43 protein-coding genes (1 of these 43 running past the window's edge) are annotated in these 57671 nt (G+C 35.2%); 19 read left to right on the forward strand and 24 right to left on the reverse strand.

What is annotated here, in order from left to right:
* Positions 1-123 precede the first annotated feature (123 nt).
* From BUC31_RS17460 to BUC31_RS17505, 10 genes are all read right to left on the reverse strand, one after another.
* Complete coding sequence (locus BUC31_RS17460) at positions 124-2094, reverse strand: heavy metal translocating P-type ATPase (protein ID WP_073246892.1); 1971 nt, start codon at positions 2092-2094, stop codon at positions 124-126.
* 44 nt (positions 2095-2138) lie between these two features.
* The gene (locus tag BUC31_RS17465) at positions 2139-2555 is read right to left on the reverse strand and encodes a Fur family transcriptional regulator (protein ID WP_027066666.1); all 417 of its coding nucleotides are present in this window, start codon (positions 2553-2555) and stop codon (positions 2139-2141) included.
* 395 nt (positions 2556-2950) lie between these two features.
* A complete protein-coding gene (locus BUC31_RS17470) occupies positions 2951-3922 on the reverse strand; it encodes a succinylglutamate desuccinylase/aspartoacylase family protein (RefSeq protein ID WP_073246661.1) in 972 nt (323 codons plus the stop codon).
* Positions 3923-4096: 174 nt separating this feature from the next.
* Positions 4097-5116, reverse strand: a complete 1020-nt coding sequence (locus BUC31_RS17475; protein WP_073246663.1) for a glycoside hydrolase family 43 protein — start codon at positions 5114-5116, stop codon at positions 4097-4099.
* Positions 5117-5118: 2 nt separating this feature from the next.
* Positions 5119-6570, reverse strand: coding sequence for an MFS transporter (locus BUC31_RS17480; RefSeq protein WP_073246665.1), 1452 nt, complete (start codon positions 6568-6570; stop codon positions 5119-5121).
* 23 nt (positions 6571-6593) lie between these two features.
* A complete protein-coding gene (locus BUC31_RS17485) occupies positions 6594-7748 on the reverse strand; it encodes an endo-1,4-beta-xylanase (protein ID WP_073246666.1) in 1155 nt (384 codons plus the stop codon).
* Between the two features lie 207 nt (positions 7749-7955).
* The gene (locus tag BUC31_RS17490; protein ID WP_073246668.1) at positions 7956-12122 is read right to left on the reverse strand and encodes a hybrid sensor histidine kinase/response regulator transcription factor; all 4167 of its coding nucleotides are present in this window, start codon (positions 12120-12122) and stop codon (positions 7956-7958) included.
* A gap of 236 nt (positions 12123-12358) precedes the next feature.
* A complete protein-coding gene (locus BUC31_RS17495) occupies positions 12359-15667 on the reverse strand; it encodes a VCBS repeat-containing protein (protein WP_073246670.1) in 3309 nt (1102 codons plus the stop codon).
* Between the two features lie 99 nt (positions 15668-15766).
* Positions 15767-17251, reverse strand: coding sequence for a RagB/SusD family nutrient uptake outer membrane protein (locus BUC31_RS17500; protein WP_073246671.1), 1485 nt, complete (start codon positions 17249-17251; stop codon positions 15767-15769).
* 20 nt (positions 17252-17271) lie between these two features.
* Positions 17272-20268 carry a SusC/RagA family TonB-linked outer membrane protein gene (locus BUC31_RS17505; RefSeq protein ID WP_073246673.1) on the reverse strand — a complete coding sequence of 999 codons (2997 nt, stop codon included), beginning with the start codon at positions 20266-20268 and terminating at the stop codon, positions 17272-17274.
* A gap of 341 nt (positions 20269-20609) precedes the next feature.
* On the opposite strand from BUC31_RS17505, the gene BUC31_RS17510 reads away from it, so the two are divergent.
* The 3 genes from BUC31_RS17510 (at position 20610) to BUC31_RS17520 (ending at position 24822) form a co-directional block, all read left to right on the forward strand.
* On the forward strand, positions 20610-22736 hold the full coding sequence (locus BUC31_RS17510; protein WP_073246676.1) for a thioredoxin domain-containing protein: 2127 nt from the start codon (positions 20610-20612) through the stop codon (positions 22734-22736).
* Positions 22737-22833: 97 nt separating this feature from the next.
* Complete coding sequence (locus BUC31_RS17515) at positions 22834-23589, forward strand: sulfite exporter TauE/SafE family protein (RefSeq protein ID WP_073246678.1); 756 nt, start codon at positions 22834-22836, stop codon at positions 23587-23589.
* A 39-nt stretch (positions 23590-23628) separates the two neighbouring features.
* Positions 23629-24822, forward strand: a complete 1194-nt coding sequence (locus BUC31_RS17520; RefSeq protein WP_073246679.1) for a DegT/DnrJ/EryC1/StrS family aminotransferase — start codon at positions 23629-23631, stop codon at positions 24820-24822.
* 4 nt (positions 24823-24826) lie between these two features.
* On the opposite strand, the gene ribB is transcribed toward BUC31_RS17520, so the two are convergent.
* From ribB to BUC31_RS17575, 11 genes are all read right to left on the reverse strand, one after another.
* The gene (ribB, locus tag BUC31_RS17525; RefSeq protein ID WP_073246681.1) at positions 24827-25963 is read right to left on the reverse strand and encodes a 3,4-dihydroxy-2-butanone-4-phosphate synthase; all 1137 of its coding nucleotides are present in this window, start codon (positions 25961-25963) and stop codon (positions 24827-24829) included.
* A 2-nt stretch (positions 25964-25965) separates the two neighbouring features.
* Positions 25966-27405 carry an LptF/LptG family permease gene (locus BUC31_RS17530; protein ID WP_244534073.1) on the reverse strand — a complete coding sequence of 480 codons (1440 nt, stop codon included), beginning with the start codon at positions 27403-27405 and terminating at the stop codon, positions 25966-25968.
* Between the two features lie 74 nt (positions 27406-27479).
* Entirely contained in the window at positions 27480-28124 is a 645-nt protein-coding gene (locus BUC31_RS17535) for an outer membrane lipoprotein periplasmic chaperone LolA1 (RefSeq protein ID WP_073246683.1), read from the reverse strand.
* A 12-nt stretch (positions 28125-28136) separates the two neighbouring features.
* Positions 28137-30524, reverse strand: a complete 2388-nt coding sequence (locus BUC31_RS17540; protein WP_073246685.1) for a DNA translocase FtsK — start codon at positions 30522-30524, stop codon at positions 28137-28139.
* 64 nt (positions 30525-30588) lie between these two features.
* Positions 30589-30954, reverse strand: coding sequence for a diacylglycerol kinase (locus BUC31_RS17545; protein ID WP_073246687.1), 366 nt, complete (start codon positions 30952-30954; stop codon positions 30589-30591).
* 15 nt (positions 30955-30969) lie between these two features.
* A complete protein-coding gene (gene tpx / locus BUC31_RS17550) occupies positions 30970-31473 on the reverse strand; it encodes a thiol peroxidase (protein WP_073246689.1) in 504 nt (167 codons plus the stop codon).
* A gap of 121 nt (positions 31474-31594) precedes the next feature.
* Positions 31595-31852, reverse strand: coding sequence for a DUF6952 family protein (locus BUC31_RS17555; protein ID WP_027066683.1), 258 nt, complete (start codon positions 31850-31852; stop codon positions 31595-31597).
* Complete coding sequence (locus BUC31_RS17560) at positions 31833-32147, reverse strand: thioredoxin family protein (protein WP_073246691.1); 315 nt, start codon at positions 32145-32147, stop codon at positions 31833-31835. Before BUC31_RS17560 ends, BUC31_RS17555 begins: the two co-directional genes overlap by 20 nt.
* A gap of 70 nt (positions 32148-32217) precedes the next feature.
* Entirely contained in the window at positions 32218-32862 is a 645-nt protein-coding gene (locus BUC31_RS17565) for a peroxiredoxin (protein WP_073246693.1), read from the reverse strand.
* A 224-nt stretch (positions 32863-33086) separates the two neighbouring features.
* Positions 33087-34565 carry a Na+/H+ antiporter NhaC gene (gene nhaC, locus BUC31_RS17570; protein WP_073246695.1) on the reverse strand — a complete coding sequence of 493 codons (1479 nt, stop codon included), beginning with the start codon at positions 34563-34565 and terminating at the stop codon, positions 33087-33089.
* A gap of 75 nt (positions 34566-34640) precedes the next feature.
* The gene (locus BUC31_RS17575; RefSeq protein ID WP_073246697.1) at positions 34641-35861 is read right to left on the reverse strand and encodes an aminotransferase class I/II-fold pyridoxal phosphate-dependent enzyme; all 1221 of its coding nucleotides are present in this window, start codon (positions 35859-35861) and stop codon (positions 34641-34643) included.
* A gap of 150 nt (positions 35862-36011) precedes the next feature.
* On the opposite strand from BUC31_RS17575, the gene BUC31_RS17580 reads away from it, so the two are divergent.
* Complete coding sequence (locus tag BUC31_RS17580) at positions 36012-36470, forward strand: Lrp/AsnC family transcriptional regulator (protein WP_073246698.1); 459 nt, start codon at positions 36012-36014, stop codon at positions 36468-36470.
* 48 nt (positions 36471-36518) lie between these two features.
* Positions 36519-37925, forward strand: coding sequence for a dihydrolipoyl dehydrogenase (gene lpdA / locus BUC31_RS17585; RefSeq protein ID WP_073246699.1), 1407 nt, complete (start codon positions 36519-36521; stop codon positions 37923-37925).
* Between the two features lie 73 nt (positions 37926-37998).
* Here lpdA and BUC31_RS17590 read toward each other — a convergent pair whose 3' ends face one another.
* On the reverse strand, positions 37999-39183 hold the full coding sequence (locus tag BUC31_RS17590; RefSeq protein WP_073246700.1) for a heparan-alpha-glucosaminide N-acetyltransferase domain-containing protein: 1185 nt from the start codon (positions 39181-39183) through the stop codon (positions 37999-38001).
* 128 nt (positions 39184-39311) lie between these two features.
* Between BUC31_RS17590 and BUC31_RS17595 the strand changes: the two genes are divergently transcribed.
* The 5 genes from BUC31_RS17595 to BUC31_RS17615 all read left to right on the forward strand — a co-directional run bounded on the left by BUC31_RS17595 (position 39312) and on the right by BUC31_RS17615 (position 47235).
* The gene (locus BUC31_RS17595) at positions 39312-39848 is read left to right on the forward strand and encodes an NADPH-dependent FMN reductase (RefSeq protein WP_073246701.1); all 537 of its coding nucleotides are present in this window, start codon (positions 39312-39314) and stop codon (positions 39846-39848) included.
* A 75-nt stretch (positions 39849-39923) separates the two neighbouring features.
* Positions 39924-41234: a tRNA lysidine(34) synthetase TilS gene (gene tilS, locus BUC31_RS17600; protein WP_073246703.1), complete on the forward strand. Its 1311-nt coding sequence runs from the start codon at positions 39924-39926 to the stop codon at positions 41232-41234.
* The gene (locus tag BUC31_RS17605; protein WP_073246705.1) at positions 41231-43195 is read left to right on the forward strand and encodes a protein-disulfide reductase DsbD family protein; all 1965 of its coding nucleotides are present in this window, start codon (positions 41231-41233) and stop codon (positions 43193-43195) included. Before tilS ends, BUC31_RS17605 begins: the two co-directional genes overlap by 4 nt.
* A 108-nt stretch (positions 43196-43303) precedes the next feature.
* Positions 43304-45697: a penicillin acylase family protein gene (locus BUC31_RS17610; protein WP_073246706.1), complete on the forward strand. Its 2394-nt coding sequence runs from the start codon at positions 43304-43306 to the stop codon at positions 45695-45697.
* 2 nt (positions 45698-45699) lie between these two features.
* Entirely contained in the window at positions 45700-47235 is a 1536-nt protein-coding gene (locus BUC31_RS17615; protein WP_073246708.1) for a YifB family Mg chelatase-like AAA ATPase, read from the forward strand.
* Positions 47236-47259: 24 nt separating this feature from the next.
* Here BUC31_RS17615 and BUC31_RS17620 read toward each other — a convergent pair whose 3' ends face one another.
* Together BUC31_RS17620 and BUC31_RS17625 are read right to left on the reverse strand one after the other, a co-directional pair.
* A complete protein-coding gene (locus tag BUC31_RS17620; protein ID WP_073246710.1) occupies positions 47260-47823 on the reverse strand; it encodes a hypothetical protein in 564 nt (187 codons plus the stop codon).
* Positions 47824-47833: 10 nt separating this feature from the next.
* The gene (locus BUC31_RS17625; RefSeq protein ID WP_073246712.1) at positions 47834-48280 is read right to left on the reverse strand and encodes a hypothetical protein; all 447 of its coding nucleotides are present in this window, start codon (positions 48278-48280) and stop codon (positions 47834-47836) included.
* 214 nt (positions 48281-48494) lie between these two features.
* Here BUC31_RS17625 and BUC31_RS17630 point away from each other — a divergent pair, with 214 nt between their 5' ends.
* The 9 genes from BUC31_RS17630 to ilvC form a co-directional block, all read left to right on the forward strand.
* Positions 48495-49688: an Nramp family divalent metal transporter gene (locus BUC31_RS17630; protein WP_073246714.1), complete on the forward strand. Its 1194-nt coding sequence runs from the start codon at positions 48495-48497 to the stop codon at positions 49686-49688.
* Complete coding sequence (gene pxpA, locus BUC31_RS17635; protein ID WP_073246715.1) at positions 49689-50429, forward strand: 5-oxoprolinase subunit PxpA; 741 nt, start codon at positions 49689-49691, stop codon at positions 50427-50429.
* Positions 50429-51166, forward strand: a complete 738-nt coding sequence (gene pxpB / locus BUC31_RS17640; RefSeq protein ID WP_073246717.1) for a 5-oxoprolinase subunit PxpB — start codon at positions 50429-50431, stop codon at positions 51164-51166. The genes pxpA and pxpB overlap by 1 nt, the downstream gene beginning before the upstream one ends.
* Positions 51159-51998 (forward strand): 5-oxoprolinase subunit C family protein, encoded by an 840-nt coding sequence (locus tag BUC31_RS17645; protein WP_073246719.1) that lies wholly within the window; start codon positions 51159-51161, stop codon positions 51996-51998. Before pxpB ends, BUC31_RS17645 begins: the two co-directional genes overlap by 8 nt.
* A 390-nt stretch (positions 51999-52388) precedes the next feature.
* Positions 52389-54065, forward strand: a complete 1677-nt coding sequence (gene ilvD, locus BUC31_RS17650; RefSeq protein WP_073246721.1) for a dihydroxy-acid dehydratase — start codon at positions 52389-52391, stop codon at positions 54063-54065.
* Between the two features lie 93 nt (positions 54066-54158).
* On the forward strand, positions 54159-55892 hold the full coding sequence (gene ilvB, locus BUC31_RS17655; protein WP_073246723.1) for a biosynthetic-type acetolactate synthase large subunit: 1734 nt from the start codon (positions 54159-54161) through the stop codon (positions 55890-55892).
* A gap of 20 nt (positions 55893-55912) precedes the next feature.
* Entirely contained in the window at positions 55913-56491 is a 579-nt protein-coding gene (locus BUC31_RS17660) for an O-methyltransferase (protein WP_073246725.1), read from the forward strand.
* 61 nt (positions 56492-56552) lie between these two features.
* Entirely contained in the window at positions 56553-57071 is a 519-nt protein-coding gene (gene ilvN / locus BUC31_RS17665) for an acetolactate synthase small subunit (protein ID WP_073246727.1), read from the forward strand.
* Positions 57072-57110: 39 nt separating this feature from the next.
* A protein-coding gene (gene ilvC / locus BUC31_RS17670; protein ID WP_073246729.1) for a ketol-acid reductoisomerase crosses the window boundary here: on the forward strand, positions 57111-57671 show its start. It continues 915 nt past the right edge of the window; the window shows 561 of its 1476 coding nt (coding positions 1-561); it begins with the start codon at positions 57111-57113; its stop codon lies off the right edge, out of view.

A 57671-nucleotide genomic window follows, 5' to 3' on the forward strand; every position in this document is an offset into this window, starting at 1 on the left:
GTGTCAGCATGTGAGTTCTCGGCTACAAACAAACAGATTACTTCACTACGTTCGTAATGACGTTTTGTATCGAAATCGTCATTGCGAGGAGTTTTTTCAAGACGAAGTGACATTTTCACTAGTTTAATCCCAATTTATTTTTTGCAATCTAACTGCATTCAAAATTGCCAATAGCGCTACGCCCACATCTGCAAAAACAGCTTCCCACATAGTAGCTAAGCCTCCTGCTCCTAAGGCCAGAACAATTACTTTCACCCCAAAAGCCAAAGCAATATTTTGCCACACAATACTACGGGTAGAATTACCTATTTTAATAGCTGTGGCGATTTTAGAAGGTTGGTCGTTCTGTATAATAACATCGGCTGTTTCAATAGCTACATCGCTTCCTAGTCCGCCCATAGCAATACCTACATCACTTGCGGCAAGTACGGGTGCATCGTTTATTCCATCACCTACAAATGCTATCTTCGTATTAGGTAGTTTCTTTAGTTTCTCAACTTCATCTAATTTTTCTTCAGGTAACAATCCTCCTTTTGCCCAATCAATGCCCAATTGTTTTGCAACCTCTTGTGTGATGGAATCTTTATCCCCAGATAGCATAATAATTTTTGTGACTCCGGCAGCACGTATATTTTGAATTGCTTTTTGCGCATCTTCTTTCAATTCATCCGCAATGGTGACATAACCTGCAAATTTTCCATCTATCGCTACCAAAACAATAGATTCAACAATGGTGTCAGTTATCTTAGGTACCTCAATTTGATTCGCCGTCATTAAGGCTTTGTTACCTACTAAGACAACTTTGCTATTTACGATTCCTTTCAATCCTTTACCTGCAATTTCAGATACATCTGTTGCTTTATATGCTTCGCCTTCTGGTTTATATTCCAAAATAGCTTTGGCAATTGGGTGTGTAGATTGCGTTTCAATGGCGATCAAGTACTTCATGAATTCATCTTCGGTAAAGATCTGATCTTTAACAAGATCCTTTATCTTAAAAACACCTTTAGTTACGGTACCTGTTTTGTCCATGACCACTGTATTTACCTTGGTCATCGTATCTAAAAAGGATGCTCCTTTAAATAAAATACCATTTCTAGAAGCAGCTCCTAATCCGCCAAAATAGCCCAAGGGAATAGAAATTACCAGGGCACATGGACAAGAAATCACCAAGAATATTAAGGCACGATACAACCAGTCTTGAAATACATAATTTTCAACAAAAAAGTATGGAAGAAAAGTGAGTGCAATTGCTAGGTAAGTGACAATAGGAGTATATACCTTGGCAAATTTTCTTATGAACAGCTCCGTTTTAGATTTTCGTGCAGTGGCATTTTGTACCATATCAAGAATACGTGCAATAGAACTGTCCTTAAAAGCTTTGGTGGTTTCAATTTCTATAACTCCGTCTAGATTTATACTGCCAGCATATACGGAATCTCCTTTTTTAAGGGAATCAGGTTTGCTTTCACCTGTTAATGCAGCGGTATTGAAAGAACCTTTTTCTGTGCGTAATACGCCATCTAGCGGGACTTTTTCACCTACTCTAACTTGTATTTTTTCGCCAATTTCTACTTCTTCTGGAGATATGGCAACAAAGCTATGATCACGGTAAACCAAAGCTTGATCCGGTCGTAGATCAAGTAAAGCTTTAATATTGCCCTTAGCACGCTTAACAGCAGCACTTTGGAACAATTCACCAACACCGTAAAAGAGCATTACGGCAACTCCTTCAGGATATTCTCCAATACCGAAAGCGCCTATAGTTGCAATACCCATTAAAAAGAATTCCGTAAAAAAGTCTCCTTTTCTTATGCTTTCCCAACCTTCTTTTAAAACAGGTAGTCCTACAGGGATGTATGCTATAATATACCAGGCTAAACGTATGTAACCATCAAAGAATGGAAACGACTTAAAATAGTCTAGAGCTATACCAATCATCAGCATTATAAAACTGATGATTGCAGGTAAGTATGTATTGATGGTGAAATTTTCGCCAGCTTCGTTGTGATTGTGCCCATCGTCATCATGGCAGTGTTCACAAGTGCTTTTGGAAGCGGTAAGGGATTTTAAATCTAATTTATTCTTTTTCATAATACCTGCAAGGTCTGAAAATGAATAGTGCAACAGAAGTGCATTTAATGCTCACTGCACAAATCGCAAATACCTTTAATAACCAAATTGGCATCTTCAGCGATATATCCTGATGGTAAATTAATATGCGGAATTTTATGTTCGGTCAAGCAAATCGTTTTGTCACATTGACTACAGTGAAAATGTAGGTGTAAATCTTGATCAATTTCGCAATTGCAACCAGGTTGACACAGTGCGAATTTTGAAATATTTGTACCATCATCAATTTGATGTACAATACCTTTTTCTTCAAATGTTTTTAATGTGCGATATAAGGTTGTGCGTTCCGCTTTTTCAAAAGCATTTTCAATATCGGTTAACGCGACGGCAGTTTTTTTACCTGCCATAAATTTATAGATAAGTATGCGCATTGCAGTAGGGCGTACACTTTTATTATCTAATGTTTTTTCTATTTCAGTCATGCAAAAAAGCAGTTTAAAAATACCTTTAACACTAATGTAATCAATGTTTTAGAAGATTTCAACTTGAGAGGATCTTTAACTTTAAATTAAGCAATTTAGTCTACTGAATAGAGTTCGATTTTTTGTTATAAAGTGCTGAAAATTCGAATAATATGGTGATGAGGACTCAATTTTTAAGAATAAAGAGTTTCGGTTAGAAAATCGGTGAATTATATATTTTTTTTAACTAAAAAATGAAGGTTTTTTATCTGTAGTTGCTTCAATTTTCGAGTTGGTAGTTTGTGTTTTTGATGAAAGGTTAATGATCCTTCAGTCAGTAAGATAGCGGATTTTAATTGCAGGTGATCTTTAACGTTTTGACCTTTAATTTTTGAAAAATAAAATGGTTTTGAAGTCTATTCCACATCGTGTGCAATATGGAAAATAGCGTCGCCTTGATTCACAATTGGTGATTCGTTGATGCAAATTACATATCCGGTTTCTTTGGCTTTTATTTTCTTTTCAAAATACCCGAACGGACCAGAAATGCTTCCGATTACTTCTCCTTTTTTTACTGCTTGACCGATTTTGATTGTGGGGTGAAACATGCCCGAATGTTTTGCTCGAACCCATTTAGAGGCATGAACCAATTTCGGAACCGTTTCTTTTAATGCATAATGAGAAAGTTCTTCTTCGAAATTTCGCATGCCTAAATGGTGCATCATTCTCAGCGCACCAACTATACCGGTATCGGTAATTTCGCTATCTATATGAAGTGATTTTCCGCCCTCGTATAACAGTACCTTTTTGTCAAGTTGATGTAGCGTTTCACGAAACGATTTTTCTCTTCCGGCAGATTTTACAATGAATTCTGCACCAAATATTTTTGCTAACGCTAATCCGTCAACATCATCACTATCAATTCTAATCTGTGGAGCGTTAAAACGGCTGTCACCACCTGTATGGTAATCTATACAGTAATCTATAACAGGAGCGATATCTTTTACCAAATGATATGCAAAGCGGCTTGCTAAGGATCCTCTTAAGGTACCAGGGAAAACTCTGTTTAAATCTCGACCATCTGGAAATTGACGCGTCTGGTTCAAGAACCCGAATATGTTTACAACAGGAATACAAATAATCATACCACATTCTGGACGGTTGAATTTTTTGGATACGATTTGCCTAACAATTTCTACACCGTTAATTTCATTACCGTGAATACCACCTGTAATCAAAAGGGTAGGACCATCCTTTTTACCACGCTGTACAATTACCGGAACTTCAATTTTGGTTCTGGTGTGTAACTTTGCAATGTCTAAATTTAATTGGGCGCCTTTGCCTTTTTGTATGGTCTCCCCTAAAACGGTATATTTTTTATTGAACATTTCTGTTGGCGTAAGTTTATTTTTTTCTGTATAACTTAAATAGTTCCAATTTGTTATATCTCAAAGGGCGAAATTAGTATATAAATCTCTAGCCTTGCTGAAAAAAGAAACACGAATAACGGAATCATTAGGACTCCGTTATTCGTGTATACAAGAAAATTGATGTTTTATTAATTATGAACTATAAGGGGTAATAGTTTTAATATGTCCGTCTGCTTGGTGCTCTAATTCCACCATTTTTACAGATCGTAAATGTGTTACGCCTTTAGAAAGACTACTATCATGGTAGAATAAATAGAATTTATCTTCTACTTGGCAAATAGAGTGATGTGATGTCCAACCTACTACTGGTTCTAAAATTCTACCACCGTAAGTAAAAGGTCCGTATGGGTTGTCGCCAATAGCATAGCAAATAAAATGCGTATCGCCTGTGGAATATGAAAAATAATATTTGCCATTATACTTGTGCATCCATGATGCTTCAAAGAATCTACGGTCATTATCGCCCTCTAATAAAAGTTCGCCATTCTCATCAAGAATCTTGATTTCTTTGGGTTCTTCTGAAAATTCCAATAAATCATCGGTCATCTTTGCGACGATAGGTAATAGTGCAGGCTCATTAGGCTTTGGGAGTTCGTTATTGGAATTATATACATTGTTACGGTATTTCTGTAACTGTCCGCCCCAAATGCCTCCAAAGTACATGTAATAGCTTCCGTCTTCATCTTCAAAAACTGCTGGGTCAATGGTATAACTTCCTTTTATAGCTTCTGGTTCTGGGGTAAATGGTCCTTTAGGACTATTGGAAACAGCGACACCTATTTGGAAAATTCCATCTGCTTTTTTAGCAGGAAAGTATAAGTAGTATTTTCCGTTTTTATGCGCGGCATCTGGAGCCCACATCTGTTTTTCTGCCCATGCAACATCTTTTACATGAAGTGCAACACCATGGTCTGTGGCTTCACCACTTTCCCTATCTACGGAAATAACATGATAATCTTCCATAGCGAAATGACTTCCTAAATCATCAAAAGGAATATTAGATTCTATATCATGAGAAGGATATATATAAATTTTTCCGTCAAAATAATGTGCAGAAGGATCTGCGGTATAGATATGGTTAACTAAAGGTTGTGAAATTGCCTTTTCGTTCAGTTTATCAAAATCAATGTGGTCAATGCTATCTTCTGGCATACTTAAGCTTTTCTTCTAGTTATTAAATCTTGTTCTATTTGAGTTTCCATTTTTTTATTTATTTCATAAAGAAATAACAATGCTATTGCTATGAAAAATGAAATTGCAGGGTATATGCTTACCAGCATTTTTGTTCCTTGTATGGCGCTTTCTGGTTGTATGATCGCATCTGTAGCTGCAAATTTCTTAGGTATATAGTCATAGATTCCTAATATCCAAGTAACTAAAGAGCTACCAATGGTTAAGCCCAATTTAAGACCTATCATCATTGCAGAAAATATAATTGCCGTTGCCCGTCTGTTATTTTTCCATTCAGAGTAATCTGCTACATCTGCAATCATTGCCCATAGTAATGGGATGGTGATACCGTAAAAGAATCCGTGTAAAATTTGAGATAAGAACATTAGCTCTACAGAGGTTGGCGCAAAAAAGTAAAAAATTGCAATGAAAATAGTAGAGACAAATAGCGCTGCACCAAAAACATCTCGTTTACCATATTTATCCGCCAAGCCTTTGGATAAGGATATACCAACGATCATAAATATTATACCACCGGCATTGAACAGTCCGAAACCTGCAGAAATTGGGTTGTCACCAAAGAAATCTACTCCTATACTGTCAAGTCCATTTAAAATAGGATCTATAAATTCTGCCAAACTTGTAGCATCTACATAGTTTTCAAAATAGTAAACATAAGAACCACCTTTCATCGCTAAAGTGATGAATACCAAAGTGGTTAATACCAACATTATGATCCAAGGCTTGTTCTTTACCAAATCACCTAAATCTTCTTTGAAGCTTGATTTTTGTTCTATGGTGGGTATGACTCTCTCTTTGGTTGTAAAAAAGGTGATTAACAGCATTATCGTTCCTATAATTGCCAAATAGGTCATTACAATTTCAATACCTACCGCTTTGTTTCCGCCTCCTGCATATTGAATGATAGGCAACATGAATACTTGTACAAAGAATTGAGCGAACATTACCGCCACAAAACGGTATGATGAAATACTATTACGCTCTTTCATACTACCTGTAATTACACCACTTAAAGCAGCATACGGTAAATTGTTAGCAGCATATAATAATAAGAGTAGGGTATAGGTTACCGCAGCATAGACTACTTTGCCAGAATAGTCAAAATTGGGAGTGCTGAAAGCTAATAGAGCAACAACACCTAAGGGAATGGATGTAAACAAGATCCAAGGTCTAAATTTACCCCACTTACTTCTGGTTCTGTCTGCCAAGGCACCTACAATAGGGTTAAAGGCAAATGCAGCGACCATACCGACAACAAATATTATTAACGAGGCGTCGTTGGTTTCTAGACCGTAAATATCGGTATAGAAATAAGCTAGATAGGTAACTAAGGTCTGGAAGACCAAATTGGCGGATAAGTCTCCTAAAGAATACCCTATTTTCTCCTTAAGAGATATTTTATGATCGTTGTTCATTTTGTGGTATTTGGTTCGTTTTATTAAAGTGTACTATCTTTTGCTATTTCGAGTACGCTGTAATAAGCTGGTTTTCTATTGTATTCTCGGTCAAATAATAATGGGTAGTTAGTTCTATCTTCTATTGGCCAACTGTTTAACCATGATACACCGTCATTTATACCCCAAAAAGTAACCCTGCTAATTTTATCGCTGTGTTTTTTAAATAAGCTGAAGATGTCTTTATAACGTTGTGCTAATTGCGTATTAACAGAGTCTGGTAATTCTTTAGTATAGGGATTCATGTGTTCACTACCTTCAAAGTTCTGACTTACTTCTGCACCTTCTAAGTCCCAAGGATTTGGTAGTACCGTGATATCAAATTCCGTAATCATTACTTGAATGCCTAAATCTGAATACTCCAATATACTTGTTTCAATTTCCTCTAATGTGGGATCTTCTAAACCCCAATGTGCTTGCATTCCAATACCATCAATTCTAGCGCCGCTTGCTTGTATGTCCTTAACCAACTTAATTGCACCTGCTCTTTTTTCTTGGCGGGTCATGTTATAATCATTGTAATAGAGCTCCGCCTTAGGGTCGGCTTCTTGTGCCCATTTGAAAGAATTGATCAAATAGTCTGGTCCTAGTTGTTTTAGAAATAATGAATTTCTTAAGGTGCCATCTTCGTTTAGCGCTTCGTTTACAACATCCCAACCATGTATTTTGCCTGAGTATCTAGCAGCAACAGTTTGAACATGGTTTTTTAAACTAGCGGATAGTTCTTCTTTTGACTCTATTTTTTCCACCCAGCCTGCAAGTTGACTATGCCAAACGAGGTTATGCCCTATAAAGGCGATATCATTTTTAGTGCTAAAATCTATATACTTATCTGCGGTCTCAAATTCAAACTTTCCCTGCTCTGGTTCCATATACGTCCACTTCATTGAATTTTCTGGTGTAATGGTGTTGTATTCTGTTAGTACAATTTGTTCGCCAAGACTATCTTTTTTTGATACAAGATTGTCGTTAACCGCGCTACCAATTAAAAAATTACTTTTAAACGCCTCCTTAAGTGTGGGTTCTTTTTCAACCTCAGGAGTTGTCTTTTTTTCTCCACAGCCAATCATTAAAATTGAGGCAAGTATTAAAGTGAATTTAATGCTTGTTTTATGTTTAGACTTTAAATTTCTTTTCATAATTTTTGTTGTTGTTTTTGGATTTCAGTAGGGGCTTAAAAATACAATCTTGAACTAGTTTGCATTGTAATATTTGATGCATTAGATAGGAATCTTGTTGCATCATGGGATAGTGCGGTGGTCTAATTTGAATTTTAAGTAGATTCGGCTTTAAAAAATTAAGGAATTGATAATTAATAACCTAAGCGAAAATCATATTCTCACTTACTATGAATTCCCTTTTAATTCTGTTGGTAGGATGCCAAACTCATTCTTAAAACATTTGCTAAAGTAAGATGCAGATGAGAAACCAACTTTAAAACCAACCTCGCTAATAGATTCACTTCCGCTCTCTATCATTTGTTTGGCTTTTTTAAGTCTAATTTTTCTGATGAGTTCAGTGGCGGTCATCCCAGTAATGGCCTTTATTTTTCTATACAATTGACTTCTGCTTAAAGACATGTCATCAGCTAAATGTTCAACGTTCAAATCTGGTTCCCCTAGATTTTCGTTTACATAATCTAGCACTTTTTGCATAAAAGTTTTATCTAAACTGGTTGTGTTTTCAAGAAGGGTTATTTTATTCTCCTCATTAATGTTCTTCTCTATAAATTGTTGTCGCGTTTCTATTAATCGCTTTATATATGACCTTAATAATTTCATTTCAAAAGGCTTATTAAGATATGCGTCTGCACCAGAATCTATGCCTTTTATTTTATCGCTGCTCATTGCTTTAGCGGTAAGCATTAAAACAGGGATATGACTCGTTTTTAAATTTTCTTTAATATGGGTGCAGAATTCAAAACCATCCATTTCTGGCATAATAACATCAGAAATTATTAAATCTGGAATTCCCTTAAGTGCCATTTGTAAACCGGTTTTCCCATTTTCAGCTTCTACAACAGTATAATCTGTTCTAAGTTTATTTTTTAAATAATTTCTAAGTTCAATATTGTCTTCCACTACCAAAATGGTCTTTTTGTTTTCAATATCCAGATTACTTATTGCATTGATTTTTTGGTCTTCTTCTAGATGTTCCTCTTTAATATCTAGGTTTAAAACTTTACCTGAAGGAATGGATATTTCTGAAGAGTGAAAATGTTCTTTCCCCAATGGAAATAACAATGTAAATTTTGTACCTTGATTAACTTCGCTACTTACTTCTACGATGCCTTTATGCATCTGTACAAAACTTTGTACCAACTCAAGGCCAATACCTGTGCCTGATCCGCCAAAATAATGTTGACTTTTATTTGTTGCTTGATAGAATCTTTTGAAAATATGTTCAATATCATCTTTGTTAATACCTGATCCTGTGTCTTCAATACTAATTTCTAATGCTTTATGCATTTTAGAATCATCTAGCAAGGGGAAAACTACTTTGTTTTTATGGGAATAAATTCCTAACGTGATTACACCACTTTCTGGTGTTGCCTTAAAAGAATTGGATAACAAGTTGAAAATGACTTTTTCCAATAATCCTGGATCCCCCCAAAAATCCATTTCGTTATTGTCATCTGTTTCAGTGGTAAGCAGTATGTTCTTTTCAAAAGCCTCTTCTTCAAAGTGCTTTGCAATTTCCTTAACAAATTTATAAGCATCTATTTTTGAAGTGTTTAATGTCATTTTGTGAATATGGAGTTTTCTAAAATCCATTAATTCATCAATAAGGGTTTTAAGTCTTTGGGCATTTCTGTAGATGATTCTATGTTTTTCTTTTAAGCCTTTATTTAGTTTGTAATTATTAGTCTCCATGATATCCATAATAGGATTCATGATAAGGGTGAGGGGAGTTCTGAATTCGTGGGAAATATTGGTAAAAAATTGAATTTTCTTTTCGTTTAAAATCTCTTCTTGTTGTCGTTGTGATCTTTCTAACTGAATGATTTGTCTTTCTTCTCTTCGCTTATTCAGTATCCAATTAACTAATAAAATAAGGCTAATGAATGCTATCATATAACCAATTGTAGCCCATGTTGTTGCCCACCATGGCGCAAGTATGGTAATAGGTAGTTCTAATGAGCTTTCTGTCCAAACACCATCATTATTGGATGCTTTTACATGAAAAATATAATCGCCAGGGTTTAGGTTAGTATACGTGGCGGTTCTTGTATTACCTACATAGTTCCAGTTATTTTCTAGCCCTTCCAAGTAATAGGCATATTCATTATTGTTTGCTCTGGTGAAATTGACTGCAGCATACTCAAGTGTGAATACAAACTGATCTGGTTTTAAGGTTAGCTGTTCTGTTTCTGAAATAGTTTTTTGAATAGGAGATCCTTTTTCTAATGGATTTACTGATTTGTTAAACAGCTTTAAATCAGTAAAATATACTAATGGCTTGTTTGTATTTTCTAATATGTTATTAGGGTTGAAATAGTCAATACCTTCATAATTGCCAAAATAAAGAATTCCGTGTTTATCTTTAGTTACGGCATTATAGTTGAAGTTGTTAGCGAGTAAACCATCTTCTTTATTGTAATTTAAAAATTGCTTTGTTTTTGTGTCTAACATGGCAAGTCCCGTTTCGCCACTTACCCAAATATTCTGGTTATCATCTTCTATAATCGATGAAATATTTTCTAATAACAGACCGTCATCTACATTAAACCAATCAACTTTGTTTTCTTCTAGATTAATTTTACATAACCCATTGCCATATGTTCCAAGCCAAATATTGTTAGCACTGTCTTCATATAAGGATCTTGCATTTATGGTACCTTGAATATTAGAATTTTTGGTAATTAAATTATTTAAAATTTTAGTTTCTAGTTTTTGTTCATCAGGCCAATAGGCTTTAACCAAGCCGTTTGGTCCGCCAATCCAGATATGGTCTTGGTGGTCTACTAATACGGTCCTAACATGGCCTTCTTTACCTAAAGGGGTGGTGAAAGCATCGCTAGAGTGGTGGTGAAACTCTTTTGTATCAGGATTGTATGAATGTAAACCGCCAAAATAGGTGCCTATCCAAATTGTACCTTTAGAATCTTCGGAGAAACTGATAACACTATTAGAGGTTAATGCCCGGTTGGTTGATTCAATAGAAAAGTTTTTAAACGATCTACCACCTTTAGGTAAGTAGAATATACCAGAACTCCACGTGCCCGCCCATAGGTTCTCTTGTTTGTCTAAGAAAATAGTTTGAACGTCTAAATTTTTTAGTTTTTCAGAATTACTAATAAAGTTGTCAGATATATGTGTGAATTCTTTAGTTTCTAAATTGTATTTATCAATACCGCCACCGTCCATTCCTATCCAAAGTTGATGATCACTACCTTGTACAATACCAGTTACAGAAGGCGATTGTAAGGAGTTATCGCTGTATGGTAGACTTTCTAATTCTGAAAATTTGTCATAATATTTGTCGTAAACACTAATGCCCTTATTATAATAACCTAACCATATGCGTTCTTGATTGTCCACAAAAATTGACCATATAGAATTTGAACGAATGCGTTTTGGGTCAGATTTGTCATATGTGTAATTATGAATTGGGTTCCCATTACGGTCTAAAACAAAAAGGCCATCATTTTCCGTAGCACATATGACGGTGTTATTTGGTAATACTTCTATTGCAAAAATACGCTTGTCTGTAAAATCGAAAATAGAAGCTGTATAGCGGTCGTCTATTTTGTTTCTTACTTTAAATAATCCCTTGGTAAAGGTGCCTAGCCAAATGTTTTCATTATTATCTATGGTTATTGATTGTATGGCGTAGTCATTTAAAAGAGTCCCATTTTCGGTACTTATTGTTTTTGGTTTTAGAACATTATCACTTTTGTGATATTTGAATAGCCCATCAGTGGAGCCAATTAGCATGTCACCATTCTTTAAAGGAACAATAGCATTTATTACTGATTGTGTGCCTAATGAGCCAGTCTCGTCTTTTATTTCTTCAATTGAATTATCTATTACGTTTAACTTAAAAAGACCGTGTGCTGGAGTGCCAATGAATATAGACCCATTGATATCTTCACTAATAGAAAAGACAGGTAGATCTTTGTTGGTTAGTTCATTTTTTGAAATTCTAATACTAGAAAATAGGTCTAATTCTTTGTCGTATTTATTTAAGCCTTCGTTTGATCCTACCCAAATATTATCTTTAGAGTCAATAAAGATGGTATTGACTATTGAGTTATTTATTGAGCTGCTGTCATTGTCATCATGCTTATACTTTTTTAAATCTGTACCATTATATTTTAACAAACCTTCTCCGTAGGTGGCAATCCAAATAAGACCTTCTTTATCTTGAATTATTTTGGTGATAGCGCTCTTTGGTATGCCATCATCAATAGTAACAAAATTATAGATATCATTATTTGTTTGCGCACTAACCTGTAAGGCTAGCGTCATGCAAATAGCAAACACCCATACAAATAATTTTTTGTCACTCATTTTACTATATAGTTGATTACAAGGTTTTTTTTATGACTTTTTTTCAAGTGCTTTACCTTTAAAAATAGGTCTATTCTGAAATTAAGTGCCTACTTCAATTTTTATTTCAATCTGTTTTAGATGTCTTTGGCGTCATAGTATTTTTTTTAATTTTGCCTCTTTCTGAGTTTTAACTCCTTTTTAGGGCTATCAGAAGTGTTTATTTTTGAGGCACTTAATTTACTATAACCTTTTCGTTAATTCCATCTTACAAACTGCAGGTAGTCGTTGTTTTTAGCAGCAATTAGGTAAGGTGCCTTGTTTTTGTTATGAATTATTTCAATGGCTTTTACATCGCCAGGTATAAATAATCCACTTTCGTCTGCAGTAATGCTTTTGAAGTTTCCTTTACCATCACCTTTTAATAGTAGGCCATAACCAGCATCATTTCTTGGAGTTTCTACTTCAGAAACTAATAGGTTGCCAGCAATTAGAATATCAAGCAAACCATCTTTATCAAAGTCATCTACAAGAATTTCATTTATGCTAGATATTTGAGCTGCTATTGGTAATTGGTGAACAATGAATTTACCATCTTTATTCTCTAAATATACACTGGCAAATGACTTAACCTGATAGTGTAGCGAAGACTCTAGTGACTTTTCTGTATACACATCTTCAAGCGTAGCTTCGGCAAAACTCTCGTAATTCTGGAATTTGCGTTTTATGGCTGGTATTTGCTGAGAAGAACATTCACGACCCCGTAAAGGGTATTGTTTACCGTCATTATAATAGCTTAAAACAATATCTTCTTTATTATCCTTATCAAAATCGTTTACGAAAATATCGAAGGTTTCATCATTTGTGGCCTTGTATTTATAGTTGAGACCATTATTACCCACAACATAGTCCATATCACCATCTTGATCAAAATCGCCTTGTTCAATACTCCACCACCAACCAATGGTATCAGTTGTTAGGCCCATATCTTCAGAAACTTCGCTAAAGCCTGTTTCACTATTCTTAAATACTCTAATCGGCATCCACTCACCAACAACGATAATATCTTGCCAGCCATCATTGTTATAGTCTGTAATAACTGCGCTTGTGGCCATACCTAAGTTTTTAAAAGCTGAGGGTTGTAATTTTTCACTTGCCTGAAATGCAACTTGGTTTTTGGTGCTAATATTCTCTAAAATATAACTATCTGTAGGGCTAGGGTAGCTGCCAGGTACTTGTCTGCCTAGTACCAAGAGGTCAACATCACCGTCCTTATCAAAATCTGCATTATAAACTTTAGCGCCACTAATGGTTAAATTTGGCATGTTTTCATTAGACACTTTACTAAATAGACCAGTGCCATCATTGTCGTAAAGTCTATCTTTTAATTTTATATTGTTTTCGGTAAATTCGTATCCGCCGCTTACTACATACAAATCATTGTCGCCGTCACCATCAGCATCAAAAAATAAAGCTCCAGTATCTTCGCTTAAAATGTCATCATCTAAGAAAGTAGCATCTGTTTTAATAAATCCGGTTGAATTTTGAATAAATAAACTACCGGTATTACCTACTGAGCCACCAACGAAATAATCTTCTAGATCATCACCATTTACATCACCAATAGCTAAAGCCGGACCAAAAGCAGACATTTGGTGGGGTAGTAGTACTTGAGTAGCAAAGTCATCATAATAATTTTCTACATGTCTATGTTTAGGAAACAATCCTGTAGTGTCAGTTTCAAATACTCTAGCTGCTTCTGTTACTTTTATTATAGTTTCATGAGCATTTGCGGGTGACAGTGTTAATTGTTGATTGCTATCTATATTATTCAATTTTTGAATTGTGCCATCTGTCCATACTACTTTTATTTCATCAATTTTCGTGTGTTTGCCTACACCAAAATGTAATTCTGGAGCAACAGATGATTGAAAGCCTCTAGAAAGGGTTAATTCTTGTACTTGAGTTATACCTTCTGTTGTAACATAAATTCTATTGCCCAAGCCAGACGTATTACCTTTTTTACCTGTGAATTTTATTGAAACATAATTATTAGTTTCTGAACTTTTATTTTCAAACAATGAAGCCTTGTCATCAATGTTATTAGTTATAATTTCTAAATCTCCGTCGTTATCTAAATCGGCATAAACAACACCGTTAGAAAATCCTTTATAGTCAATTCCCCAAATGTCGTTTGCCATTTCAAAATCTAAATTGCCATTATTTTTAAAAATGAAATTTTCGATTTTTTCAGAGGGTATGCTTTTGCTTAATTCTAAAAGTGTGTCTTTTTTAATTTTAATATCATCAAGCTTCTTAAAATAATCATTATTGTTGATTTCTTTTCTGGTACCGTTAGATACAAATAAGTCTTTGTTTCCATCATTGTCAAAGTCAGCGAATAAAGGTCCCCAGCTCCAGTCTGTAGAGGAGGTGCCCGTTATTCTAGATACGTTAGAAAAGTGCGGAATACCATCAGTATAAATACCTGAATTCAATTGCATGCAATTATGCATATACTGATAATGAAAACCTGCATTCACCACCCCCCAAAATAAACCAGGGTTCATACTTGCCATGTTTGCCTTTTTTCTTCGATTACTTCTGGCATCCATATCAACTTGAAAAATATCTAAGTTTCCGTCATTATTGATATCTGCAATATCGGTGCCCATACCATAGAATGCCGTATGTGCAGTTGCTTCTTTAACAACTTCTTTGAATGTGCCGTTTTGGTTGTTGATATACATAAAATCTGGAGAATTGAAATCATTGGAAACATATAGGTCTGGCCAGCCGTCATTATTAATATCACCAACCGTTGCACTTAAGGTGAGTCCAAAATTTGTGAGTCCTGCTTCTTGGGTTACATCAATAAATTTATCTCCATCATTTCTATATAAGTGATCAGACTCTGAAGCTTTTGGATTCTTCATTTTAAAGGAATAGTAGAACGTTGGCGATTTAAAGTTGGTGGGTGGGTAGTTGGCAACATACATATCTATATCGCCATCTTTATCATAATCTAAAAAGGTAGCCTGCACGCTATTTCCTGTATTGGCTACACCATATTCTGCTGCTTTCTCGGTAAAAGTACCGTCGGTGTTATTTATATATAATTGATTTTCTTTGGGTGAGAATTTGCCGCCAACAGAGCAATAGATATCTAAATACCCATCACCATTGACGTCTGCCATAGTTACACCTGTATACCAGCGTTCGTCACCAACTACCCCGGCTTTCACAGAAATATCTTGGAACTGAAGGTTTCCTTTGTTTAAGTATAATTTATTTGGTACTTGATTACCTGTGAAGAAAAGGTCTAAAAGTCCGTCATTGTTGATGTCACCAGTTGCAACACCACCACCCATGTATAAATATGAATAAGTGAAGTAATTTAAAGAGTCATTTTCAGTAAGTATGTTACTGAAATCGATACCGGTTTTACTAGCAGCTAAACTTGAGAATATTTTGCTGTCAACCGGTTCTATTTTTTTAGAACAATTGATGAATGCCAACAAACCTATAGAACAGATTAATGGTCTAAGCACAATTGATAGTTTCATTTTTTTAAGTTTTATATATTTAAAAGTAATACTAAAAAAGCAGCATGACTGCACATGCTGCTTAATGGAATTCAACTAAACTAACTTAATAATATTATTTTAATAACCAGGATTCTGGTCAGCGGCAGTTACATTTTCATTAGAGGTTATTTCTCTATCCGGTATTGGCCAAAGTTCATTTTTACCTACTTGAAAGTTGGTGCCGGCTAATTCTGTAGAAACTAAGTTCCATCTTAGAATATCGTTATAACGAACTTGTTCACCTGCTAATTCAACTTTTCTTTCATGAACGATAGCTTCAAAAACAGCTGCTTTTGAAAGTCCGTATGGTAAACCGTCAAGACTTGCTCTTTCACGAACTTCATTGATTAAATCAATAGCATCATCCTGTGTGCCTACTTCATTTTCACACTCAGCTTTCATCAATAGAACATCTGCGTAACGTAGGTAGTTGAAGTTGATGCCTGATTCTTGATCTTCATTAGCATCTTTGTAATAGTTCTGATACTTTTTCCAGCCAGCACGTCTCTGGTCGCCCGCAGTTAGCATTTCTGCTGTAACTACACCACCTCCGAAAGTGTCACCTACGGAATAGAATGTATCTGCATATCTAGTATCACCTGCTTCATATTCATCTAAAAGATCATCTGAAGGGAAAACGTTGAACCAATCATTAAAGCCATATTCTTGACCTCTAAAAGTTGCTTCGTTTGGTCCAGCACCAGTCACGGATGAATTCCACTGAGCACTAGTTCCTAAAGCATCATCGTACTCTATCTCAAAAATTGACTCTACACCATGCTCTGTTTCTTCTGTGAAGTTGTCAAAGAAATTTGGTTCTAATGAGTAACCAGAAAGCTTATTAAATTCAGCCAAGGCTAAAGCATGCTCTCCTCTAAATAAATATACTTTTCCTAAAAGTGCAATAGCAGCTCCTTTGGTAGCTCTACCATTAGCTTCTTCACTTTTATCTAGTAAAGTAGCAGATGCAGACTGTAAGTCTGAAATGATTAAAGCGTAAACGTCATCAGCAGAAGATTTAGCGATACCCTCGGTACTTGTAGGTATTTCTGTAATTAAAGGCATGTCACCAAATCTAGTAACCAATAAGAAATTAAAAAGTGCACGTAAGAATCTTGCTTCACCAATAAACTTTTGCTTAATGGTATTGCTTACCAATGACTCCTCTATTGCATTAATAGCTTCTTCGTTGCCAATTACAAAATTTGCTTTATTGATACCTCTAAAGCAGCTTTCCCAATAATCTGCTATTGGTCCGTGACTTGAGTCAAAAGAAAAATCTAAATACTGTCTTTTATCAGCCTCTAGTTGCGGATTCCCGTCATTCTCATGCGACATGTTGTCTTGTGAGAAGAACATGTGCCTAGAGTACAGACCTCTTGTTTGCAAGTTGGCATATACCGCATTTACGGAAGATTGCACTTGAGCTTCGGTCTTGAAAAATGTCTCTGGAGACAATCCGTTAGGATTAACTAACTCCAAATCATTTTCACTACACCCATTTATAATCACCATTGCGGTGAAGAGCGTAAACATTGAAAAAATTATTTTTGTTGTTTTCATATTTCTTTTCTTTTTAGCAATTAAAATGATACTTGTAATCCCATTAAATAGGTCTTAGGCTGAGGGTAGGCACCTCTGTCGATACCATATTCAAATAAATCACCACTACCTACTTCAGGATCTAAACCGGAGTAATCTGTAATGGTTATCAAGTTCTGACCACTAACATATATTCTAAACTTAGAGAACAATTCTTGACCAAACGCGTCATTTGGTAACGTATACCCAATAGTTAAGTTTTTAAGTCTAGAGAAAGAACCGTCTTCTACAAAACGATCAGATAATTGAATGTTTTGTGGCGCTCCAGCAGCTCTTGGAACTGTAGTAGAAGGGTTAGTTGGTGTCCATCTATCTAAAACAGCAACACCTGCGTTGAATAATCTAGGCATACCTTCTAAATCGTAAATATTGGTGTTATAAAGATCTCTACCATAGATACCTGTCCAGAACATGTTGAAATCCCAGTTTTTATAATCTGCACTTAAGTTTAAACCATATGTTAAGTCTGGTAGTGGATTTCCAATGATATCTCTATCTTCAGAAGTGATGTCACCATCATTGTTTAAATCTTTAAATCTAATATCACCAGGTTGTACTGTAGTTTGACCAGGATTCGCTGTAAACACAGCATCTACTTCAGCTTGGTTTTGATAGATACCATCTGTAACTAATCCGAAAAAGTGAAATAATGATTCGCCTTCAGTAACTCTTGTGATATTTTGGTTTTCAAAATTACCGCCATTTAATTCATCAACACCACCTAATGATATAGCTTCGTTTGAGCTTGTAGATAAGTTTAAATTAGCAGACCATTTGAAATCTCCTTCAAAATCATTGTACCCTAAACTTAATTCAAAACCAGTAGTTTCTACCGCTCCTACATTTCTCACTTGACTTCCTTCATTAATACCTAAAGAAGTAGAAGTAGGAACTCTAATTAATAAATCATCACTTTGGTTCTCGTAGTATTCAAGAGCAGCTGTAAATTTATCATTTGCAAACCCAAAATCAAGACCAACATTCAATTGTCTTGTTTCCTCCCATTTTAAATCTGGGTTGGCCAAGCCAAATGCAGTAGTACCTACAGCATTAGATCCCGCAATAGGATAAAGGAAATCATTTACCAATGTTGCACTATATAAATAGTTGGCTATTCTGTCATTTCCAGAATACCCTAAACTACCTCTTAACTTCAAGGTGCTTACATTAGAATCAACCAAGAAATTTTCTTTTGCAATGTTCCAACCTAAGGCATAAGATGAGAACCAACCCCAACGATTGTTTGCGCCGAATTTAGAAGAAGCATCTCGTCTTAACGATACAGCAGCGATGTATTTATCATCATAGTTGTAGTTTAACCTTCCTAAGAAACCTAATCTGTTATATTCGAAAGATGTACTTTGTAAACTAGAATCTTCATTAGATAGCTCGTTTATATTATCTGATACTGTGTTTCTACTGTTTGCGTTTAAACTAGTGCCTTGACTTTCAAATTTTTCAGCTAATAATAAAGCTTCGAAATTATGAACATCCGCTATAGTTTTGTCATAAGTTAAACTATTGGTGAAAATTATTGTTTGACCTGCAGAAGTGTTCTTAGTAATTGAAGCAAAAGCTTGTTGATGTGTGCCACCTAAGCTATCGTCGTTATAAGATGGTACAAAATTATTACTAGTACCTTTATAATAATCTAAACCTACTTGCGATTTAAATTTTAAACCATCTGCAATAGCGTACTCGGCAAAAATGTTACCTACTAATGCGAAAGTATTATTAACGGCATCACCATGCTTTAATATTCTAACAGGGTTTTCGGCATCTTGACCGTCACCAGCACTGTTAGGTCCTTGAAATCCACCTAGATTGTTAGAATTATATACGGATAAATATGGTGCTGCTTTAATAGCGTGCTCTAAAAGAGAACGCTGACCAAATTCTATTCTATCAGAATTTTGTTTGTTAAAGTTAACGGATAAATTTTGTCCCAACTTTAATTTGCCAAAAGTGAAATCACTATTTGCTCTAAAAGAATATCTCTGAAACCCAGTTTCAATAATGATACCTTCTCTTTCAAAATATCCACCAGATATTCTAAAGTTGCTAGTGTCACTACCGCCAGAAGCAGCCATATCGTAACTTCTAATAAGTCCAGATGTATAAATTTCATCTTGCCAGTTTGTATTTACACCAGAAGTAGACGATGGGGTATTTGGAACGATACCAAAGGCCTCATTAGCATATTGCAGATATTGCTCGGTATTCAACACATCATACCGCTGTGTATTTTGTTGAAAGCCAGTATGTGCATTGAATGATAATTGAGTCTTACCGCTTTTACCTTTTTTAGTTGTTACGATAATTACACCATTAGAACCTTGTGCACCATATACTGCAGTAGTAGAGGCGTCTTTAAGTACATTAATGGTTTCTATATCATTTTGGTTAATACCAGAAAGGTTGCCCACAATTACTCCGTCTACTACAAATAGTGGAGAGTTGTTGCCAAATGTACCTAGACCTCTAATGGTAATAGATGGTTCTGTACCTGGTGCACCTGTGTTCACTACAGAAATTCCTGCGGCACGTCCTTGTAAAGCTTCAGTTGCATTAGCTACGGGAACTGCATTTAAATCTTCAGATTTTACGCTAGAAATTGCACCTGTTACCGCAGCTCTACTTTGTGCTCCATATCCAACAACTACAACTTCGTCTAGCGCTTGCGCATCTATTGCCATAGATATGTTGATTGATGATTGACCGTTAACTTGCGCCTTTTGTGTCTGGTAGCCTATATAGCTAATAGTTAAAGAACCATCTGATGGAACATTAGAGAGTGAAAAGTTTCCATCAAAATCGGTTTGTGAACCATTTGTTGTACCTGATACCACCACTGAGGCTCCTGGAAGAGGAGCTCCGGTTTCATCAGAAACAACACCGCTTACAGTAGATGTTTGTGAGTAGGCAAATTGCCCCAACATTGCAATTAATGCAATGAATGTAATTTTGAGTTTAGTCATAATTAATGAAGTTTTAAGTTGTTATTTGTCGTAAACCTTTTTAACAGATTTTAACACAACAAATATAGAAGTAGGTAGGTGTGAGCAATAAAACAAATGAAGCGAACACTAGTAAATATGGTGCAAATACATTTTATATGTTAGTAATACGGTAGTTTATGGGTGTAATATTTATGATAACAGTATTTTTTACCCGTTAGATTTAAGGATTTCTTGATTTTGTTTTTAATTGTTGTCTATTTCGCAATTACAGATGAAATTGTTTTTATAATTCTGATAGGATTTCTAGAAGTTTGTGATAGATAAATTAAATATATCTTTGAATCTATTATTAGAGACTTATGAAGATTAATAGCTTGTTTTTTGTACTTATTGGTGTGCTGATTTTTAGTTCTTGTAAAAATCAGAACAAGAATGAAGTTGATGGTATTGCGCAAGAAGATCATGAATTCACCAATGATCTTATACATGAAACTAGTCCATATTTATTACAACATGCACATAACCCAGTAGATTGGAAAGCTTGGTCAGGCAAGGTTTTTAAAAAAGCATCCGAAGAAAATAAGCTAGTGGTTTTAAGTGTGGGGTATTCTACCTGTCACTGGTGCCATGTTATGGAAGAGGAATCTTTTGAGGATACCGAAGTAGCTAAACTTATGAACGATAAGTTTGTAAGTATTAAGGTAGATCGCGAAGAACGACCAGATCTTGATATGGTCTATCAAACCGCACTGCAATTGGTAAACGGAACAGGAGGGTGGCCTATGAACGCCATTATTATGCCTAATGGGAGTCCGGTGTTTTTAGGTACGTATTATGAGAAAGAAGAGTGGAAGAATATTTTAGTCAAATTCAGCTCTGAATATGAAAAAAATCCAGAAAAAATGAAGGAGTATGCCACCATGTTAGCGGATGGGGTGCAAGAGGTTTATGAACAACCAGCAAAACAATTGGCGAATGCCATTACACCAGATAAGTTTGTAAACGGAATTAAGGAGTGGGCAACTGTTTGGGACAAACAATGGGGCGGTAATCTTGGTCAACAGAAATTTATACTACCTGCTAATTTGACTATGTTATTAGATTATGCCGTCCTTCAACAAAATAGTGAAGCTGAAAATCATGTTATTAATACGTTGAATAAAGTGATACATGGGGGAATCTATGATCACGTAGATGGCGGTTTTTTTAGATATAGCACTGATAATACATGGAAAGTACCTCATTTTGAAAAGATGTTGTACGATAATGCACAACTGGTGTATTTACTTTCAAAAGCTTATAAATTGACTGAAAATAAGGAGTACAAAAGTAAGGTGGAAGAAACTTTTAAATTTTTGAAATCTGAAATGAGAAATGAAGATGGAGGTTATTTTAGTGCTATGGATGCAGATACGAAAGGGGAGGAAGGAGTCTATTATGTTTGGAATAAGGAAGAGTTAGCATCATTACTTTCAGAAGATTTTATATTGTTTTCTAAGTACTTTAATATAGAGGATAGTCAGGTTTGGGAAGATGGGAACTTTGTTTTGAACAACACCATTTCTAAAGGTGAATTTTTAAAGGAGTTCGGGATAAGTGAAGAAGTGTTTGATGAGAAAAAGGAGAATTGGAAATCGACTTTATATAAAGCGCGACAAAAAAGAGAGAAGCCTACCAAAGATTTTAAGATTTTAACATCTTGGAACGCTCTTTTAATAGACGGACTTTTAGAAGCGTACAAGGCTTTTGGTGATGAAAAATATTTAACGGAGGCGGTGTCTGTATTTAATTATTTAAAGGAGAATAATTATAAAGATGCACAATTGGTGCATTCTTATACAAAAGATAGTAAGCAGACAGAGGTTTTCTTAGAAGATTACGCTTTTCTAGCCAAAAGTGCTTTTGCTTTGTATGAAGTTACTTTAGATGTATCGTATCTGCAGACTTCAAAAGAGTTAATGGATATGGGCTCAGAAAAATATAAGAGTAATTCTGAGTTGTTCTATTATAATGTTTCTAGTGATTTGGTGCCGAGTATAATTAATACTTCTGATGGGGTAGTACCTTCTGCGAACGCTATTATGGCGCAGAATTTTTTGCGACTAGGTCATTTGGAATATAATACCGATTATTTGAAAAAGGCAGAGGTAATGGGGGCTTTAATTACAGGCGATTTTGAAAGTCATGCTGTAAGCTACGGTGCTTGGGGGTCTTTGCTTTTGCAACAAGCATATCCTTTTTATGAAATTGTTGTTGTTGGTGAAAATGCCAAAAAGCTAATGAGTGAAATACATAAGACCTATGTAGTGAATTCTATTATAGTAGGTTCTACTGTTGAAAGTGACCTTTCCCTTTTTAAAGATCGCTATGATGAAGATGACACCTTCATATATGTTTGTCAAAATAACACCTGTAAGTTACCTGTGAAAACCGTAAGTGATGGTTTTAAGCAAATGAAGTCTTTTGGTTACCAGGGGTTTAAATAGAATTATTGATAGTTGATCTTTAGTATCTATTTTGATTCTGTTTATAGTTCTTGGTATGTGTAAAGTTCAGTGCTGAAATTCGGTTTACCTTTGTGGTATGGAAGAGTGGTATGCCTATCCTTTATTGATATTAGTTGGTTTCGTTGTTGGTTTTATCAATACGGTTGCTGGCGGTGGCTCTCTTCTTTCGTTGCCTATCTTAATCTTTTTGGGTTTACCTTCTACATTGGCAAATGGTACAAATAGAGTAGCAGTAATTTTTCAAACAGCTGTAGCTACTGCAGGATTTAAAAGTAAAGGGGTCTCTACATTTCCTTTTAATATATACTTAGGTTGTTCTGCATTTTTCGGTTCTATTCTCGGAGCTCGTTTAGCGGTTGATATTAGTGGTGCACTTTTTAATAGAATTCTCGCCATTGTAATGATTTGCGTAGTACTGATAGTAGCATTTGGACCAAAAATGGGAATGAAAGAAATTCAAGAACGACTTACGGGTAAATATTTGTGGCTGGGTATTATTGCGTTTTTCTTTTTCGGAATTTACGGGGGATTCATTAATGCGGGACTTGGATTTATAATAATTCTATTTCTACATTATGTAAATAGAATGACCTTGGTGCGTTCTAATGCAACCAAAGTTGCTGTTGTTTTTATGTATATGGTTTCAGCATTGATTGTATTTGCTTGGAACAATCAGGTAAATTGGAAAATTGGTTTAATATTGGCCATAGGTAATGGTAGTGGAGCTTGGGTGGCGAGCAGAGTATCTGTAAATATGGGTGATGGCTTCGTGAAAAAGTTCTTGATTTTTATGGTGTCGATACTAGCTGTAAAACTTTGGTTTTACCAATAATTTAACCAAAATTTGTAATACAATATAAAATACGATAGCATGCCAGGTTTTGAGTTGTTTGGAGAGAGTGAGAAAAGTCAAGTTCAAGATGTTTTAGATTCAGGTGTTTTAATGCGTTACGGCTTTGACGGAATGCGAAACAACCATTGGAAGGCATTAGAGCTTGAAGCTGCTTTATCTAAACGCATGGAATCTAAATATGCGCAATTAGTGAGTAGTGGTACTGCTGCATTAACAGTTGCGCTTGCAAGTGCAGGTGTTGGAGCAGGGGATGAAGTAATTATGCCAACTTTTACATTTGTAGCAAGTTTTGAATCTATTTTGGCTATTGGTGCCATACCCATTCTTGTTGATGTTGATGATACTTTAACCTTAAGTCCTGAAGCAGTTGAAAATGCTATCACCGATAAAACTAAAGTAGTCATGCCGGTTCATATGTGCGGTTCTATGGCTGACCTTGGTGCATTGAAGGCTATTTGTGATAAACATAATTTATTGTTGTTAGAAGATGCCTGTCAAGCTATAGGGGGTAGTTATGATGGCAAACCTTTGGGTAGTTATGGTGATTTAGGCTGTTTCTCATTTGATTATGTAAAAACAATTACTTGTGGCGAGGGCGGAGCAATCATTACCAACAACGAACAATATAAAATAAATGCTGATCATTATTCCGATCATGGTCATGATCATGTGGGTAACAATCGAGGAACGGAAACACATCCGTTTTTAGGGTATAATTTTAGAATTTCAGAATTGCATGCAGCTGTAGGTTGTGCGCAAATTGAGCGCTTAGATGATTTCTTATCTATTCAAAAGAAAAATTACACCGTTTTAAGAGATGCCTTATCGCCGCTTGCTAATATTACATTTAGAAAAGTGCCAGAAGGGGGAGTAGAGAATTATTCATTTATTTCTTTCTTCTTGCCAACTACAGAGTTAGCTAAAAAAGCACATACAGCTTTGGGTGAGGCTGGTGTAGATGCGTGTTTTTATTGGTTTGATAATAACTGGCATTACTACAAAAAATGGGAGCATTTAACCCATAAAAGATCTTTAGGTAAGTTGCCGCAAGAGGTTGTTAATCAGTTGCCTGACTATTCAAAATCAGACTTTTCAAAATCTGATGCTTGGATTGGCAGAACCATCTCATGTCTTGTAAAACTAAGCTGGACAGATGAACAGGTTACTGAACGTGCAGCTAAAATGAAAGATGTATTAGAAAAGTTTATTTAAAACTTTAATACTTCACATATTCTAAAATTTCTAATCCGTATCCTACAATACCTACACGTTTTGCTTGGGTACTGTTGGTCATTAGTTTCATTTTATGAATACCTAAATCATGTAAGATCTGAGCTCCGATTCCGAAGTCACGATTATCCATTTCAATTTTAGGCGCTTTGTGAACGCCTTGTTTTTGCAATTCTTTCAACTCTTTTAATCTAGAAAGCAAATTAAGCGATTCAGAATCTTGATTGATGAATACGATTGCTCCTTTACCTTCTTCATTAATCTTGTTGAACATATCCTCTAACTTTTCATCAGGGTTATGTGTTAATGTTCCTAAAATATCATTGTTGATTAGGGTAGAGTTGATTCTGGTTAAGATTTTTTCATCCGAAGACCAAGAACCTTTAGTTAAAGCAATATGAATATGATTATTAGTAGTTTGCTTATATGCTCTTAATCTAAATTCACCAAAACGAGTGGTAATATCAAAATCAACTTCTTTGTCGATTAAGCTATCATGCTCCATTCTATAGGCAACAAGAGATTCAATAGACACAATTTTTAGATCGAATTTTTTAGCAACATCTACCAATTGGGGTAGTCGCGCCATGGTGCCGTCTTCATTCATGATTTCTACGATAATTCCCGCAGGTTGTAATCCTGCTAATCGCGCAAAATCAATAGCAGCTTCTGTGTGTCCTGTTCTTCTTAAAACCCCGCCTTCTTTAGCTACTAATGGAAATATATGTCCTGGTCTAGCTAAATCATGAGGTTTGGTATCACTTTCTGTTAATGCAATAACAGTTTTTGATCTGTCACCTGCAGAAATACCTGTGGTAACTCCTTTACCTCTTAAATCTACAGATACGGTAAATGCCGTTTCTAAAGGATCGGTATTGGTACTTACCATCATATGTAATCCTAAGTCTTTACAACGACCTTCGGTTAATGGCGCGCAAATAAGACCTCTACCGTGAGTTGCCATAAAATTGACAGTCTCAGGTGTAGCAAGTTCAGCGGCTGCTAAAAAATCTCCTTCATTTTCACGATTTTCATCATCAACAACGATAATTACTTTACCTGCGCGAATATCTTCAATCGCTTCTTCTATACTATTCAATTGTATTGTACTAAGATCTGTCATGGTTAAGAATCAGCTTTATCTTTTTTCTTAAATATTTTTTTGAAGAAATCGGCTATAAATCCGAAATCCATCATTCCTTTATCTTCTGTTGCTCTTTTGGTTAAAATAACACCTAAAGGTAGCATAATCAACGTTGCTAGCCATGCACCTAACATTGGGTGTATATTACCTTCTTTAGCATAGTTTCCTGCAAAAACTCCTATGAAATAGTAAATTAGAAATAGTACTATGGCAATTACCATAGGCAAACCTAGACCTCCTTTTCTAATGATAGCACCTAATGGAGCACCTACAAAGAAAAGAATGATACACGAGAACGCTAAAGCATACTTATTATGGAGCGATAGAATATGCATATTATAGATTTTATATCTCTTCTGCATTTCTTCTTTTTTACCGCTAACGGTACCTAAAATACTAGTTGTAGCATTTTTAGCACTACTTAATATCTGAATCTGTTGCCAGTCTGGAAAAAGAACAAGAAAATTATCGTTGATAGAATCTTGTAGCGCTATATTTTTCATAGCAATACTGGCTTTCGCATTTAAAACTGAATCTTTTTTACGGATCATATCCGTTTTGGTTGAATCATTGTTTTTGGCAACCAAAGGAGAAAACATACCTGTTCTACCTTCTATGTTTTTAGAAAATGCACGAACAATACGATAATTGTCTCCACGTAAAGAATCAATATCTTTTGAAAGTCGCGATATATTCTTCATTTTGTCAGTACTGATATCTCGCTCTTCTTCTAAATCATCATTATTAATTTCAGGAATTTCAATGTTCATTGTATAGGTATCAAAATCTGCCTGAGCAAAAGGGAATTTCATTTTGCTATCATTACTTTTTGACGTGATGTCTTCATAGTAGTGACCATCTGTTAATACCAATTGTATAACGTCAGAATCTTCGCTACTTATTAATTCTCCTGATTTAGATTTGATGACGGTAGTGTTCAGGTTGTTTGCAGATTTTCTATGTATAATTACGTTTTTAAGAAAACGATCATTATCACCATATTTTTCATCTACCTTAATATTCATTCCTTCAAAATCACTAAATACGCCTTCAGAGACTACCGCTGCAGGTTTTACCTTGGCAATATTTCTACGGAGATTGTATATTTTTCGTTGTGAAAGGGGAATAACGTTATTAGCAAAGAAAAAAGTGACTCCGCCTAAAATGGTCACGAATATGATTAAACTCAACATAGAACGTTGCAGTGAAATACCTGATGCCTTCATTGCAGCGAACTCGTAATTTTCTGCAATAGAGCCAAAGGTTAAAATGGAAGATAAAAGTACGGTAAGAGGGAGCACTTTTTCAGTAAGATCTGGCATTAAATAAAACAGGAACTTACCAATAATGACAATGTCTAAACCTTTACCCGCTAGGTCATCAATAAAAAGCCAAATCGTTTGGAATATGAAGATGAACATCAATATTACAAACGAACTGATAAAATTAAAGACGAACCTTGATAGGATGTATCGGTCTAGTATTCTCAATAGTTCTAATTTCTTAGAATGAAATAACCTTCATCCTTATATTTAGCTTCATCAAAAGTAAATAAGGTTTTGGACAAATCTTGATCTGTTTTAAAAGAATTAACAGTGATAGTTGTCTTAGTGCCGTTCTTACCAGTTTCAATAAGTTTATAGATGTGTTTAGTACCCATATCAATACCTAGTAATCTAGATTTTATTTCAGTATCAGAATCTATAGGTGTCAATTTTACATACTGCACTTTTCTACCTTGTACATTTTGTAAAATATCCCAATCATAATTGTGTCCTTCTTTGTAGAAAGTCAACATTTTAGAAGGTGTCATTGCATTTTCATCATCAGACTTATCTTCAATAGTTACTTCTTCATTTTCAGGTACAATAGTGTATACTTTATTACCATCGAAAATTTGTTGAGAGCCTAAATAGTTGAACATATATTTATTACCTGCAAGGGTAACGTCTCCTCTTGTTTCTTGGTTAATACCGGCTTCTGCATTCTTTAAATCGAATTTAAAATCTACGAAGATGTTATCATAACTCTGTACTTTGTTATAAACTTCATCTAACAATGCTTTTGCTTTATCTGAACCTTGTGCATTTGCAAAGGTTGCAGTAAACATAATCGTCAATACAATAATAATTTTCTTCATCTTTTTTTAATATTATTCATTATCCAATATTTGCTGAAGGGCAACCATGTCAGATACATAAACCTGTCTTGCTTTACTACCTTCAAACGGACCTACAATGCCTGCGGCTTCTAATTGATCAATAATTCTACCGGCTCTATTGTACCCTAGTTTCAATTTTCGTTGAATTAAAGAAGCAGAACCTTGTTGGGCAATTACGATAACTTCAGCAGCTTCGCGAAACTTTGCATCCCTGTCAGACACGTTATTATCAAGACTCGTGCCAGAATCTTCACCAACATACTCAGGTAATTCGTGCGCATCTGGGTAAGCACGCTGACTACCAATGAATTCCACAATTTTTGCTACCTCTGGGGTGTCAACAAATGCACATTGAATACGGGTGACATCATTACCTTGTGTAAATAACATATCTCCTCTACCAATTAATTGATCTGCACCTGCGGTATCTAAAATAGTTCTTGAATCTATTTTAGAAGTTACTCTAAACGCTAACCTCGCAGGGAAGTTGGCTTTGATGATACCTGTAATAACGTTTACAGAAGGTCTTTGCGTTGCAATGATTAAATGTATACCAATTGCTCTTGCTAATTGAGCAAGTCTTGCTACGGGCGTTTCTACCTCTTTTCCGGCAGTCATGATCAAATCGGCAAACTCATCAATTACTAGTACAATGTATGGTAAGAATTTGTGTCCGTCGTTCGGATTCAGTTTTCTAGCCTTAAACTTAGTGTTGTATTCTTTTAAGTTACGAACCATCGCTAATTTTAATAGCTCGTATCTATTATCCATTTCAATACAAAGTGAATTCAAGGTGTGAATTACTTTTGTGTTATCTGTGATAATAGCTTCTTCAGAATCAGGAAGCTTAGCTAAGAAATGACGTTCAATTTTATTGTACAGCGTAAGTTCAACTTTCTTTGGATCTACCAAAATAAATTTCACCTCTGCCGGATGCTTTTTATATAATAATGATGTAAGTACTGCATTTAAACCAACCGATTTACCTTGACCAGTTGCACCTGCCATTAAAAGGTGAGGCATTTTTGCTAAATCTACTACAAAAGTTTCGTTGCTAATGGTCTTACCGAAAGCAATTGGTAATTCCATTTCTGCCTTTTGAAATTTGCTAGAGGCAATTACAGAACGCATAGATACAATCGATGAATTCTTGTTAGGTACTTCTATACCAATAGTTCCTTTACCAGGAATAGGGGCAATGATACGTATGCCTAATGCTGCTAATGATAAGGCGATATCATCTTCAAGGTTTTTAATCTTCGATATTCTTACACCTGCTTCTGGTACAATTTCGTATAATGTAACTGTCGGACCAATGGTTGCCTTAATTTGGGCAATTCCGATTTTATAATTTTTTAGAGTTTCAACAATTTTATTCTTGTTTTCCTCTAATTCTTCCTGGTTGATGGTAATGCCACCGGTAGCCCCATGAGCATCTAAAAGATCAAGTGTAGGGAATTTGTAGTTACCTAATTCTAGGGTAGGGTCGAACTCTCCAAAATCATCTACAAGTTTATTGGCAAGAATATCAATTTCTTCGGGTTCTTCAACAACCGACTCAACCTCCATTGCTAATGTTTCTTCTGGCTCAGGTTCTGGTATTGTAACTTCAAAATCGTTAGTTTTTTTCTCTTTTTCTAAATGAGGAATTTCTGCCTTATGGGTATAGGTGTCTAAAATAACTGGAACTTCTTCTTCTAATGAAGTGGTAAGAATATCTTCTTGCTCTTTTTGTTCTTTCTTTTTAGTTGCTTTCCGTTCTTGGTTGGCTTTAAATTCTGTAGAAATAGCTTCTTTTCTAGAATTAAAGAAAGATGAAATACCTTCAGGTGTAACTTCAAATAATCGAACTAGAATAAATATGAGTCCGAATACCAATATAAGTAATACGCCAATTTTACCGGCGTAATCTTGTAAGAAATCATTCATTTCAAAACCAACCAATCCGCCTAACAGTGGGCTAGTGGTTGCAAAGAAACCTAATGCAATAGAAATCCAAATAATGAATAATAGACCCCAAATCCATTTTTTGAACAATGCTTTTAAAGGTAGGCCTAAAAAGAGGTAAATACCTGTAATACAGATTAAAAACGGAATAATTAGAGAAGCTATACCAAAGCCCCTATACATAAAAAAGTGGCTAATGCTTGCTCCGAATTTGTTCAGTAAATTTTTTGCAAGTTCATTACGATCTTTAAATTCAGACAATAGACTTTGGTCATCTTGCCAGTTAAAGTAAAATGAAATAAACGAAAAGAACAATGCAATACTAAAGAGCATCAATAAACTACCCAAAATGATTTTATTCTGTTTGGATAATTTAAACGGTGTTCGCTTTTTAGTAGGTTTTGGCTTTGATTTAGTTGCCTTTTTTGCCATTAAAACTTAATTCTGATGCTAAATTACAAATTTACGATGAGCTACGTTGAAACTAAGAACTAACCTATAGAATCTTGGGTAGGTAGATTATGAGTCCAACAATGGCAGAAGCTATTGAAACTAGCATTACGGCACCTGCAGAAATATCTTTTATAAATCCGATTTTGATATCAAATTCTGGTTGAATATAATCTGCAATTTTTTCAACAGCGGTATTCATGCCTTCAATTCCTAAAACAATTGCAATTGCAAATATTTGAAGTATCCATTCTGTACTTGAAATATCATAGTAGAAGCCTGCGGCAGTCATTACTATGGCAATGAATACCTGTATTTTTATACTAGCTTCGGTTCGTATTAAAAGGAAGGCGCCTTTAAGGGCGAAGCCTACACTTTTAATACGATTTACCAAAAAGGATTCTTTGGGCATGAGTCTCCTATATTATTAGTTCATTAATGCCTCTAAAGCTGCTTTGTAATTTGGCTCTTCTGTAGTTTCTGCTACCTGCTCTGTATACAATACATTACCTTTTTCATCAACAACTACAACTGCTCTTGAAAGTAATGGAGCTAATGGTCCGTCTGAAAATGCTACGTTGTATCCTTTTCCAAAATTACCATCTTTAAAATCAGAAAGCATTTCAACATTTTCTATACCTTCTGCACCACAAAATCTTGCTTGTGCAAATGGTAAATCTTTAGAAATACAAAGTACAATAGTGTTATCTAATTCAGCAGCCTCTTGGTTAAACTGACGTACAGACTGTGCGCAAGTACCTGTATCAACACTTGGGAATATATTTAATACTACTCTAGAACCTTCATAATCTGAAAGTTTTACGGTAGATAAGTCATTCTTAGTTAATTGAAATTCTGGAGCTTTTTCGCCGTTTGCAGGTAAAGTTCCTAATGTGTGTATTTCGTTTCCTTTTAGTGTAACCGAAGCCATAACTTTTATCTTTTTATAATTGAGAGTGTGAAATTATAAAATATAAAGTTGAAATGAGCGGGAATATGATAAAAAAAAGTCCTTTCATAATTGAAAGGACTTTGTGTATTTTAAATAGCTATTATTTGTCTATGGAGCCTAAAACTCGCTGCATAAATTGATTCATAGCATCTTTTTTTGGGGTGCCTTGCTCTATGCTGTTCGCAACCTCTATGGCACCGTACATATTAGAAATTAATTCGCCAATTACATCAAGCTCTTCATCTTTTAGTGAAGGTAACTCTGTTAGTGCTTCTAAAGTTTCAATAGTTTCTAGAACAAAATCGCTATCTTTTTCTTCTATGAACTCTGTCAGTAATTTAATTATGGGTAATCTCACTGATCAAATCTTTTAATAGGTCATACTTGTTAGTCTGAACCTGATTTTTAATTTTCCCTTTCTCGAAAGAAGCGAAGGTTGGTAAGTTGCTTACATCTGCTAGCTTTCTAGATTCAGGAAATTTTTCTGCATCTGCCAATACAAATGTAATGTTCTCATTTTGTGAAGCCTCTTTTTTGAATTTCGGCTTCATGATTCTACAGTTACCACACCATGTTGCAGAATATTGAACTACAACATTTGGATTATTATCTATGATTTCCTGTAAATTATCTTGTTCTAATTCTAATAACATAATTAAAGTTATTTAAAGATTAATAAAATGAACATGAAGTCAATGACTTCATGTTCATTACTGTTTTTGCTTAGTTAGCATGTGTAGAAAGGTAGCTAGCAACTCCGTCTCTGTTTGCAGACATTGCATCTTTACCTTCTTCCCAGTTTGCTGGGCATACTTCACCTTTTTCTTGTACGTGCGTTAAAGCATCTACTATACGTAGGTATTCGTTCACGTTTCTACCTAAAGGCATGTTGTTGATGCTTTCGTGTTGTACAACACCATCTTCGTCAATAATATATGTTGCTCTGTAAGTAACATTATCACCTTCAACAGTTACCACATCATTTTCTTCGTCATATTTTTCATTGGTAATGTCTAAAATACCTAAAGTAGAAGCTAAGTTTCTATTGCTGTCTGCTAATATTGGGTATTTAACACCTTCAATACCACCATTATCTTTAGCAGTGCTTAACCATGCAAAATGTACTTCTGGAGTATCACATGAAGCACCGATTACGATAGTGTTTCTTTTTTCGAATTCACCAATAGCAGCCTGAAAAGCGTGTAATTCTGTAGGGCAAACAAAAGTAAAATCTTTTGGATACCAGAAAAGAACCACTTTTTTATTATTTTTTTGAGCCTCTTCTAATACATTAAGTTTAAAAGTGTCGCCCATGTCGTTCATTGCGTTAACACTAAGATTTGGGAATTTTTTTCCTACAAATGCCATAATATGTTTTCGTTTTATAATTAATTATAAAGCAAAATTAAGACTTGATACGGCGTTTACAGACTTTCTAAATTAGAATTTTCAATGCAAGAATAACTATTTTGAATAGCTAAAGAGAAAGGGCTAGTTCAATAAGAATGATGTAATTTTTGAGCTTAAAAATTATCAGATCAACAGAAACTTATTGTTTGAAGTGATAATAAGAGAGAATGGTTTTTTTAAAATTATTTAGTAGCTAATTTTTTAATCTTAATGTTGAAGCCGGCAAAGATGAAAGTCATTATTGGACTTAACCAATTGAAGATGGCATATACAAAATATTCTGCTACGCCTACACCTAAAACGCCACTATGGTAAGCTCCACAAGTGTTGTAAGGTATTAGTACTGATGTTACCGTACCTGTGTCTTCTAATGTTCTACTTAAGTTTTCCGGTGCTAGACCTCTATCTTTAAATGCTTTTGAGAACATTTTTCCTGGTACTACAATCGCCAAGTACTGATCAGAAGCCGTTCCGTTTAAAACGATACAGCTTATACCTGTACTAAAGAATAGACCAAATGTAGATTTAGCCATTTTAAGCAAGGATTTTGTAATTCTTGATAAAGCACCTATCCCGTCCATAATTCCTCCAAAAAACATAGCACAGATAATTAACCAAATGGTACCTAGCATACCTGTCATTCCTTTAGAAGAGAATAAATCGCTTAATGCTTTGTTGTCAGTTGGTACATCTGTGCTAACGGTGATGGCTTTTAAAATTCCTTGATAACCTGATTGAAAAGTCAATTCTGATGCCCCTGTGATGCCAGCAACTATATTTGGTTGAAAGATTAGTGCAAAAAGTGCAGCTAATAGGGTTCCTATTAATAAGGCAGCCAATGGTGGCGTCTTTTTAACGATTAAAAATATAACGGCTAAAGGTACCAAAAATAACCAACCGTTAATATCAAAGGAGGAATCTATAGATGCTAAAATAGCATCTACATCCGCTTCTCCGTTAGTTTCTAAACTAAAGCCGATAATCAAAAATACAATTAGCGTAACTGAAATGGTAGGTACAGTTGTCCACAGCATATACTTAATATGTGAGAACAATTCGCCACCTGCCATTGCCGGTGCTAAATTTGTAGTATCACTCAGTGGAGAAAGTTTGTCACCAAAATATGCGCCAGATAAAACAGCCCCAGCGGTCATCCCTAGAGAAATACCTAATGCTTCACCTATACCTATTAATGCTATACCTACGGTTGCAGACGTTGTCCAGCTGCTACCCGTTGCAACAGAAATTACAGCGCAAATGATTACACAAGCCGCTAAGAATATTGTGGGATTAAGAATTTGGAGTCCATAATAAATCATTGCAGGTATAATACCACTAACAAGCCATGTGCCTGCCAGTGCACCAACCATTAGTAATATTAACAATGCACCTGTGGTAGATCGAATGTTCTCTTCTACTTCGGCTATCATTTGCTTATAAGAAACCTTATTTGCAAACCCAACAATAGCTGCAACTGCACCGCCCATTAAAAGTATGAACTGATTTGAGCCACTTAAGGCGTCATCACCAAATACATAAACATTATATGCTAGCATAGCAACTAGGGCTATAACCGGAATTAAAGCGGCAAATATGCTTAATTCTTTATTGTCAACGATATGCTCGTTTTCCCTGTGTTCATTGGTATTTTGGTCTGACATTAAAAGTTAGTTTGGTTTCTACGTAATATTACGATTTCTGTAACGGTTGTGCAAACCCATTTTATAAATCAAATTTTAGGCTTTTATGCTTTTGACATCCAGTATATTAAGGTCTTCAAGACATTTTCTCATTAAGGCATAGGTTCTTTGAATATCATCGTCTAAGCCAATTGAAAATCGAATTAATCCGTTTCCTAGTCCCATTTCTTCTTGTTCCTCTAACGGAATTTCAGAAGATGTGGAGCTTCCGGGTGCGCTGAATAATGTTTTGTAAAACCCAAGGCTAACTGCTAAATAGCCTAATTTTCTTTCTTGCATTAATTCCATTAAAGCATTTGCATTCTCAAGAGTACCTACATCCATAGTTACTAATCCGCCATATCCGTATTCGGGATTCATTTGATCTTCCATAATTAAATGCCCCGGGTGAGATGATAATCCTGGATAGACAACTCTTAATCCGTCCTTTTCAAAATTCTCAGCTAAGTACTGTGCATTTTCACTATGCTTTTTCATACGAATATGTAGCGTGCGCATGTTCTTTAAAATCGAAGCTGCGCGCATACTATCTAGAGTGCTGCCTAAAAGCATTCCTGCACCGTTGTTTACATCTTTAAGACTAAGGCAGAATTCTGTAGTACCACAAACAACACCGGCAACACAGTCACTGGTTCCGTTAATGAATTTGGTAAGACTATGAATAACGATATCTGCACCTAATTTGGCAGGCGAAACGGTTAAAGGTGAAAAAGTATTGTCAACTATTAATGGTAATTCATTTTTCTTGGCAATGCGTGAAAGTGCAGAAATATCAGCAACCTCTAAAAGCGGATTACTTACACTTTCGCAGTAAATCATCTTAGTATTTGGTGTAATAGCTGCGGCTACTGCATCAAGATCTGTAATGTCTAGAAAGGTAGTTTTAATTCCGAATTTGATCAAGAAATTTTTCATGAAAGCATATGTGCCACCATAAATAGTTCTACTACTAATAATATGATCGCCAGCATTACATAATTGTAATATCACGGCTGTAATGGCGCCCATGCCACTAGCGGTTACATTTGCACTCTCGGTGCCTTCTAAAGCTGCTAGTGCTTCACCTAAATATAAATTGGAAGGTGAAGAATGTCTGCTGTACAAATAACAACCCTCGGTATTTCCTTCAAAGGTGTCGAACATAGTTTTTGCCGATATAAAGGTGTACGTTGATGAATCGGATATAGAAGGATTTACTCCGCCATATTCTCCGAAGTATTGTAGGTCTTGTAAGTCATTGCTGTTCTTTTGGCTCATGGGTTGTTGTTTTCAGTAAAAATACCGTTTGAGTGTAAAATTGTCAACATGAAGTTGTTTTATTGGTTTTTAAAACTATATTTAATTTTATAATAGATTGAAAATCTATTATTGTGTGTTTTATAACAACTAGACAGAATTATATTCATTATGAAACTAGACCAAATAGATAATAAACTTTTAGACTTATTGCAGGCAGATAGCAAAAGAACTACCAAAGAATATGCTTTAAAACTAGGACTCTCTACTACTGCTATCTACGAACGTATAAAAAGATTAGAAAGAGTTGGAGCCATTAGAAGCTACGTAGCATTGGTCGATAAAGCCATTGTAGATAGGAATTTTACGGTGTTTTGTCATGTAAAACTTGTGCAACATGTAAAGGATAATATAGCACAATTTGAAGCTCAAGTTTTGCGTTTACAAGAGGTGGTAGAATGTCATCATTTAAGCGGAGATTATGATTATTTGTTGAAAATTCACGTTCGAGATATGGATGCATACCGAAATTTTATGGTCAATAAATTAACAACCATGAATCATATTGGTAGTACCCAAAGCTCTTTTACCATAAAAGAGGTAAAGCATTCTACGGCTATACCCCTTTAAAACTAAAAATAGTATTAATTTTGTAGGACATTAGAAAACTAAAATTTTATGAATCAATATGATGTAGCCATTATAGGCTCAGGACCTGGAGGATACGTAGCAGCAATACGTTGTGCTCAATTAGGAATGAAAACAGCAATAATTGAAAAATATTCCACTCTAGGCGGAACATGTTTAAATGTTGGGTGTATTCCTTCTAAGGCGATGCTAGATTCTTCTCATCATTACGAGGATGCAACTAAACATTTTGAAGAGCATGGTATTGAAATTCCTGGTGAGATTAAAGTAAACTTGGAGAAAATGATTGCTCGTAAACAAGGTGTTGTTAATCAAACTACAAAAGGAATTGAGTTCTTGATGGACAAGAATAAAATCACCGTTTATGAAGGTGTTGGTAGCTTCAAAGATGCTACCCATGTGAACATTAAAAAGAATGATGGTAAAACAGAAGAAATTGAAGCAAAAAATATAATCATTGCTACAGGGTCTAAGCCGTCTACTTTACCATTTATAAAATTAGACAAAGAACGTATCATTACCTCTACAGAAGCTTTAGAGCTTAAAGAAATACCAAAACATATGATTGTTATTGGTGGTGGTGTTATTGGTTTAGAATTAGGTCAAGTGTATAAAAGACTTGGTGCAGATGTTACTGTTGTTGAGTTCATGGATCGTATTATTCCTGGTATGGATGCTGCGCTTTCTAAGGAGTTGACGAAGGTGTTGAAAAAGCAAAAAGTAAAATTCGCTTTATCTCACAAAGTAAAGTCTGTTGAAAGAAAAGGGGATCAGGTAATCGTTAAGGCTGATAACAAAAAAGGTGAAGAAGTTGTTTTTGAAGGTGATTATTGTTTAGTTGCTGTAGGTAGAAAACCATATACTGACGGATTAAATGCTGATGCTGCAGGTGTAAAGCTTGACGAAAGAGGTAAAGTAATTGTTGATGAACATTTGAAAACAAGTATCGATAACATTTATGCTATCGGTGATGTAATCAAAGGTGCAATGTTGGCTCATAAAGCTGAAGAAGAAGGTACTTTGGTTGCTGAGATATTAGCAGGTCAAAAACCACATATCGATTATAACTTGATACCTGGTGTAGTATATACATGGCCAGAGGTTGCCGCTGTTGGTAAAACAGAAGAGGAATTGAAAGAAGCAGGAGTAGAGTATAAGGTAGGTCAATTTCCTATGCGTGCATTAGGTCGTGCTAGAGCAAGTATGGATACTGACGGATTCGTAAAGATTCTTGCAGATAAAAAGACAGATGAAGTTTTAGGTGTACATATGGTTGGTGCCCGTTGTGCAGATTTAATTGCCGAAGCGGTAACTGCGATGGAGTTTAGAGCGTCTGCTGAAGATATTTCTAGAATGAGCCATGCTCACCCAACATATGCAGAAGCGGTTAAAGAAGCGGCGTTAGCGGCTACAGATGATCGTGCTTTGCATGTTTAATTAGGATATAATTTTTGATATAGAAAAAGGCAGCCAATTGGCTGCCTTTTTTGTTTTATACTAAAATGTGAACTTAATTTTTAATAAGTCCTAGAACACGTAATACTTTTTCTGTGGCTGTTCTTAAAACTTCAAAAGCGATAATTGCAAATTGCTCTAAGTAAATTCTTGTAGAGGATAAAATTGCACGTATGTTTATTTTCAATTCCGCTTTATGGTCTTCATATTTTAAAGCTAAATAAGTACTTGCTATCATAAATAGAATTGCGCCAGGTACAACCAAGTACGGATTCATTGAATGATGAAAAAAGCGGTACAGACCTACACCTGTAAAACTGCCATATAAAATGATGAAATGAATAATATAGATAGATAAGGTGCTTTGACCTATCCTTAACCATGTTGCATTCATTAAGACTTTTCTTAGTAAAATAAATATGGAGAAAACTATTAAAACATCACCCAAACGAATGAATAGGTAGTTGTTGTCATTTATAGCCTGAAACAATTGTATACCTGTAACATCATACACTGAAAGGAAGAAATCTGAAGAAAGAAACATAAGAATCAATCCTGTTGCGATGTAAGTGGGTACGATGAAATTGTATAAGTTTTTGCTGTCTTGATATTTTGAAAATAAAACGGACATGAAACTACCAATAGTCGCGTAGCCCAACCATGGTATAATAGTAAAAACAGATCCGTTTGCTTTTGTTAAGTAATTTGCGAATACCTGCGGTAAAAATTCAAAACTAGATGTTTTATATATAGGTTCAAAAATGAACAATACTAGGGTCGTGGATACCAATATTGTTGGAAAAATCCATTTTTGTTTTGCAAAGGTTAAGATGTAAAAACTAATAATAAACAATAGCGAAAGGCCAATGCAGTGTAGAACATCTACCAAGTAGAAAGAATCATATACTTCACCTTTGAACAACCCAAAGATGTTCATTCGTAAAAGGTAGGCGATGACCAATAATTCAAATCCGCGTTTAATTCCCTTTTTAACTCGTGGATTTGCCCAACCAGTTTGCTTAGATTTAATTAATAAGAATGTAAAAATGAATCCAGATACGGTAAAGAATACCGGTGCGGTAATTCCTCTAAAATATTTCCAGGTATTGAACAACATATTAGAGTTGTCTCTGAAGGCATTATCAAGCAGACCATCAATAAAATGACCTTGTAACATCATTAAGATAGCCCACGCCCTAATGGCATCTAAAAAAAACAATCTTGACTTAGAGTTGCTCATTATCACAATTATATCCTATATACTTATAAAACAGTATGTTTGGATGTTTAAAGCGGCAAAATTAGATAAAATATTCTAAGGTTCATCGTAATTGAATTAAATTCGCAATCATACAATAAAATAGGTCTATGAGTTATGTATTAGCATTCGCAGGTAGCAATTCTTCAGTTTCCATTAATTATAAATTGGTAAAGCATACTGCTACCTTAATAAAAGGGGAAGAAGTGAGGTTGAGAGATCTTTCTAAATATCCATTTCCGATGTATAGTCAAGATGCAGAAAAGGAAAATGGATTCTCTAATTCTTTGGTTGAATTCAATAATGAAATAGCCAATTCTAAAGGATTAATCATCTCAGTAAATGAGCATAATAGTTACCCATCTGCATATTTTAAGAATACGATGGACTGGTTGTCTCGAATAGATTCTAAGTTTTTTGCGGATAAGAAGATTTTATTGATGGCCACTTCAGGTGGTGGTCGTGGTGCTATTGGTGCTTTAGAAGTGGCAGAAAAAATGATTGCTAGATTTCAAGGTACTGTGGTTGAATCTTTTTCATTACCGCGTTATAACGAGAATTTTGATGAAGTAAAAGGGATTATTGATGCCAAGTTGGCTGAGATACATGCTGCCAAAGTAGCTTCTTTTGTAAAGTCTATTTCTTAAAATTATAAAAAGGGCATAAGTTAAATAAACCTTAGGCTTCCCTATTAAACTAGAGGACTTTCTTACCTTTATTGCGTGTTAGAAGCATTCAAAAAACATATTGAAAATTCTTTTCCAGAATTGTTAGATACTCACTTCATCATTGCATGTAGTGGCGGTCTAGATAGTTCAGTGCTTGTGGAGCTTTGTCATCAAGCCAATTTGAGATTTTCTATAGCACATTGTAATTTTAGATTGCGTGGCACAGCAAGTGACGGTGATGAAGCTTTTATATGTGATTATGCCAAAAAAATAGAGAAAGAGTTCTTTGTAACTCATTTTGATACGCTTGGTTATGTGAATCAGCATAAAGTTTCTGTGCAAATGGCTGCTCGTGAACTTCGTTATGCTTGGTTCGAGCAATTATTAAAAGAGAATAATAGTTCTTATTTGTTAACCGCTCATCATGCAAACGATAATTTAGAAACTTTTTTAATCAATTTATCTCGAGGTACAGGTATTGATGGCTTAACGGGCATACCTGCTAAAATAAATAATATACGGAGACCTTTGTTGCCTTTTACTAGGCAAGAACTGGAATCTTTTGCACAGGTTGAAAAAATGGATTGGCGTGAAGATGCGAGTAATGGCGATGCAAAATATTTACGTAATAAAATTCGATTAGAGATTATTCCGAAGTTGAATGAATTGCATCCTACTTTTTCAGATAATTTCAAGAATACACTAGACTATCTACAGCAGACGGAAACTATTGCTTCAGCATACCTTTACAAATTAAAAGAAGAACTTTTTATTGATAAGCATGGTAGGTTTGAGATTGAAATTGCAAAATTGAAAGAATTACATCCGCTTTCTACTTATTTACATGGATTATTTAGTGCTTACGGATACAAGGAAATGGATAATCTTGAAGCTTTGTTAGATGGACTTTCTGGTAAGCAATTGTCTTCTAATACTCATGTACTAGTTAAAAATCGTGATGTATTGATTTTAACTTCAAATGTAGAAAGCAAATCGGATACTCAGGAGTATCTGATTACGGAAGAAGAAGTACCTTTGAACCTTCCGTTAAATTTGAAATTTTCGGTAGTACCAGAACGTCATGATAATACAGATACTGTAATATTTGTTCAAAAGAATACATTAAAGTATCCGTTAACAGTAAGAAAATGGAAAACTGGCGACTATTTTTATCCAATAGGTTTAAATAGGAAAAAGAAATTGGCAAAGTTTTTTAAAGATGAAAAAGTAGATGTTTTGTCTAAAGAAGAAACTTGGTTGTTATGCTCAGAAGGGCAAATTGTTTGGGTTATTGGTATGCGCGCAGACCATCGTTTTAAAGTTGACGATACCACTCAAGATATTTTAAAAATAGAATTTACATGATAAGATTTTTTGCTTTATTACTATTTATTGTTGTGTTACCATTAGGTGTTTTTTCACAAACAGAAGATGAACCCGTAGTTTGGGAACAGCAGGTTAATAAAATATCTGAATCGGAATATGAGCTGATAATGCAAGCTAAAATCTTAGATGGTTGGCACATGTATTCTCAATTTACATCTGAATTTGGTTCTTTGCCAAGCGAGTTTACCTATAACGGTAATGGCACTATATATGAACTTATTGATGGTACAGAAGAGAGTGAAACTATAAAAGAATACAGTGAAATATTTGAGGTTGAAGAAACCTTTTTTAAGGATAATGCGACCTTTACACAGCGTATTAAAATAGTAGATCCAGCAATAAATCAAATAGATGTTGACTTGTTCTTTCAAGTATGTGAAGAGGTTTGTATCCCTATGGATAAGAAGTTCATTTTTACATTAGATGGTTCTGCTGCTGAAGCAGTTGTAGCGACTGTTGATGATAGAAGTTTGTCATTAGGTCAAGAATTACGATTAGATTTAAAGAATAGGGAACTACTAACTCAAGGTCAAGATAACATTGCTGAGACTACTAATATTTGGGTAATTTTCGGATTAGGTTTTCTTGGCGGATTAATAGCTTTATTGACTCCTTGTGTGTTTCCAATGATTCCGCTAACGGTATCATTCTTTACCAAACATTCTCAGAATAAATCAAAGGGGATTGTAAATGCATTGCTCTATGGCTTCTTCATTATTTTAATCTATTTCTTATTAAGCTTACCATTCCATTTGTTCGACTCAGTAGATTCTCAAATTTTAAATTCCATCGCTACAAATGTTTGGTTGAATTTGTTATTCTTCGTGATCTTCATATTCTTCGCTTTTTCGTTTTTTGGATATTATGAATTGACCTTGCCAAACTCATGGGCAAATAAAATGGATGATGCATCGTCTAAGGTTGGCGGAGTGTTAGGAATATTTTTTATGGCCGTTACATTGGCTATTGTATCTTTCTCGTGTACCGGCCCTATTTTAGGAGGATTATTAGGTGGTACTACTTTGGCAGAAGGTGAAGTGGCTACGAATCTTACTGCGGGTATGACAGGTTTTGGCATTGCATTAGCATTGCCTTTTGCATTATTTGCGTTATTCCCGGCATGGTTAAATTCACTTCCAAAATCTGGCGGATGGATGACTACGGTTAAAGTAGTGTTGGGCTTCTTAGAAATTGGTTTAGCACTAAAATTCTTGTCTAATGCAGATTTAGTGGGTCATTGGGGTATTCTGAAAAGAGAAGTATTTTTAGGTATTTGGATTGTTTTAGGAATAGCAATGACATTGTATTTATTTGGATTATATAAATTTCCACATGATGGTCCGATTAAAAAGTTGTCTATTGGTAGAAAAATTGCTGCCCTTATAAGTGCTGCCTTTACTATTTATATGATATTGGGCGTTACTAATATTACAAACCTAAAATTGTTAAGCGGCTTTCCGCCGCCAGAGTTTTATAGCATTTTTGAACAAGAAAGCGATTGCCCACTAGGTATTGATTGCTTTAAAGATTTTAATGAAGGTCTTGCATACGCTAAAGAAGTGAATAAACCTATATTGTTAGATTTTACGGGTTGGGCTTGTGTCAACTGTAGAAAGATGGAAGATAATGTATGGAGCGATGCAGAGGTGTTCCCGATTATAAAGGATAACTATGTGCTTATTTCATTGTATACCGATGATCGAGAAGAACTGCCTGAAGCGGAACAGTTTAATTTTCAGTATGATAGTGGTCGTGTTAAGGAAATTTCGAACATTGCCCAAAAATGGGGAACCTTTCAAGATGTAAATTTCAATTCGATTTCTCAACCATTTTACGTATTGCTTTCTCCAGATTTGAAAGTGCTAAATACATCTATTCAAAATTCAGATGTACCAACCTATAAAAATTGGTTGCTAGAAGGTTTGAAAAATAATAATTGATAGGTAGGTTTTGTAGGATGTTGACTACTTGTCAATAAAAAGCAGAGCTACGAAGTGTTTATTGTAAAAAATAGTTTTAACTTGGGAACGTTTCCCCCAAACTAAACTATGAAAACATTAAAAAAAATAGGAGCAATCCTATTGGTTGTTGTTACCCTTCTGATCATTGTTGTCGGAGCATTTGCATACACTTTAAAACCAGATTATTCTGGTGAGAAAGAATTAGTAGGCCTTCAAAAAGAGGTCAATGTGTACTACGATGAATACGGTATTCCCCATATTTACGGTGAAAATGAAAAAGATGCCTTTAGAACTTTAGGCTATGTACATGCGCAAGATCGTTTGTGGCAAATGGAGCTATTGCGAAGAATTGCTAGTGGTGGTTTGTCAGAAGTTTTTGGTGCTGATTTAATTGGTACAGATAAATTCTTTTTATCACTTGGTATTGCAGATGCATCTAAAGTGTCTGCCAATAATGTGGATGAGAGTGATGCCGGAGTAATTCTGTCAAAAGCATACTTAGACGGCATTAATCAATTTATAAAAGAAGGACCAACACCTGTTGAGTTTTACCTTACGGGTATTGAAAAGAAAGAATTTGTTTTAGAAGATGTCTATAATACTATTGGTTATATGGCATTCAGTTTTGCAATGGCACACAAGACAGATCCTCTTTTGACTACGATAAATACAAAACTAGGAACCGAATACTTGAATGATTTGCATGTTGGTTCAAGTGCGGAGACAGAATGGATAAAGAATTACAATCCGTCGCAGTCAGACTCTATTCAAAATAACCTAACAGCAGCTGTAAATAAAGCATTAGGGGTGTTAGATATTCCATTATTTGAAGGTAGTAATAGTTGGGTGATTGCACCTGAAAAAACAAAGAACGGCAAGGTGATTTTAGCTAATGATCCTCACATTGGTTTTTCTCAACCATCAGTTTGGTATGAAGCTCATATTGAAACACCTACGTATTCAAAGTACGGATATCATATTGCAGGTATACCATTTCCACTATTAGGGCATAATAGAAAAGTAGCTTACGGTATTACCATGTTCGAGAATGATGATGTTGATTTCTATTACGAGCAGAATAATCCAGATAAAGAGAATCAATACTTATCTGAAAATGGGTATGTAGATTATGAAATCATTACAAAGAGTTTTAAGGTAAAAGATTCGTCAGAAGTTGAATTTTCATATAAAAAATCGAACCACGGACCAATATTAAACGGAATAGCAGATCAGGTGCAAGGTGAAAGACCAATTGCCATGTCATGGTTATATACTCAAATAGATAATAAAGTTATAGATGCTTTATTCGGTTTAAGCCATTCTAATAACCTTACGGAGTTTAAGACTGCTCTACCAAAAATTCATGCACCCGGTTTAAATATAATGTACGGAGATGATGAGGGTAATGTAGCATGGTTTGCCACTGCTCAGCTTTATAAAATTCCTGATTCGATAAATACAAAGTTAATTTTTGAAGTAGGAAAGGGGCTTCCGGTAGAAAAGGAATTTATTGGTTTTAATGAGAATCCACAGTCAATAAATCCGTCAAATAATTATGTGTATTCTGCTAACAATCAACCAGATTCTATTGCAGGTATGTTATGCCCAGGTTACTATTTACCTGAAAACAGAGGAAAACGAATAGTGCAGCTATTAGAACCTAAGAATGATTGGGATTTAAACGCGGCAAGTGAAATGATTACTGATGTTATTTCAGCTGTAGATCCAGAAATTGTCACCAATTTATCTAAATATTTAGATGTATCATTATTAAGTGAAAATGGATTAAAAGCCATTGACAGTTTAAAAATGTGGAAGGGTGACTATGAGCTTTCATCAATAGAGGCTACTATTTATAATAGATGGGTGTATTACTTTTTAGAGAATACTTTTGAAGATGAATTGGAAAAGGAATTGTTTAATCAGTTTTTAGGTACCCATTTTACAAAAAGATTAATAGCACCATTATCTAAAGATGAAGAGTCTGTTTGGCTAGATAATGTAAATACCACCGATGTTCAAGAGACCATGGCAGATATAGTAAATATGTCTTTTATGGAGGCGGTATTTTCTTTAGAAAAAGATTTTGGTAAAAACATGGATTATTGGCAATGGGAGAGAGTGCATAGTATAGAACATCCACATCCAATTGGTCAAATAGCAGCCTTGCGTTCCTTTTTTAATGTAGGTCCTTTTCCGGTGAATGGTACTAGAGAAGTAATCAATAATATGGCATTTTCTTATGACGCTACTGGTTTTTACAAAACAACCTCGGGACCTTCTACGAGAAGACTTATAGATTTCTCTGATGTAGAGAATAGTATCAGCATTCTGCCTACTGGGCAATCTGGTAATCCGTTTAGTAAACACTTCAAGGATCAGGCAGAAATGTATGTTAACGGAGAGTTCCGTAAAATGATGATGAATACTGCTGAAATTAAAATGAGTAAAGAAATCCTTACATTTAAGCCAAAGGATTAAAAATGCTTACAAAAGTTTATGGGAGTGCAGTATTTGGTGTAGAGGCCACAACAATAATTGTTGAAGTAAATATCGATAAGGGAATCGGTTATCATTTAGTAGGGTTGCCCGATAATGCTATTAAAGAAAGTAACTATAGAATAGCAGCTGCATTACAGAACAACGGTTATAAAATTCCTGGCAAAAAAATCACCATAAATATGGCGCCTGCAGATCTTCGTAAAGAAGGTTCTGCTTATGACCTTACCTTGGCAATTGGAATTTTAGCGGCATCTAGTCAAATTAAATCTGAAGATATTGAGAAGTATATCATCATGGGCGAATTGTCTTTAGATGGTAGTTTACAGCCGATAACTGGTGCGCTACCAATTGCTATTAAAGCACAGCAAGAAGGATTTACCGGTTTCATTTTACCAACGGCAAATGCAAAAGAAGCTGCTATTGTTGGAGATTTAAAGGTATACGGCATAGATAATATCAAGCAAGTTTTAGACTTCTTTGATCAAGGTACTCCGCTTGAACAGACTATAATAGATACCAGAGAAGAGTTTTATAAGAGTTTAGATTTTCCAGAATTTGATTTCTCAGATGTAAAGGGACAGGAAAGTATTAAACGCTGTATGGAAATTGCTGCAGCAGGCGGACATAATATCATATTAATTGGTCCGCCAGGTGCTGGTAAGACCATGTTAGCAAAACGTTTACCTTCTATTTTACCACCAATGACTTTGCATGAAGCTTTGGAAACCACTAAAATACATAGTGTAGTTGGTAAAATTAAGAACATGGGGTTAATGAGTCAACGACCCTTTAGAAGTCCTCATCACACAATATCCGACGTCGCTTTGGTAGGCGGTGGTTCATACCCGCAACCGGGTGAAATTTCATTGTCACACAACGGCGTATTATTCTTAGATGAATTACCTGAATTTAAACGTGGCGTGTTAGAAGTTATGCGCCAACCGCTAGAAGATAGAGAGGTGACAATTTCTCGTGCTCGTTTTACGGTAACTTATCCAAGTAGTTTTATGTTGGTGGCTAGTATGAACCCTAGTCCGGGTGGATATTTCAATGACCCAGATGCTCCGGTAACTTCATCGCCTGCAGAAATGCAACGCTATTTAAGTAAAATATCTGGTCCGCTTTTAGATCGTATAGATATACATATTGAGGTTACTCCAGTTCCGTTCGAAAAGTTATCCGAAGAAAGAAAAGGAGAGGGGAGTGTTGAAATAAGAAAACGTGTAACAGCAGGAAGAGAAATACAAACAGCCAGATTCGAAGGTTTGGATAATGTGCACTATAATGCTCAAATGAACACAAAACAGATTCGTGAATATTGCAAATTAGATGATAAATCTAAAGCGTTATTGAAAAATGCAATGGAACGATTAAATCTTTCCGCTAGGGCCTATGATAGAATTTTAAAAGTAGCAAGAACTATTGCTGATTTAGCCGGTGAGCAGGTATTGAACGGTGATCATATTTCAGAGGCCATTCAATACCGTTCACTCGACAGAGAGGGTTGGTTGGGGTAAAGTTTTATAAAGAAGAGGTATGATTTAAGAATACAACTCTTCATTATTAATATCGTCTTCGTTATTATTTGGTGCTGTAAAAATATCTTTAAGTATGTAACTGGTAACTATAGTAAGCCCAAGTGTTAGAGTAGGTATTGCGTAATCCCATGTTAATAGTTTCATGAGGCCACCACAGATTAGGGTAATTACACCTATTACCATAACAAAGTTCCATATAATTTCGGTAGTACTATTCTTAACACCATCTTCTTTAGACATAAAGTAAGAGGTGCCTTCCATCGCAAACCAAGCAATGAAAGTAAATGCGGTACCAATTTGAAAAAATAGGGTATGGGTGAAATCTAAAATTGTTAAGAGTCCGTTGGTCGTCCAAAAAAGCACCAATGCCATTTTAATTAAATCTACGGTCTTTTTTTCTTCCTTTTTTAAAAAGCGCAATCCGTATAGAATAAGAATCGCTGCAAAGGAGATGAAAATAATTCCTTCAGAAAAAGGCCAGTGAAGTATTCGCATTACCACACCCATTAAAAGTGTGGCTATGGCAGCTCTAATCGGATTTCTAAATGCTTTTTTAGAATTTTCCATATCTGGTTTTTTAGTTAATAACTTTAATGTTGGCTTTTAGGCCTTGCATTATTCCTATGATATTGTTTACGGTTTCATTTAGGTAATACCGTACTACTATATGCGGAATTCTAATGGTTGTAAATCCATTTTTAAAGGAGTGCATCGCTTCTTCTAAATTGTTGATAGCCTCATGTTCGGTCAGCTTATCATATTCAGAGTCAATTTCAATATTAAGTTTTACACGAGAAATGGCGATATCGATAGATTTTTTACCATCCCACCACTCTAACATGGGGTTTACACCAGCTTCTTTCAGCGCATAATAAAGCTGAATAGCTTCTAAGGGTGTATTGTGTTTAGTAATCAATAACTTAATACGTTCATGGTGCTTCATGCAAAGCTCTACGCCAGCACTCTCCATTGCATTTTTGTGGTCTAAATAACCGAGTTCTTTGTTACATTCTAAGCAAATCATTAATAGGTTAAGTTTAAGGTTTGGGGATAGCTATAACCCTGTTATTTTTGGATTAGTATGTAATCTCGATGAATGACATCCAAGTTTTAGACGAACTGCATTTTTTTAGACAAACGGCATTTTGAAATGTTAAAATTGTGGTGAAATTGATTCTGGGTATGGTGAGAATATTCAGATTAACCAATTATATTTACAAGAACGATAATTTTACTAGATGTTTAAGAAATTAGGTCCGGGTGTACTGGTGGCCGCAGCGTTTATTGGTCCCGGTACGGTTACGGCATGTACTTTGGCAGGAGTCAATTTTGGATTTAGTTTACTGTGGGCCATGTTGTTATCTATCATAGCAACCTATGTTCTTCAAGAAATGTCTGCCCGTTTAGGTATCGTAACCCAGAAGGGATTGGCAGATGTTATCAAACAAGAACTGCATAACCCTTGGATTCGTAATAGTGTCATAGCTCTTATCTTTTCTGCCATTATTATTGGTAATGCCTCTTATGAAGCAGGTAATATAGGTGGTGCCACCTTGGGTATGGAAGCTTTATTTGGTATGACCTATAGTAATCTGTATCCTTTTATTTTGGGTGGTTTGGCTTTCATATTATTATACTTGGGTAGTTACAAGTCTTTGGAAAAGGTGTTTATAGTGCTTGTACTTATTATGAGTTTATCGTTTGTAATGACGGCTATTTTGACCAAACCAGATATATGGGAACTCATTAAAGGATTGTTCATGCCTACAATTCCTGAAAAAGGCATTCTTACTATAATCGCTTTAGTTGGTACCACCGTTGTACCTTATAATCTTTTTCTACATGCAGCATTGGTAAGTGAGAAATGGAAATCTAAAGACGATTTAAAATTAGCTAAGCGAGATACACTAGTTTCAATTATTTTAGGCGGACTAGTTTCTGTCAGTATAATTATATCAGCTGCGGCCATAAACTCTACAGAAGTAAATAATGTTATGGATATGGCAAAAGCCCTAGAACCTTTATACGGTTCTGCGGCTTTGTATTTTTTGGGTATTGGTATGTTTGCTGCTGGTATCACCTCTGCGATTACAGCACCTTTAGCTGCAGCCTATGTGGCAAATAGTTGTTTTGGATGGAATGCAGGATTTAAAGATGCTAAGTTTAGAATGATATGGATAATGATACTAATACTAGGGGTATTCTTTTTATCCTTCGGAATTAAACCTATTGAGATTATAAAATTCGCTCAAATTACCAATGGCTTGTTACTGCCCATAATAGCTGTCTTTTTGCTTTGGGTGGTAAATAGAACGGGAGTGATGGGGGAATATAAGAATAACATGATGCAGAATATATTCGGAGGACTGATTATTCTGCTTTCCGTTTTATTAGGTGCTAAAAGTATCTTAACCGTATTAGGCTTTTTATAGATGACGAAACATTTTATTGATATTAATTGTGATGTAGGGGAAGGTGTTGGTAATGAAGAAGCGTTATTTCCGCTTATCAGTTCTTGTAATATTGCTTGTGGTGGTCATGCAGGTTCTAAAAAGAGTATAGTATTCTGTTTAGAGTTGGCAAAGAAGTGTAATGTAAAGATAGGTGCGCACCCATCATATCCTGATAGAGAAAATTTTGGTCGTGTTTCTATGAATATATCTAGCGATGCATTGATCCAAAGTATAAAAGAACAATTGCAATTATTCATGTCTTTATGTAATCAGATAGATGTTCAATTACATCATATTAAACCTCACGGGGCACTTTATAATGATATCGCTAAAGACGAACTTGTAGCGAAAATGTTTTTAACTGGTATAGAAGAATTCAAAAAAGACGTAGTGTTATATGTTCCATATGGTAGCGTCATTCAAAAATTGGCATTAGAAAATGGATTTAAAGTTCTAGTTGAAGCCTTCGCTGATAGAAATTACAATACTGATTTAAGTTTGGTTTCTAGAAAAGAGAGCAATGCCCTAATAACTGATGGTAAAGAGGTGTTGAATCATCTATTAACAATGTATAAAGAAAATGAGGTAAAAACGGTGAGTGGAGATAAAATCCCTATTATCGCAAATACCTATTGTATTCATGGCGATACACCTTCGGCATTGCAAATTTTGGCGTATCTTTCAAATGAATTACCTCATCATAATCTACTCATAAAATAGTGAATTCCCCTAAAATACATATCAAACCATTTGGCGTACATTCTGTTTTAATTGAATGGCCAAATGAGGTTAGTGAAATCATATTAGAAAAGATATTACATTTTGAACGGTTTTTAAACAAAGAAGTGTTTACGAATAAGGAGTGGGAGTTAGTACCTTCTTATAACTCTCTTTTGATAGTTAATAGGACAAAACAAATCGATTTTCAGAAATTATCTTCTGATATAAACAACTGGTATGAACAATTAAAAGAATCTCCAAAACCAGATAGGTACTTATGGCGATTACCAGTTTGTTATGATTTGGAATTCGGTTTAGACCTTGAAGAGGTCGCAAATCATTTTAATAAAACAAAAGAAGAAATTATAGCCTTGCATACTGGCGCTACGTATACAGTATTCGGTATTGGGTTTTTACCAGGCTTTATGTATTTAGGCGGTATCAATAAAGAGTTAGAGATGCCAAGAAAAGCTACACCTAGATCTAAAGTGGTTAAAGGTGCTGTTGGTATTGCAGGTAAACAAGCAGGAATCTATCCGCAAGAATCACCAGGAGGTTGGAATATCATTGGAAATTGTGCAGTGCCCATTTTTGACGCAACAAAAGAGAATCCATGTTTTGTAAGTGTTGGCGATAAAATTGAATTCTATCAGATATCTAGAGCAGAGCATGACCTTCATATAATAGAAGCAGAAGTGGGTATTTATAAACCTGAAAAAATTAAGATAGATGCTTAAAGTTCTAAAAGCAGGTTTTTATACCACGGTGCAAGATGCAGGGAGATTCCATTATAGAAATAAAGGAGTACCAGTATCTGGGGTAATGGATGAAATGTCAGTTTTTAAAGTAAATTCTTTGTTAGAGAATAAAGAGTCTTCTGCCGTGTTAGAAATTACCATGACGGGACCAACCCTCATCTTTGAAAAAGAAACCTTTATGGCACTTGGTGGAGCCAAAATGTCTGCGACACTCAATAATTTGCCTATCCAAAATTATAAAGTCTATATGATAGAAAAAGGTGACATACTTTCTTTTGGTCGTTTAGAAAAAGGTTTTAGGTCTTACCTAGCTATAAAGGGTGGCTTCACACCTAAAGAAATATTGGGTAGTAGATCTTATTATAAGCCTATTACCAAAGTCAATAGATTAACTGATAATGATGTTGTTCCTTTTTCGGTGGCAGAAGATTTTCAACCTAAAATATCAGAAATTAAAGTGGCATCATTTTTAGATGAAACTGTTCTAGAGGTAAACAAAGCGCCAGAATTTGATATATTAAGCGATAAGCAGTTAGAAGAAATTTTCTCTAAAACATTTACCGTAGCTCATGAGAATAACAGAATGGCATATCAGTTAACAGAAACGATAACACCACATACATACTCAATGCTAACCTCTGCAACTATACCTGGTACCGTACAATTAACACCTGCGGGTAAATTGATTGTGCTTATGAAAGACGGACAAACAACTGGCGGATACTTAAGAGCTGTTCAATTAACAGATAAGGCAATATGCATTCTAGCTCAAAAAAAGGGCGGAGATCCTATTAGCTTTAAATTGGTGTAATTTGATACTTTTTTAACCGATTTTGTTAAGGGGCTATTTATCACCTATATTTTCAGTACTATTGTAATATGAAATTATCAAACCTAAATAAAGAACTAGTCATTGTCATTCCAATTCTGGGATGATATAGCTTTTCAATATGTGGAAAAACCTGTATCAGATATATTTGATGCAGGTTTTTTTATGTTTTATCTATAATTGTACACTGTTTTTAAGTATTGAATATGGTATATAGTTGTTGTTTAAGTGTTTGGTATTCAATATTTTAGATTCATTTTTGATTAAATGAATTTGTATTGTCAATTATTGTTAAAATTAGAAATTTTTATAAACTTTTATCTTTGGTTTAACAGTATTAAGAAATCAAGATAAGCATACGAGAATTATATTATGGAATTGAACAAACATAGTAAGAATGTAACCCAAGATCCAACACAACCGGCAGCACAAGCAATGCTTTATGCTATAGGTTTAACAGAAGAAGATTTAAAGAAACCATTAATTGGTATTGGTAGCACAGGTTATGAGGGAAATCCTTGTAATATGCATTTAAATGATTTGGCTCAAGAGGTTAAAGTTGGTGTTAATGACAGTGGCTTAGTTGGTCTTGTGTTTAATACTATTGGTGTGAGTGATGGTATATCTATGGGTACTTATGGTATGCGTTACTCTTTGCCTTCTAGAGATATTATTGCTGATTCTATGGAAACAGTAGTGCAAGCAATGAACTATGATGGTTTGGTTACTGTTGTTGGGTGCGATAAAAATATGCCAGGTGCACTTATGGCGATGATTCGTTTAAATAGACCATCTGTTTTAGTGTATGGTGGTACAATTGCTTCGGGTTGTTTTAAGGATAAGACCTTAGATATCGTTTCTGCTTTTGAAGCATGGGGCGAGAAGGTTGCTGGTACAATGAATGAGGAAGATTACAAAGGTGTAATTCAGAATGCTTGCCCAGGTGCAGGTGCTTGTGGTGGTATGTATACTGCTAATACAATGGCATCTGCTATAGAAGCTTTGGGTATGGCAATGCCTTATAATTCTTCTAATCCTGCTATTGGAAAAGATAAGCAGTACGATGCTATAAACTCTGGTAAGGCTTTAAGAAACCTTTTAGAGAAAGATATTAAGCCAAGTGATATTATCACTCGTAAATCAATGGAGAATGCTATTCGTTTGCTAACCCTTTTGGGTGGGTCAACAAATGCGGTACTTCACTTTTTGGCAATCGCTAAAGCTGCCGATGTTGATTTTACGTTAGATGATTTTCAAAAAATTAGTGATACAACGCCATTCTTGGCAGATTTAAAGCCAAGTGGTAAATTTTTGATGGAAGATGTTCATCGTGTAGGTGGTGTACCTGCCGTTATGAAGTTTATGCTTGAAAACGGAATGCTACATGGAGATTGTCTTACCGTTACTGGTAAAACAATAGCTGAAAACTTAGCTGATGTACCTGGTTTATTGGAACATCAACAAGTAATAAAACCTTTGAGCAATCCTATTAAGGCAACAGGTCACTTACGTATTCTTTACGGCAACCTAGCCACTGAAGGTGCTGTGGCTAAGATTACAGGTAAGGAAGGACTGTATTTCTCTGGTCCGGCTAAAGTATATAATGATGAGTTTCTTGCTAATGCCGGTATCGGTAGAGGTGAGGTGAAAAAAGGTGATGTTGTGGTTATACGTTACGAAGGTCCAAAAGGAGGACCCGGTATGCCAGAAATGTTAAAACCAACTGCAGCTATTATGGGAGCAGGTCTTGGTAAAGATGTTGCTTTGATTACAGATGGTCGTTTCTCAGGTGGTACACACGGTTTCGTAGTGGGTCACGTTTCTCCTGAAGCACAAGAGGGCGGAGCAATTGGTCTTCTAGAAAACGGAGATATTATTACGATAGATGCTGAAAAGAATGAAATTTCGGTTAATCTAACAGATGAGCAGTTATCAGAAAGAAAAAAGAATTGGAAACAGCCAGAATTAAAGGTGAAAAGAGGAAGTTTATACAAATATGCCCGTATGGTATCTTCTGCATCTAATGGTTGTGTTACCGATGAGTTTTAAATAACACCGGCTAGATTTTAATTAGTTCTAGTAGGGTTTTAATATCAGGCTATTGTAACTCTTATATGCAATACTTGAATTTGATTATTAATTATGGAAACAGTAAAAGAGAAGAAAAAAGGTACAGATTCCAAGAAAACTATAAAGATTTCTGGAGCAGAGGCGTTAATTCATTGTTTGTTGGCCGAAGGGGTCGAAACAATGTATGGCTACCCTGGTGGCGCAATTATGCCCGTCTACGATGAACTATATAAGTTTCAAGATAAATTAACGCATATTCTTACTAGACATGAACAGGGTGCTACGCATGCTGCTCAAGGATATGCTCGTGTTTCAGGTAAAGTGGGTGTTGCAATAGCAACCTCTGGTCCTGGAGCAACAAATTTAGTGACAGGTCTTGCAGATGCGCAGATAGATTCAACACCTATGGTTTGCATTACAGGTCAGGTTACTAGACAATTACTAGGTACCGATGCTTTTCAGGAAACTGATATTATTGGTATTTCTACTCCGGTAACGAAATGGAATTATCAAATAACCGAAGCTTCTGAAATACCAGAAGTAATGGCGAAAGCTTTTTACATTGCTAAATCTGGTAGACCAGGTCCGGTATTAATTGATATTACTAAAAATGCACAAATAGATGCGTTCGATTTCTCTTATGAGAAATGTACTGCTGTTCGTAGTTATAAGCCGGTTCCAAAACCTAAAATGAGTGCAATTCAAGCAGCTGCAGATTTAATCAATAGCGCTAAAAAACCATTTATTGTTTGGGGTCAAGGTGTAATTCTTGGTAAAGCAGAAGCTGAGCTTAAAGAACTGGTTGAGAAAACTGGAATTCCTGCAGCATGGACAATCATGGGGGCATCTGCCTTAGATACTTCACATCCATTAAATGTTGGTATGGTGGGTATGCATGGTAACTATGGTCCTAATGTATTGACTAACGAGTGCGATTTACTAATTGCCATAGGTATGCGTTTTGATGATCGTGTAACCGGTAATTTAGATTCTTATGCAAAGCAAGCCAAGGTAATTCACTTTGAAATTGATCCGGCAGAGATTAATAAGAATGTGCATGCAGATGTTGCTGTTTTAGGTAACTCAAAAGAAACTTTAGGGTTGTTGTTACCATTAGTAAATGATAATAATCATGATGCTTGGCATAATATATTCAAAGAGAAATATAAAATTGAGTTCGATACTATTATAAATAATGACATTCACCCTACTAAAGATGGCTTGACCATGGGTGAGGTGATTGAAGAAATCAATTTAGCTTCAAACAATAAAGCAGTTATCGTTTCTGACGTTGGTCAGCATCAAATGATTGCTTGTAGATATGCCAAATTCTCGCAATCTAAAAGTAATATTACTTCTGGCGGATTAGGAACTATGGGCTTTGCGCTACCAGCAGCTATTGGTGCCAAAATGGGCGCCATGGATAGGGAAGTGGTTGCTATTATTGGTGATGGTGGTTACCAAATGACCATTCAAGAATTGGGTGTAATTTTTCAACATAAAGTGCCTGTTAAGATTGTTGTTTTAAACAATGAGCATTTAGGTATGGTGCGCCAGTGGCAAGAGTTGTTCTTTGAAAAAAGATATGCTTCTACGGTTATGGTGAATCCTGATTTTGTAAAAATTGCGGAAGGGTATAGTATAGAAGCAAAACGAATTTCTGAGCGTAAAGATTTAAAATCTACAATTCAAGAAATGATGGCTTCTAAAGAACCATATTTCTTAGAAGTAAAGGTTGAACAAGAAGATAACGTATTTCCAATGATACCTTCTGGAGCTTCAGTTTCTGATGTTAGATTGAAATAATAAGAGAAAAGAATAATCTCATGAACGATACTAACATACAAGACATTCCAAAAATACACACGGAGATTACTCGTAAATCTGAAGAAATCGGATTTACGATGCCCTCAGACTTGTACGTTGGTAGCTTTCTCAAAACCTTAATTACCTCTAAACCCAATGGTAGATTCTTAGAAATAGGAACTGGTATTGGTCTTAGCCTTTCTTGGATGATAGAAGGAATGGATGCTGATTCTAAATTAATATCCGTTGATAATGACCCAGCGTTAATTTCAATTGCTTCTAGTTATTTTGGTGATGATGATAGGGTTGAGGTTATTTGCAAAGATGGTACTGATTGGATAAATGAATATTCAGGTGCTAAATTTGATTTGATTTTTGCAGATGCTTGGCCAGGTAAGTATAGTGAAATTGATGAGGTTTTAGATTTACTTCAGGTTGGCGGATTTTACATTATCGATGATATGACAAAGCAACCTAATTGGCCAGAAGGTCATGAGGATAATGTGATAGTTCTTACAGCGTATTTAGAACAACGTGAAGATTTACAATTGACCAAAATGAATTGGTCTACAGGCTTAATAATGGCCGTTAAGAAATAGTATAGAATAATATAATGACACCATAAAATCCTTTTTTAAAAGGAGTAGGTAATGAAAGCTTATGGAAAATCAATGGTTTACAATATCAGTATATTCAGAAAATAATGTTGGATTACTGAACAGAATATCAGGTATCTTTTTAAAGAGACATATTAATATAGAGAGTTTAAATGTCTCTAAATCAGAGATTGATGATGTTTCTAAATTTACGATTGTAGCACATACAACCGAAAAGTGGGTGCATAACATTGTCGGTCAAATAGAGAAGCAAATAGAAGTTATAAAGGCATTTTATCATACTGATGATGAAACCATTTATCAAGAATCTGCTTTGTTTAAAATAGCATCAGGACTCTTATTTGATGAACGTCAAATTCAGAATATCATTAAAGATAACAATGCACAGATTGTCACAGTATCAAGAGACTTTTTTGTCATTGCTAAAAGTGGTAGAAGAAATGAAATTGAAGAAATGTACGATCAATTAAAGCCGTATGGCATTATGCAGTTTGTACGTTCTGGCCGTATTTCGGTTACAAAGGATGAAATGAAAATTTCAGCGATACTAAAAGAATTTTAATAAAGAATCATAACAATAATCAAATAAAGTAAATACAAAATGGCCAATTATTTTAATACGCTATCATTAAGAGATAAATTAACGCAACTTGGAAAATGTCGCTTCATGGATTCGTCTGAGTTTGCAGATGGCGTAAATGCTTTAAAAGGTAAAAAAATTGTAATCGTAGGTTGTGGTGCGCAAGGTTTAAACCAAGGTTTGAACATGAGAGATTCTGGTTTAGATATCTCTTACACATTACGTGATGCTGCAATAAAAGAAAAAAGACAATCTTTTGTAAATGCATCTGAAAACGGATTCACAGTAGGTACCTACCAAGAATTGATTCCTACAGCTGATGTTGTAATTAACCTTACTCCAGATAAGCAACATACTGCTGTTGTTGGTGCGGTTATGCCATTGATGAAAAAAGATGCTACACTTTCTTATTCTCACGGTTTTAATATCGTTGAGGAAGGGATGCAAATACGTGAAGATATTACCGTTATTATGGTTGCTCCAAAATGTCCGGGATCAGAAGTACGTGAAGAATATAAAAGAGGTTTTGGTGTACCAACTTTAATAGCTGTTCACCCAGATAATGACCCTCAAGGTAAAGGA

Source organism: Maribacter aquivivus (genome assembly GCF_900142175.1).
GTDB classification, from domain to species: Bacteria; Bacteroidota; Bacteroidia; order Flavobacteriales; family Flavobacteriaceae; genus Maribacter; species Maribacter aquivivus.

Excerpts from the sequence above, each read along its gene's own strand:
- BUC31_RS17465 (WP_027066666.1), bottom strand. The coding sequence starts at position 2,555 with ATGACTGAAATAGAAAAAACATTAGATAATAAAAGTGTACGCCCTACT.
- BUC31_RS17515 (WP_073246678.1), top strand. The coding sequence starts at position 22,834 with ATGGAAGAGTGGTATGCCTATCCTTTATTGATATTAGTTGGTTTCGTT.
- BUC31_RS17615 (WP_073246708.1), top strand. The coding sequence starts at position 45,700 with ATGCTTACAAAAGTTTATGGGAGTGCAGTATTTGGTGTAGAGGCCACA.
- BUC31_RS17605 (WP_073246705.1), top strand. The coding sequence starts at position 41,231 with ATGATAAGATTTTTTGCTTTATTACTATTTATTGTTGTGTTACCATTA.
- BUC31_RS17565 (WP_073246693.1), bottom strand. The coding sequence starts at position 32,862 with ATGGCATTTGTAGGAAAAAAATTCCCAAATCTTAGTGTTAACGCAATG.
- BUC31_RS17480 (WP_073246665.1), bottom strand. The coding sequence starts at position 6,570 with ATGAACAACGATCATAAAATATCTCTTAAGGAGAAAATAGGGTATTCT.
- BUC31_RS17575 (WP_073246697.1), bottom strand. The coding sequence starts at position 35,861 with ATGAGCCAAAAGAACAGCAATGACTTACAAGACCTACAATACTTCGGA.
- BUC31_RS17620 (WP_073246710.1), bottom strand. The coding sequence starts at position 47,823 with ATGGAAAATTCTAAAAAAGCATTTAGAAATCCGATTAGAGCTGCCATA.
- BUC31_RS17660 (WP_073246725.1), top strand. The coding sequence starts at position 55,913 with ATGAACGATACTAACATACAAGACATTCCAAAAATACACACGGAGATT.
- ilvB (WP_073246723.1), top strand. The coding sequence starts at position 54,159 with ATGGAAACAGTAAAAGAGAAGAAAAAAGGTACAGATTCCAAGAAAACT.
- tpx (WP_073246689.1), bottom strand. The coding sequence starts at position 31,473 with ATGGCTTCGGTTACACTAAAAGGAAACGAAATACACACATTAGGAACT.
- BUC31_RS17460 (WP_073246892.1), bottom strand. The coding sequence starts at position 2,094 with ATGAAAAAGAATAAATTAGATTTAAAATCCCTTACCGCTTCCAAAAGC.
- BUC31_RS17595 (WP_073246701.1), top strand. The coding sequence starts at position 39,312 with ATGAGTTATGTATTAGCATTCGCAGGTAGCAATTCTTCAGTTTCCATT.
- BUC31_RS17645 (WP_073246719.1), top strand. The coding sequence starts at position 51,159 with ATGCTTAAAGTTCTAAAAGCAGGTTTTTATACCACGGTGCAAGATGCA.
- BUC31_RS17510 (WP_073246676.1), top strand. The coding sequence starts at position 20,610 with ATGAAGATTAATAGCTTGTTTTTTGTACTTATTGGTGTGCTGATTTTT.
- BUC31_RS17580 (WP_073246698.1), top strand. The coding sequence starts at position 36,012 with ATGAAACTAGACCAAATAGATAATAAACTTTTAGACTTATTGCAGGCA.
- BUC31_RS17540 (WP_073246685.1), bottom strand. The coding sequence starts at position 30,524 with ATGGCAAAAAAGGCAACTAAATCAAAGCCAAAACCTACTAAAAAGCGA.
- BUC31_RS17625 (WP_073246712.1), bottom strand. The coding sequence starts at position 48,280 with ATGATTTGCTTAGAATGTAACAAAGAACTCGGTTATTTAGACCACAAA.
- BUC31_RS17490 (WP_073246668.1), bottom strand. The coding sequence starts at position 12,122 with ATGAGTGACAAAAAATTATTTGTATGGGTGTTTGCTATTTGCATGACG.
- ribB (WP_073246681.1), bottom strand. The coding sequence starts at position 25,963 with ATGACAGATCTTAGTACAATACAATTGAATAGTATAGAAGAAGCGATT.
- BUC31_RS17505 (WP_073246673.1), bottom strand. The coding sequence starts at position 20,268 with ATGACTAAACTCAAAATTACATTCATTGCATTAATTGCAATGTTGGGG.
- ilvN (WP_073246727.1), top strand. The coding sequence starts at position 56,553 with ATGGAAAATCAATGGTTTACAATATCAGTATATTCAGAAAATAATGTT.
- BUC31_RS17610 (WP_073246706.1), top strand. The coding sequence starts at position 43,304 with ATGAAAACATTAAAAAAAATAGGAGCAATCCTATTGGTTGTTGTTACC.
- ilvD (WP_073246721.1), top strand. The coding sequence starts at position 52,389 with ATGGAATTGAACAAACATAGTAAGAATGTAACCCAAGATCCAACACAA.
- BUC31_RS17630 (WP_073246714.1), top strand. The coding sequence starts at position 48,495 with ATGTTTAAGAAATTAGGTCCGGGTGTACTGGTGGCCGCAGCGTTTATT.
- BUC31_RS17590 (WP_073246700.1), bottom strand. The coding sequence starts at position 39,183 with ATGAGCAACTCTAAGTCAAGATTGTTTTTTTTAGATGCCATTAGGGCG.
- BUC31_RS17500 (WP_073246671.1), bottom strand. The coding sequence starts at position 17,251 with ATGAAAACAACAAAAATAATTTTTTCAATGTTTACGCTCTTCACCGCA.
- BUC31_RS17530 (WP_244534073.1), bottom strand. The coding sequence starts at position 27,405 with ATGTTCATCTTCATATTCCAAACGATTTGGCTTTTTATTGATGACCTA.
- pxpA (WP_073246715.1), top strand. The coding sequence starts at position 49,689 with ATGACGAAACATTTTATTGATATTAATTGTGATGTAGGGGAAGGTGTT.
- BUC31_RS17535 (WP_073246683.1), bottom strand. The coding sequence starts at position 28,124 with ATGAAGAAAATTATTATTGTATTGACGATTATGTTTACTGCAACCTTT.
- nhaC (WP_073246695.1), bottom strand. The coding sequence starts at position 34,565 with ATGTCAGACCAAAATACCAATGAACACAGGGAAAACGAGCATATCGTT.
- BUC31_RS17485 (WP_073246666.1), bottom strand. The coding sequence starts at position 7,748 with ATGAAAAGAAATTTAAAGTCTAAACATAAAACAAGCATTAAATTCACT.
- BUC31_RS17495 (WP_073246670.1), bottom strand. The coding sequence starts at position 15,667 with ATGAAACTATCAATTGTGCTTAGACCATTAATCTGTTCTATAGGTTTG.
- BUC31_RS17545 (WP_073246687.1), bottom strand. The coding sequence starts at position 30,954 with ATGCCCAAAGAATCCTTTTTGGTAAATCGTATTAAAAGTGTAGGCTTC.
- BUC31_RS17560 (WP_073246691.1), bottom strand. The coding sequence starts at position 32,147 with ATGTTATTAGAATTAGAACAAGATAATTTACAGGAAATCATAGATAAT.
- BUC31_RS17520 (WP_073246679.1), top strand. The coding sequence starts at position 23,629 with ATGCCAGGTTTTGAGTTGTTTGGAGAGAGTGAGAAAAGTCAAGTTCAA.
- lpdA (WP_073246699.1), top strand. The coding sequence starts at position 36,519 with ATGAATCAATATGATGTAGCCATTATAGGCTCAGGACCTGGAGGATAC.
- BUC31_RS17475 (WP_073246663.1), bottom strand. The coding sequence starts at position 5,116 with ATGCCAGAAGATAGCATTGACCACATTGATTTTGATAAACTGAACGAA.
- BUC31_RS17470 (WP_073246661.1), bottom strand. The coding sequence starts at position 3,922 with ATGTTCAATAAAAAATATACCGTTTTAGGGGAGACCATACAAAAAGGC.